The organism is Marinicella litoralis, from assembly GCF_002591915.1.
Taxonomy (GTDB): Bacteria; Pseudomonadota; Gammaproteobacteria; order Xanthomonadales; family Marinicellaceae; genus Marinicella; species Marinicella litoralis.
In genome coordinates this window covers 22,678-79,227 of sequence record NZ_NIHB01000004.1, presented here as the reverse complement: position 1 = coordinate 79,227, position 56,550 = coordinate 22,678, and the positions used below count along the sequence as shown (strand labels likewise).

Annotated in this window: 49 protein-coding genes and 1 pseudogene; 21 read left to right on the top strand and 29 right to left on the bottom strand. The window is 42.3% G+C overall.

Annotated elements, in window-relative coordinates:
- From CCS90_RS12000 to yihG, 3 genes are all read right to left on the bottom strand, one after another.
- Positions 1-2,835 (bottom strand): SdrD B-like domain-containing protein (locus CCS90_RS12000; RefSeq protein WP_180236532.1); only part of this gene is annotated, 2,835 nt, incomplete at its 3' end.
- A 344-nt stretch (positions 2,836-3,179) separates the two neighbouring features.
- Complete coding sequence (locus tag CCS90_RS11995; RefSeq protein ID WP_099019814.1) at positions 3,180-3,839, bottom strand: hypothetical protein; 660 nt, start codon at positions 3,837-3,839, stop codon at positions 3,180-3,182.
- On the bottom strand, positions 3,820-4,707 hold the full coding sequence (gene yihG, locus CCS90_RS11990; protein ID WP_099019813.1) for a 1-acylglycerol-3-phosphate O-acyltransferase, YihG family: 888 nt from the start codon (positions 4,705-4,707) through the stop codon (positions 3,820-3,822). The genes CCS90_RS11995 and yihG overlap by 20 nt, the downstream gene beginning before the upstream one ends.
- Before the next feature lie 151 nt (positions 4,708-4,858).
- Here yihG and metK point away from each other — a divergent pair, with 151 nt between their 5' ends.
- From metK to CCS90_RS11965, 5 genes are all read left to right on the top strand, one after another.
- Positions 4,859-6,016, top strand: a complete 1,158-nt coding sequence (metK, locus tag CCS90_RS11985; protein WP_099019812.1) for a methionine adenosyltransferase — start codon at positions 4,859-4,861, stop codon at positions 6,014-6,016.
- Between the two features lie 39 nt (positions 6,017-6,055).
- Positions 6,056-7,477, top strand: coding sequence for an adenosylhomocysteinase (gene ahcY / locus CCS90_RS11980; RefSeq protein WP_099019811.1), 1,422 nt, complete (start codon positions 6,056-6,058; stop codon positions 7,475-7,477).
- A gap of 78 nt (positions 7,478-7,555) precedes the next feature.
- On the top strand, positions 7,556-8,395 hold the full coding sequence (gene metF, locus CCS90_RS11975; protein WP_099019935.1) for a methylenetetrahydrofolate reductase [NAD(P)H]: 840 nt from the start codon (positions 7,556-7,558) through the stop codon (positions 8,393-8,395).
- A gap of 111 nt (positions 8,396-8,506) precedes the next feature.
- Positions 8,507-10,189 carry an aminotransferase class V-fold PLP-dependent enzyme gene (locus tag CCS90_RS11970; protein WP_162846871.1) on the top strand — a complete coding sequence of 561 codons (1,683 nt, stop codon included), beginning with the start codon at positions 8,507-8,509 and terminating at the stop codon, positions 10,187-10,189.
- Positions 10,190-10,292: 103 nt separating this feature from the next.
- Positions 10,293-12,572, top strand: coding sequence for a tetratricopeptide repeat protein (locus CCS90_RS11965; protein ID WP_099019809.1), 2,280 nt, complete (start codon positions 10,293-10,295; stop codon positions 12,570-12,572).
- Here the strand turns inward: CCS90_RS11965 and CCS90_RS11960 are convergent.
- Both CCS90_RS11960 and CCS90_RS11955 read right to left on the bottom strand, forming a co-directional pair.
- Positions 12,540-13,016, bottom strand: coding sequence for a DUF3592 domain-containing protein (locus CCS90_RS11960; RefSeq protein WP_099019808.1), 477 nt, complete (start codon positions 13,014-13,016; stop codon positions 12,540-12,542). The genes CCS90_RS11965 and CCS90_RS11960 overlap by 33 nt on opposite strands.
- Positions 13,013-15,781, bottom strand: a complete 2,769-nt coding sequence (locus CCS90_RS11955; RefSeq protein WP_099019807.1) for an InlB B-repeat-containing protein — start codon at positions 15,779-15,781, stop codon at positions 13,013-13,015. The genes CCS90_RS11960 and CCS90_RS11955 overlap by 4 nt, the downstream gene beginning before the upstream one ends.
- A gap of 200 nt (positions 15,782-15,981) precedes the next feature.
- Between CCS90_RS11955 and CCS90_RS11950 the strand changes: the two genes are divergently transcribed.
- On the top strand, positions 15,982-18,138 hold the full coding sequence (locus CCS90_RS11950) for a choice-of-anchor Q domain-containing protein (RefSeq protein WP_099019806.1): 2,157 nt from the start codon (positions 15,982-15,984) through the stop codon (positions 18,136-18,138).
- Between the two features lie 133 nt (positions 18,139-18,271).
- Here CCS90_RS11950 and htpX read toward each other — a convergent pair whose 3' ends face one another.
- Positions 18,272-19,174: a protease HtpX gene (gene htpX / locus CCS90_RS11945; protein ID WP_099019805.1), complete on the bottom strand. Its 903-nt coding sequence runs from the start codon at positions 19,172-19,174 to the stop codon at positions 18,272-18,274.
- Positions 19,175-19,381: 207 nt separating this feature from the next.
- Here htpX and typA point away from each other — a divergent pair, with 207 nt between their 5' ends.
- A complete protein-coding gene (typA, locus tag CCS90_RS11940) occupies positions 19,382-21,199 on the top strand; it encodes a translational GTPase TypA (RefSeq protein ID WP_099019804.1) in 1,818 nt (605 codons plus the stop codon).
- 57 nt (positions 21,200-21,256) lie between these two features.
- On the opposite strand, the gene CCS90_RS11935 is transcribed toward typA, so the two are convergent.
- The 5 genes from CCS90_RS11935 to CCS90_RS11915 all read right to left on the bottom strand — a co-directional run bounded on the left by CCS90_RS11935 (position 21,257) and on the right by CCS90_RS11915 (position 27,650).
- On the bottom strand, positions 21,257-22,585 hold the full coding sequence (locus CCS90_RS11935) for a LysM peptidoglycan-binding domain-containing protein (RefSeq protein ID WP_099019803.1): 1,329 nt from the start codon (positions 22,583-22,585) through the stop codon (positions 21,257-21,259).
- A gap of 4 nt (positions 22,586-22,589) precedes the next feature.
- Positions 22,590-23,639, bottom strand: coding sequence for a hypothetical protein (locus CCS90_RS11930; RefSeq protein ID WP_133566517.1), 1,050 nt, complete (start codon positions 23,637-23,639; stop codon positions 22,590-22,592).
- A complete protein-coding gene (locus CCS90_RS11925; RefSeq protein WP_133566518.1) occupies positions 23,605-25,521 on the bottom strand; it encodes a serine/threonine-protein kinase in 1,917 nt (638 codons plus the stop codon). The genes CCS90_RS11930 and CCS90_RS11925 overlap by 35 nt, the downstream gene beginning before the upstream one ends.
- Positions 25,522-25,651: 130 nt before the next feature.
- Positions 25,652-25,951, bottom strand: a complete 300-nt coding sequence (locus tag CCS90_RS11920) for a hypothetical protein (protein WP_133566519.1) — start codon at positions 25,949-25,951, stop codon at positions 25,652-25,654.
- A 7-nt stretch (positions 25,952-25,958) separates the two neighbouring features.
- Positions 25,959-27,650 carry a hypothetical protein gene (locus CCS90_RS11915; protein ID WP_099019799.1) on the bottom strand — a complete coding sequence of 564 codons (1,692 nt, stop codon included), beginning with the start codon at positions 27,648-27,650 and terminating at the stop codon, positions 25,959-25,961.
- A gap of 324 nt (positions 27,651-27,974) precedes the next feature.
- Here CCS90_RS11915 and CCS90_RS11910 point away from each other — a divergent pair, with 324 nt between their 5' ends.
- Complete coding sequence (locus CCS90_RS11910; protein ID WP_099019798.1) at positions 27,975-28,385, top strand: DUF1761 domain-containing protein; 411 nt, start codon at positions 27,975-27,977, stop codon at positions 28,383-28,385.
- 209 nt (positions 28,386-28,594) lie between these two features.
- Here CCS90_RS11910 and CCS90_RS11900 read toward each other — a convergent pair whose 3' ends face one another.
- From CCS90_RS11900 to CCS90_RS11875, 6 genes and pseudogenes are all read right to left on the bottom strand, one after another.
- Positions 28,595-29,515 carry an arginine deiminase-related protein gene (locus CCS90_RS11900; RefSeq protein WP_099019796.1) on the bottom strand — a complete coding sequence of 307 codons (921 nt, stop codon included), beginning with the start codon at positions 29,513-29,515 and terminating at the stop codon, positions 28,595-28,597.
- A complete protein-coding gene (dusA, locus tag CCS90_RS11895) occupies positions 29,505-30,494 on the bottom strand; it encodes a tRNA dihydrouridine(20/20a) synthase DusA (RefSeq protein WP_099019795.1) in 990 nt (329 codons plus the stop codon). Before dusA ends, CCS90_RS11900 begins: the two co-directional genes overlap by 11 nt.
- The gene (gene dapE / locus CCS90_RS11890) at positions 30,491-31,624 is read right to left on the bottom strand and encodes a succinyl-diaminopimelate desuccinylase (RefSeq protein WP_099019794.1); all 1,134 of its coding nucleotides are present in this window, start codon (positions 31,622-31,624) and stop codon (positions 30,491-30,493) included. The genes dusA and dapE overlap by 4 nt, the downstream gene beginning before the upstream one ends.
- 15 nt (positions 31,625-31,639) lie before the next feature.
- Complete coding sequence (locus CCS90_RS11885) at positions 31,640-31,939, bottom strand: ArsC/Spx/MgsR family protein (RefSeq protein ID WP_099019793.1); 300 nt, start codon at positions 31,937-31,939, stop codon at positions 31,640-31,642.
- Positions 31,936-32,745 (bottom strand): annotated as a pseudogene (gene dapD, locus CCS90_RS11880) (2,3,4,5-tetrahydropyridine-2,6-dicarboxylate N-succinyltransferase); the annotation flags it as partial. The pseudogene dapD and the gene CCS90_RS11885, both read right to left, overlap by 4 nt.
- Before the next feature lie 116 nt (positions 32,746-32,861).
- Positions 32,862-33,131, bottom strand: a complete 270-nt coding sequence (locus CCS90_RS11875; RefSeq protein ID WP_162846872.1) for a DciA family protein — start codon at positions 33,129-33,131, stop codon at positions 32,862-32,864.
- Positions 33,132-33,214: 83 nt separating this feature from the next.
- On the opposite strand from CCS90_RS11875, the gene CCS90_RS11870 reads away from it, so the two are divergent.
- The 6 genes from CCS90_RS11870 (at position 33,215) to CCS90_RS11845 (ending at position 39,686) form a co-directional block, all read left to right on the top strand.
- Entirely contained in the window at positions 33,215-34,144 is a 930-nt protein-coding gene (locus CCS90_RS11870) for a M23 family metallopeptidase (RefSeq protein ID WP_099019790.1), read from the top strand.
- 115 nt (positions 34,145-34,259) lie between these two features.
- Complete coding sequence (gene secA / locus CCS90_RS11865) at positions 34,260-36,995, top strand: preprotein translocase subunit SecA (protein ID WP_099019789.1); 2,736 nt, start codon at positions 34,260-34,262, stop codon at positions 36,993-36,995.
- Positions 36,974-37,381 (top strand): (deoxy)nucleoside triphosphate pyrophosphohydrolase, encoded by a 408-nt coding sequence (locus CCS90_RS11860; RefSeq protein ID WP_099019788.1) that lies wholly within the window; start codon positions 36,974-36,976, stop codon positions 37,379-37,381. Before secA ends, CCS90_RS11860 begins: the two co-directional genes overlap by 22 nt.
- 196 nt (positions 37,382-37,577) lie before the next feature.
- Positions 37,578-38,273, top strand: coding sequence for an EAL domain-containing protein (locus CCS90_RS11855; protein WP_162846874.1), 696 nt, complete (start codon positions 37,578-37,580; stop codon positions 38,271-38,273).
- On the top strand, positions 38,270-39,106 hold the full coding sequence (locus CCS90_RS11850) for a DUF6502 family protein (protein ID WP_099019786.1): 837 nt from the start codon (positions 38,270-38,272) through the stop codon (positions 39,104-39,106). The genes CCS90_RS11855 and CCS90_RS11850 overlap by 4 nt, the downstream gene beginning before the upstream one ends.
- Positions 39,107-39,140: 34 nt before the next feature.
- Complete coding sequence (locus tag CCS90_RS11845) at positions 39,141-39,686, top strand: hypothetical protein (protein WP_099019785.1); 546 nt, start codon at positions 39,141-39,143, stop codon at positions 39,684-39,686.
- A 258-nt stretch (positions 39,687-39,944) separates the two neighbouring features.
- On the opposite strand, the gene mazG is transcribed toward CCS90_RS11845, so the two are convergent.
- The 6 genes from mazG to djlA all read right to left on the bottom strand — a co-directional run bounded on the left by mazG (position 39,945) and on the right by djlA (position 44,723).
- Entirely contained in the window at positions 39,945-40,715 is a 771-nt protein-coding gene (mazG, locus tag CCS90_RS11840) for a nucleoside triphosphate pyrophosphohydrolase (RefSeq protein ID WP_099019784.1), read from the bottom strand.
- 5 nt (positions 40,716-40,720) lie between these two features.
- Positions 40,721-42,079 carry an ATP-binding protein gene (locus CCS90_RS11835; protein ID WP_099019783.1) on the bottom strand — a complete coding sequence of 453 codons (1,359 nt, stop codon included), beginning with the start codon at positions 42,077-42,079 and terminating at the stop codon, positions 40,721-40,723.
- A 3-nt stretch (positions 42,080-42,082) separates the two neighbouring features.
- Complete coding sequence (locus CCS90_RS11830; RefSeq protein WP_099019782.1) at positions 42,083-42,760, bottom strand: response regulator transcription factor; 678 nt, start codon at positions 42,758-42,760, stop codon at positions 42,083-42,085.
- Positions 42,761-42,763: 3 nt separating this feature from the next.
- The gene (locus tag CCS90_RS11825) at positions 42,764-43,165 is read right to left on the bottom strand and encodes a hypothetical protein (protein WP_099019781.1); all 402 of its coding nucleotides are present in this window, start codon (positions 43,163-43,165) and stop codon (positions 42,764-42,766) included.
- Between the two features lie 9 nt (positions 43,166-43,174).
- A complete protein-coding gene (rpe, locus tag CCS90_RS11820; protein WP_099019780.1) occupies positions 43,175-43,858 on the bottom strand; it encodes a ribulose-phosphate 3-epimerase in 684 nt (227 codons plus the stop codon).
- Between the two features lie 61 nt (positions 43,859-43,919).
- A complete protein-coding gene (gene djlA / locus CCS90_RS11815; protein WP_099019779.1) occupies positions 43,920-44,723 on the bottom strand; it encodes a co-chaperone DjlA in 804 nt (267 codons plus the stop codon).
- A 65-nt stretch (positions 44,724-44,788) separates the two neighbouring features.
- Here djlA and CCS90_RS11810 point away from each other — a divergent pair, with 65 nt between their 5' ends.
- The 3 genes from CCS90_RS11810 to CCS90_RS11800 all read left to right on the top strand — a co-directional run bounded on the left by CCS90_RS11810 (position 44,789) and on the right by CCS90_RS11800 (position 46,871).
- Positions 44,789-45,652: a phosphoribosylaminoimidazolesuccinocarboxamide synthase gene (locus tag CCS90_RS11810; RefSeq protein WP_099019778.1), complete on the top strand. Its 864-nt coding sequence runs from the start codon at positions 44,789-44,791 to the stop codon at positions 45,650-45,652.
- Positions 45,615-46,085, top strand: coding sequence for an Mpo1 family 2-hydroxy fatty acid dioxygenase (locus CCS90_RS11805; RefSeq protein WP_099019777.1), 471 nt, complete (start codon positions 45,615-45,617; stop codon positions 46,083-46,085). Before CCS90_RS11810 ends, CCS90_RS11805 begins: the two co-directional genes overlap by 38 nt.
- A 90-nt stretch (positions 46,086-46,175) precedes the next feature.
- Positions 46,176-46,871: a hypothetical protein gene (locus CCS90_RS11800; protein ID WP_099019776.1), complete on the top strand. Its 696-nt coding sequence runs from the start codon at positions 46,176-46,178 to the stop codon at positions 46,869-46,871.
- A gap of 116 nt (positions 46,872-46,987) precedes the next feature.
- On the opposite strand, the gene CCS90_RS11795 is transcribed toward CCS90_RS11800, so the two are convergent.
- The 5 genes from CCS90_RS11795 to CCS90_RS11775 are packed head-to-tail and all read right to left on the bottom strand — an operon-like array spanning position 46,988 to position 51,185.
- Positions 46,988-47,884 carry a lysophospholipid acyltransferase family protein gene (locus CCS90_RS11795; RefSeq protein ID WP_099019775.1) on the bottom strand — a complete coding sequence of 299 codons (897 nt, stop codon included), beginning with the start codon at positions 47,882-47,884 and terminating at the stop codon, positions 46,988-46,990.
- Positions 47,859-48,611, bottom strand: coding sequence for a glycosyltransferase family 2 protein (locus tag CCS90_RS11790; protein WP_099019774.1), 753 nt, complete (start codon positions 48,609-48,611; stop codon positions 47,859-47,861). The genes CCS90_RS11795 and CCS90_RS11790 overlap by 26 nt, the downstream gene beginning before the upstream one ends.
- The gene (locus CCS90_RS11785) at positions 48,598-49,821 is read right to left on the bottom strand and encodes an O-antigen ligase family protein (RefSeq protein ID WP_099019773.1); all 1,224 of its coding nucleotides are present in this window, start codon (positions 49,819-49,821) and stop codon (positions 48,598-48,600) included. The genes CCS90_RS11790 and CCS90_RS11785 overlap by 14 nt, the downstream gene beginning before the upstream one ends.
- Positions 49,821-50,945, bottom strand: coding sequence for a glycosyltransferase (locus CCS90_RS11780; RefSeq protein WP_099019772.1), 1,125 nt, complete (start codon positions 50,943-50,945; stop codon positions 49,821-49,823). The genes CCS90_RS11785 and CCS90_RS11780 overlap by 1 nt, the downstream gene beginning before the upstream one ends.
- Before the next feature lie 54 nt (positions 50,946-50,999).
- Positions 51,000-51,185, bottom strand: a complete 186-nt coding sequence (locus tag CCS90_RS11775; protein ID WP_099019771.1) for a zinc-finger domain-containing protein — start codon at positions 51,183-51,185, stop codon at positions 51,000-51,002.
- 146 nt (positions 51,186-51,331) lie between these two features.
- Between CCS90_RS11775 and CCS90_RS11770 the strand changes: the two genes are divergently transcribed.
- Positions 51,332-52,276 (top strand): ELM1/GtrOC1 family putative glycosyltransferase, encoded by a 945-nt coding sequence (locus CCS90_RS11770; RefSeq protein WP_099019770.1) that lies wholly within the window; start codon positions 51,332-51,334, stop codon positions 52,274-52,276.
- Positions 52,277-52,364: 88 nt separating this feature from the next.
- Here CCS90_RS11770 and CCS90_RS11765 read toward each other — a convergent pair whose 3' ends face one another.
- The gene (locus tag CCS90_RS11765; protein WP_133566520.1) at positions 52,365-54,203 is read right to left on the bottom strand and encodes a hypothetical protein; all 1,839 of its coding nucleotides are present in this window, start codon (positions 54,201-54,203) and stop codon (positions 52,365-52,367) included.
- A gap of 215 nt (positions 54,204-54,418) precedes the next feature.
- Here CCS90_RS11765 and CCS90_RS11760 point away from each other — a divergent pair, with 215 nt between their 5' ends.
- From CCS90_RS11760 to CCS90_RS11750, 3 genes are read left to right on the top strand one after another with little or no spacing between them, the layout of a single operon-like run.
- The gene (locus tag CCS90_RS11760) at positions 54,419-54,874 is read left to right on the top strand and encodes a hypothetical protein (RefSeq protein ID WP_099019768.1); all 456 of its coding nucleotides are present in this window, start codon (positions 54,419-54,421) and stop codon (positions 54,872-54,874) included.
- Positions 54,875-54,884: 10 nt separating this feature from the next.
- The gene (locus CCS90_RS11755) at positions 54,885-56,225 is read left to right on the top strand and encodes a PQQ-dependent sugar dehydrogenase (protein WP_099019767.1); all 1,341 of its coding nucleotides are present in this window, start codon (positions 54,885-54,887) and stop codon (positions 56,223-56,225) included.
- Positions 56,226-56,254: 29 nt separating this feature from the next.
- Entirely contained in the window at positions 56,255-56,545 is a 291-nt protein-coding gene (locus CCS90_RS11750) for a hypothetical protein (RefSeq protein ID WP_099019766.1), read from the top strand.
- Positions 56,546-56,550 lie beyond the last annotated feature (5 nt).

Below are 56,550 nucleotides of genomic sequence, written 5' to 3'. Positions count from 1 at the left end.
ATTCAAATCAGTGTCATTGACATCAACTTCTGTGATGTAACACAAGGCATTACCGACTGGACCCACAGGTAAATTACTGAACAAGTAAGCACCAGAGGCATTGGTGTCCATGGAAACAGCGGTCGTTGCATCTGACCCATCAACCGTATCAGAACAATTGGCATCTTCATACAAAGTCACTTGAATGTTAGGCAGTAAAGTGTCGCTGTCACCTGGATCATAACTGGTGTTGGCATTGGTCGTACTTTCACACCAGGTTACACCTGAAATTGAACCATTAAGGAATATCCCGGCATCAATGCTGAAATCATCAGCCATTAAGTTAATATTAGCTACTTGTCCATTAAGTGGATTGGCATCTGAATCAACTGCATCATCAGGCGGGGTATCATTCACGGTGAATTGATGACCTGCTGGCAAATCACTGAACTCAACACAATAACTACCTGGGAACAATGGTCCAAAATTGTAATAACCATCAGCAGCAGGTAGTCCACCATTGAGCGTGGTGGTAGTCATAAAAATGGGCGCGGTACAGGTGGCGTTGTCATATAAGTTGACCGTCACACCATTAACACCTGGTTCACCGCCATCTTGGATACCATCTTGATTGGTGTCAAACCAAACGAAGTCACCTAATTGCAAAGTTGGACCAAATCCAAAATCAATGGTGTGATCATTTTCACCTGGGCCACCTGTGGTATTAACTCCTGTGGTATTAACCATTGCCACAATCATTGAAGGCATTGTTGTACTGCCATTACTGTCCCTAATTTCATCATTTAACAAAGCAGAAGTTGCATTAAGTTGGGTTGGCGTAATTAACCCACATGCACTCATTACTGCAGTATCATTGGCAGGAACCGTCATGTCGATACTAACTGTACAGCTGCTGTCTCTGGGAATAACCGAACTTAAAGAATTGCCAGAAGCAGACCAAACTGGATCTGTAAATAAATAATGACCTGAACCATCTGTTAAAACATCTGCGCTTTCTGTCCCGCAAGTCAGAGTTAAATTCACGCCACTGACCCCTGCTTCGCCTGGGTCTTGTATACCATTACCATCATTGGCGGACACACCAGAACCATTGTCACACCATACCCTATTACCAATTTCCATGGGTGGAGGACCACACATTAATTCGACATCACCTAGCCCAACTGCTTTTCCAAAAGTCCCTACGGCATCAATCTCATAGACCTCAAATCCATCAATTAAGCCACCATTGAAGTTATTAAAAATTCTGACACCGCCTGATCTAAAAGCAAATGGGTCCATTACAGTAGAAACCACTTCATTGGTGCCTGGTATATGAGATAAGCCACCAATCGAAGTTTCTTTATGATTACTAAAAAATTCATTGTCGTAGTATTCTCCACCACCAGGTCCATCGCCTGCATTGGTTCCTGAACCATTGCCCAAACAAACTCCAGAATTTTCAAGCACATAACCACCCATTCCATTGGAACACACCCGTAAAATATCCCCTGCAGCAATTGTTTGCACAGTTTGTGTTCCATCAGGCGTTAAATTCATAGCGCCCGTTTGTACTCCCTGTCTATCTAAGAAGCCCAAAATCATAGAACCATCTATAGAATCAAATTCAATATCAGACAAAACTGGTTGTGGATAGACAGAATTAACATCTGAGCCATCAAAGCCAGATGTTGCCGTGGTTTGAAATGTTGCAGACCAAGGATTCCATGGAATCAAACCAGCAGCGTTATTAAAAGCATTGGTTCTTGGGTAATCCATATTTATGGGTCCAAAATGATTAACAAAAACACCAGCATTAAGACGCAACACATAGGCATCTAAATCATTGGTGTCATTGGTAGATTCAGCTGAACAAACTACACCGATATAGACTTCCCCATCATGGAACTCAACACCAAAAGGACGCACATCACTGGCGGCAGCACAACCTGGATTTGTAACAGGGAAAGTATTGGTAATTACAGCTGTATCAATGTCTATACTGATCAGTGATTGTGTGTTTAGATTCATAACATATAAGGTACTGTTGTCATCCGAAATATCCATATCTCCCAATGATCGTTTACCCACACTGTCAAATGCCGTGGTATCTTCGCTTTGTGCTGTTGGATCTGTTGGTAAAGGAACCATATCCTCAACCCGTGGATCTAGACCTACATTAGGAACAGCCAAGAAACTAGATATAACTGGAGATGCCATATTTGACAAATCAATTTGATAAATTCCCCCCATGCCGTCTGGGCCCATACCGGCATGCCTTCTTAAAAAAGCCGAAGCAAACAAAATTTCTCTTTCATTGTCCCATGTTAAACCCCAAACAGAACCTAACTCTCTTCCGAATGCAATGTGATCAGGTGGTGTGCTGTTGCCCACTCTAGACCTGGGCCATGTAACCAATACATCCAATGCTCCTGCAGGGCTCATGGCAGGCAATGGATCTCCATTTACAAAACATGATGAAGTTAACTGAGGGTCTGACTCGCAAAAATCAGAAGGGTTGTTGAAGCCATAATCGATAATTTGTCCATCAGTAGCAAAAACAACAGATGTGCTGTTATTCGTTCCAATAGCACCATTTTTTATAAAATCCAAAGAACCATCAATAGGTAATGTAAACTCAACCCTTACATCAGATGAAATTCCTGTCAGTGTATAGCTTCCATCAAAGGCAGAAGTTTGAGGGGAGTTTCCAACCACTGCACCCGTTGCATCGTAAGCATTAATTAATACGCCTGCTAATCCGGGTTCTAACAATGCCTGTTGGCCGTCAGCGTCAAAATCTCTATAAATAGTTCCCGTTATGTCTGAATAAGCCACTGAGCTTATTACCAACATAATTGCCACACAAAATGCATTGCATTTTTTCATCCACACACCTTTTAGTTAATTAAAATCAAAGGTATTGTATAGATAAACAGCTTCAGTTAAATATGAAATTGTTAAAAAAGAGTTATAAAGGCATAAATCAGTACCATATAAAATGGATTAAAACGTACATAGAACATTACAATATATTGTTGACAAACAGCGTCACATTTTACAAGTTGCAACATTTTTAATTGCAGCGAATCACCTGCTACAAAACAACTTAAAGGAATCATTAAATACCTTCCAACTCACTGATTTAATGTGACATTCAGCCATTAAAATGCGACATGAAACAATGTTGGATTAGCTGTTTATTTCACATCAAGGGTGATGTTCGAGATGTCTATTTCAGGCTCAGGAATTTCTTTTTTCTCAACAATTTGCTTGCCAGCTTCATCCAAAGTCAAGTCATCAGTTGGGATGTCTGGCGTTTCAATTTTCTTTTGACGTACGATGATGGAACCCACCTCATCTAAATCGAGTTCACTGAAATCAAAATTGGGTACTTCAACCTCTTTGGTGACAATGATCGGTTCTTCGGATTCATCTATCACTATATGATCAATATCAACTTCAGGTGGATCGCGTTGTGGTTTGTCCTCTAAATGATCAAAATCAATATCGACCTTAATGTGAGAAGTTTCAATGTGTCTTTCCGGTGGTTTTATGGGTCTTAAAATCACTGTGCCTGGATCATTAAGCTCCCAATCTTCCATGGTTTTTTCAACTTCTTCCACTTCATTTTTGATTAAACTGACTTTGATGCCCGCTTTTTTCAACACCGCTCTGAAGTGATTGGCCTTATCCATAGGCATCTCTTTTTTCAAAGTCCTTTCTTTGCCATCAAACATCGCTTCAACTTTGGATTCTGGCAATTTAAACAACTTAGCAAAATTGGCTTTGGCACGCGCCAACCCAATAGTTCGGTCTATCTTACCTTTGAATACAACTTTAAATGTTTGCTCGCTCATAAAAGTCCTTTAACTTCTTATCTTGTTTATACCATAATTGATGACTCCATTTAAACAATTCCGTTTTGAATTTTTCATCAGTTTGGTAATTTTTGTTCAATAGCGTATCAGGTATAACGATTTTTTCACATTTTACCTCTGCTCCATGAAAATTCCCACACAGGTAATCCCACATTCCAGGTACATTATTTTCATAACAGACTGTAATCAACAACAGTTGCTTCATCTCTGTACCCATACTGCCCATCACGTTAGCCACGCCACCAGCCTTGGGCTTTAATAAGTACTGAAAAGGTGATTTTTGTTTGGCATGTTTTTGCTGAGTAAACCGGGTGCCTTCAATAAAGCTGATGACACTGGTCGGAAATGATTTAAATTTTTCACAAGATTTCTTTGTTTGTTCAAAATCTTTGCCTTTCATTTGTGGGTGTTTTTTTAAATACGATTGACTGTACCTTCGCATAAATGGAAAATCCAATGCCCACCAAGCCAAACCTAAAAACGGCACCCAAATTAATTCCTTTTTTAAAAAGAATTTAAGGAAAGGGATTTTTTTGTTGAAAACGGCTTGGATGATTGGAATGTCTGCAGTGCTTTGGTGGTTGGCTACAACCAAGTACCATTGGTCCCTGGCAAGATCTGGTAATTCATCAGTGATGATCTTATCACCGTGAAACAAACGATAAGCCATGCTGTTAACCTGAATCCACATCTCGGCGATCCAAACCAACACCTTTGATAATAACAAACGCACAGCCTCAATGGGCAAGATCAGTTTCAACACAGCAAAAACCATCAACAACGTTACCATAACCACGGTATTTACGATTGAAATGACAGCCAACAAGATTCCTTTCAAATTTTTCATTGATTAAAAAATGTCATAAATACCCATGCATCATAAGTAAAGGTCAATAAAATACAAGCGAATATGAGCAATAATCGATAAATATGGTAGACAAAAGCAGAAAAAAACATACAATATATCTCTTTATCCGTATTAAGAGATATATACAGCCATGAGCAATTTTTTATTCACCTCAGAATCTGTTTCTGAAGGCCACCCAGATAAAGTAGCCGACCAAATATCTGATGCCGTATTGGACGCCATCATAAAAGACGACCCCAAGGCGCGCGTCGCTTGTGAAACCATGGTGAAAACCGGAACAGCCATCGTTTCCGGCGAAATCACCACCAATACTTGGATTGACCTTGACGAAGTCGTTAGAAAAGTCATTGTCGATATAGGCTATGACAATTCAGATGTTGGTTTTGATGGACACAGTTGTGCGGTAATGTCTTTGATTGGTAAACAATCACATGACATCAACATGGGTGTTGATCGTCAAAGCCCCGAAGAACAGGGCGCTGGAGATCAAGGTTTGATGTTTGGTTATGCTTCAAATGAAACCGACGTCCTAATGCCTGCGCCCATTACTTATTCACATTTGTTGGTGCAAAAACAAGCCGAAGTCAGAAGAGCAGGAATTCTTCCTTGGTTGCGACCAGATGCCAAATCACAATTGACCTTCCGTTATGAAAATGACAAACCAGTGGCCATAGATGCCGTGGTTTTATCCACTCAACATGATCCAGACGTGTCATTGGCGGATTTACGTGAAGGCGTGATGGAATCAATCATCAAACCAGTTTTACCCACCGATTGGGTCGATTCAAAAACCAAATTTCACATCAACCCCACTGGCAATTTTGTGATTGGTGGACCTGTAGGCGATTGTGGCTTAACTGGTCGTAAAATCATTGTAGATACCTACGGTGGTATGGCCAGACATGGCGGTGGCGCTTTTTCTGGTAAAGACCCATCAAAAGTTGACCGTTCTGCAGCCTATGCTTGTAGGTATGTAGCAAAGAACATCGTGGCAGCCGGTTTGGCAGAGCGATGTGAAATTCAAGTTTCTTACGCCATTGGCGTGGCTGAACCGACTTCAATCAGTGTAACCACATTTGGTACCAACAAAGTATCAGAAAGCACCATTGAAAAATTGGTTCGAGAACATTTTGACCTCAGGCCTTTTGGCATCATTACCAGCTTGGATTTATTGCGTCCTATTTACCAGAAAACGGCAGCTTATGGCCACATGGGTCGTGAAGATGCTGACTTTACATGGGAACGCACTGACAAAGCAGCCTTGCTCAGATCAGAAGCTGGCTTATAAAAAAACTTAACCACAAAAACACTAAATTAGAGAATATATATGACAACTGAAACAGTTAAAAACATACAACCTGACTATGTCATTGCCGATATTGGCTTGGCAGCGTTTGGACACAAAGAAATCAGAATCGCCGAAACAGAAATGCCTGGATTGGTTCAAATCAGAGCAGAATACAAAGACAGCCAACCATTGAAAGGTGCTCGTATTGCTGGTTCTTTACACATGACCATCCAAACGGCAGTATTGATTGAATCCCTGCGCTCTTTGGGCGCTGATGTTCGCTGGGCTTCTTGTAACATTTACTCAACCCAAGATCACGCAGCCGCTGCCATGGCAGATCAAGGCATTCCCGTATTCGCAGTCAAAGGTGAATCATTGGAAGAGTACTGGGAATACACCCACAGAATCATGGAATGGTCTGATGGCGGTGCTCCTAATATGATCTTAGACGACGGTGGTGATGCCACCATGTTATTGATCTTAGGTAGCAAAGCTGAAAAAGATGCCAGCGTATTGGATAACCCAGGTTCTGAAGAAGAAACATTTTTGTTCGCTTCAATCAAGAAACGATTAGCCAGCAAACCAGGTTGGTACAGCAAAACGTTGGCTTCAATCCAAGGTGTGACTGAAGAAACCACCACAGGTGTTAAACGTTTATATGACATGGCTAAATCGGGCGACTTACCGTTCCCAGCCATCAATGTGAATGATTCCGTAACCAAATCTAAATTCGATAACTTATACGGTTGTCGTGAATCATTGGTTGATGCCATCAAACGAGCCACTGATGTCATGATCGCTGGTAAAAAAGCAGTGGTTTGTGGTTTTGGTGACGTGGGCAAAGGATCAGCAGCCTCATTGCGCGCTTTGGGTGCCATCGTTGCGGTCACCGAGATTGACCCTATTTGCGCCTTACAAGCATCAATGGAAGGTTACCAAGTCGTGACTTTAGAAGATGCCGTAAAGGATGCTGACATATTTGTAACAACCACAGGTAATTACCAAATCATCACTTTTGAACACATGAAAGCGATGAAGGACCAAGCCATTGTTTGTAACATTGGACATTTCGACAATGAAATTGATGTGGCTTCACTGGAAAAGCATTGTGAATGGGATCCGATCAAGGATCAAGTTGATCATGTCATCTTTGAAGATGGAAAACGCATCATCCTATTGGCCAGAGGCCGTTTGGTTAACTTAGGTTGTGGTACTGGACACCCCAGCTTTGTGATGTCAAATTCATTCACCAACCAAGTGTTGGCACAAATTGAACTTTATCAAGATGGTGACAAATATGACAACAATGTATTTGTATTACCTAAGCATTTGGATGAAAAAGTGGCCAGATTGCATTTAGGTCGTGTTGGTGCAAAATTGACCACATTGACTGACAAGCAAGCCAAATACATTGGTGTTGAAGTGGCTGGCCCTTATAAGCCTGAACACTACAGATATTAATGTTATCAGCAACACACAATTTTTTTGTATGAATTCAAAGCCAGGCAACGTCTGGCTTTTTTTATGAGTGATAATAAAATGAATAAGCAAAAACAGTTCGGTCTGAGCTTCGAATTTTTCCCTCCAAAAACACCGGAGCAGAAAGTAATTTTGTTAGATACCCAAGAAAAACTCAGAAAACTCAACCCAGATTTTTTCTCAGTCACTTTTGGTGCCGGTGGATCGACCATCACTGCCACTGCAGAAACGGTTCTTGAGCTCAAAACCCACGAAACACCCAAGGTCATCCCCCACCTTTCATGTATGGGTGGAACACCACAAGAAATTGAAGACTTGTTGAATCAATACATCCAACATGGCATCACTGATATATTGGCCTTGCGAGGTGATGTGCCCTCTGGTATGGGCTCAGTTGGCTATTTTCGGTATGCCAATGAATTGATTGAGTTCATTCATGAGAAATACCCCAACACATTCAATATCACGGTAGGTTGCTACCCTGAAATTCACCCTGAAACTGAATCCTTTGAATCTGAAATCAAATACTTCAAACAAAAAGTAGATGCTGGAGTCAATCGAGCCATTACTCAGTTTTTTTTCAACCCTGACGCTTACTTCAATTATGTTGACCACTGTGAAAAAGCAGGTATAGACACCCCGATTACGCCAGGCATCATGCCCATTACCAACTTTTCCAACATCAAGCGCTTTTGTGGTTTTTGTGGCACCGATATGCCTCGTTGGTTACAATATAAATTACAAAGCTATGGCGATGACCGCAAATCCATCCAGCAGTTCGGCACTGAATTCACCATAAAATTATGCCAACAACTGTTAGACCAAGGCGTTCCCGGAATTCACTTTTATACCTTAAATCGAGCCAAAGCCACGTTAGATGTGGTTGAAGCCCTGCAGTAAATAATTGGCTGATATCAACTACTTAAGTTTTTTCTAATATTTTGATATTCAAGGCTGTATTAAACGGCTGCAGTCAACTAAAATGCTCAGCTGATAAAAGAGAACATGATTATGAGCATAACTGATAATAATTTAAAACCTGACTGCTTACGCCAAGCCATTATTGGTGTGGATGCTCCGTTTTGTACGCCTTTTGGTCAACGACTGATGACTTATTGTGATTACACTGCCTCAGGTCGTACCCTGACTTTTATCGAAAAATACTTAATGAAGCTACAGCGTCATTATGCCAACACCCATACGGAAGATGACATGACGGGACGTTCAATGACTCGCCTGTTACATGATGCTGAGCAGCGAATCAAAGACTCCTTGGGCGCCAATGAAAACGATCGCATCATTTGTACTGGAACTGGAGCCACCGGTGCCATCAATAAGATTCAGCAGATTTTGGGCACTTACCTTCCACCAGCTACCAGGGCACAAATTGAACGATCAGCTGATTGTGACTTGGATAAAATTAAAGCCCAGTCACCCGTGATTTTCGTCGGCCCCTATGAGCATCACAGCAATGAAATTTCTTGGCGTGATGGCTTGTGTGAAGTGATCGAGTTGGACTTGGATGAAAGGGGCCACGCCGATTTAGCCCAATTAGAAGTGCATTTAACCAACGACGCCTATAAAAACCGATTGAAAATTGGTTCATTTTCAGCCGCTTCCAATGTATCTGGTTTAATCTCACACAATCGTGAAATTGCTCGTTTGTTACATCAACATGATGCCTTGGCATTTTTTGATTTTGCGGCCAGCGCACCCTATGTTGACATCAACATGCACCCCAAAGACGACCCATTGGGCTATTACGATGCTGTATTCCTGTCACCACATAAATTTTTGGGTGGACCCGGTTCAACCGGCGTCTTGGTGTTTAATAAAAAAATCTACCAAACCGCACTTCGACCCACAGTTTCTGGTGGCGGTACGGTCAGTTATGTGGCCAGACATGATCATGATTTTATTGAAGACATTGAAGAACGTGAAAAAGCCGGAACCCCCGGTGTGTTACAAATCATGCGAGCTGCTTTGTGTTTTGAAGTCAAAGACAGGTTTGGTGTTGATCAAATACATGACATTGAACAAAAATGGTTGAACCTTTCATTCAATGAATGGAAACAACACCCCAGGATTGAAATTTTAGGGGATCAAGACCCAAAAAACAGAGTGGGAATTGTCTCCTTTAATATCAAAACAGCATCAGGTAAATACCTGCATCCTAAATTCGTCACTGTTTTGTTGAATGATTTATTCGGCATCCAGTCAAGAGCTGGCTGTTCTTGTGCTGGCCCTTATGGCCATCAACTGCTGGGCATTGATGAAGAAACCTCTGAACAATATCGGGCTTTGATTCAACAAGGCTATCATGGCATCAAACCCGGTTGGTGTCGGGTTGGTTTTCACTACATCATGGATGAACCAGAAGTTCAGTACATCATTGATTCTGTAAAATTTATTGCCGAGAATGGTGCTGAATTTTTACCCTGGTATAAGTTTTGTTTGAAACAAGCTTGTTGGCAACACATCAACGACGATGGCAAATGTCCTGAACTGTCATTAGACGAAGCCTTTAAACAAGACATAGACAACCCACAACCGCTGTCACCCATGTTAAGAACTTCGTTATACAAACAGTTTCTTCAAGAAGCCGAAACACTCAGAACAGCAGCCAAGTCCTTACCTGTCAGAAAACCACAGTCACTTCCTGAGATAGAGCATTTGAACCAATTTATCGTTTAAAAAAAATGGCTGAACTTCAGTTCAGCCATTTTATACCACTTTTTGAAGCTGCCATTGTTTTTGTAAAATGCTAAGATAATGGTTTTGATCATTAACCACATGTATGAAGTATCGTTTCTCTGACTTTGTCCTCAACACAGAACTGAGAGAGCTAAACCATCGAAATCAACCTGTCACTCTCACCAAAAGAAGTTATGATTTATTGCATTATTTGTTGATTAATCAAGAAAAAATTCACAGCAAAGATGATTTGGTTGAACATGTATGGGCTGGTCGCATAGTCAGCGACAACACCATTGATCAAAGTATTTCTAAACTAAGGAAAACGCTCAACCAATACCAAGAAGGCGACTACATTGAAGTGGTTTATGGGCAAGGTGTTAAATTTGTACCCACAGTGGAATCATTGATCGACCAACCATCCAAAGAACCCAAACGATGGCAATGGTTAATGGCCGTTGCCGTAATATTGGTTTTAATTATCGTTGGCTGGCCATTTAAGCCACAACCAAATCAACCCACAATTAAACCACAAGTGTTGCTCATACCTGCTGCAGAATCCAAACAACAATGGGCACAAATAGGCACCGAACAACTGCTGTCCCAATGGATACATTATTCTGGTTTAGCGACTGTTGTGGACTTTGTCGATAAACCACAATTTGTTGACGATCAACAATTCATTGTTAATCAGCAGACGTTTATGCCCCGATTGCAAACCATTGAATCTCAAATGGAACAAATTGATGGAAACTTTCAATTGACAGTCACTGTTTCACAACACAACAAAAACATTTCTCAAATATTCAACGGGGAACATTTGGGCCATGTTTTACAAAGTGCTACAGACTGGCTGCAGTCCGCACTTTCATTAAATACGCACAGTCCTACTGAAACCTATTTGTTGCCACCCAGTGATCATGTGGCAGAGTTATACCTCCGTGCCATGGAAAGTTTAAACAGTCATGACTATGACAAAGCACGCAAACAACTTGACCTCATCACTGAAGAGGCACCAACTTTTTACTTGGCTCAGTACCAATTGGCGCATGTATTGTCTTTACAAAACCAACACGATGAATCACTGGCAACATTAAACACTTTGCTACAATTACCAATCAGCACTGAATTAAATATAGCCAGTTTTTCCCTTAAAGCCTATGTATTGGACACCCTGGGGAAATACGATGAAGCCATTGCTTTGTATACAGAGTTATTTACCAAATACAAAGACCAAGTATCCCTACCTCTATTAAAGGCACGCTATGAATACAGTTATGTTTTGGTTAACACCAACCAAGCCACAGTTGCCGACCAACAATTAGATGTGGTCCTTGAATATTTAAATGAATCAGAAAATGTGGCGTTGCTTGCCAGCACATTGGCATTAAAAGGGTCCATCCAACAAAAACTTGGGCACATAGAATCAGCCCAGCATCATTTACAACAAGCTTTGGATTTGTTTGAACGCAACCATGATTCTCTGGGTGCGGCCAAAACATTATCAGCTTTGGCACGAATAGCCAGCCAACAAGCCAATTACACGCTGGCCGAAGCCTATCTGAATGAATCTCTGGCCATTACCCAATCAATTGGATTTAAACTGGGCGAAGGCGCTACTTTGAATGAGTTAACCTATGTATTGATGGTTCAAGGTGAACACAACAAAGCCAGAAAAATGGCACAACAACTAGAAAAAATTGCCATTGAAATTGAATATCCGGCCATGCAAATGGCTGCAAAACAATTGTTTTTTGACATGGCCAGAGAACAAAAACAATGGCCAGAAGCACAGCGTCAACTCAAGCAACATTTTGATTTGGCATCTTCGACCAACAATGGTAGGGCGTTGATTAAAAATAACATGTTGGCTTTGAGTTTGTATGTTGACACTGGGGAGTTAGAAAAAACCAAGCCATTGATAGATGAATTGCAACAGCACATAGATCAACAACATGAAATTCGCATGCAACCTCGATTGGATTGGTTCATGGCACGAATTAAATGGCAAGAGAACAAGTCCGACATCGCTCTTGAGTTGTTGCAAAAGGCCAAACAACAAGCCTTACAGAATGAAGATGGTGAATCATTGATCAACATCAATAACACCTTGGCTGAAATATATTTATCGCAAAATCAAGCCGATTTGGCCATGAAGGCATTACAAGAATCTACCAAATACAAACCATTTGCGCTGCCTTACCTTAAACTGATGGCGCAAACCCATGAACAATTGGGTCAGCAAATAAAAGCACTTAAAACCATGAACCTTTGCCAACAAAAATCAGCCGACTTGTGGACATCTTCAGACAATGAATACCTCAAGCATTTAACTGACATGGTCCAACAATCATCGGCTGTTGATGAACCACAACATCAATAAAGCCCAAAACAAAAGCAACCACCAGACAGCTTGATTGCTAACGTGCCAAGCAACCATGGCTTGGGATGGGTGCTCAGGATTGACCCATAGTTCTATATCTGTGCCTGGCTTCAACCATTCTGATAACAGCAACTGCTTGGTTTCTAATGTGGTCAGTACTCCATGGGCAGGGATGACTTGTGAGGGCCTAACCAACCCACGGTTCACATATTCTCGATTGTCCCACATGTAACGATAAACCAATTGAATCAGAACATCACTATTTTCGGGTGTTTCGGCTTTTTGATACTTCCTGATCACCTCAGCATCAATGATTTGCGCCGAAACTGAAGTCCAATCTAGTTGGGGAGCTTGGACATTGATCCCCAACAGATACATCAACATAAATAACAACAACAGCCAATGGCTTACTATCAACCAACCATTGGCCCATTTGTTTTTCATTCAAAACCGTGTTTAAAAATAACATCATTACTGGTAAAGATCGCTTGCATGTTTTTGGCTTGGTCCATCACCACTTCACAACTTGGATTGGCATCCTGGCAAACATCACCACTCCAACCTTGAAATGTAGCGCCATCATCAGCAATAGCCAACAAATTAAGTGTGGTTCCTAAGTCATAAGTATTTGAACAGTTGGCCTGACAAAAATACCCCAAATTACCAGATACATAGCCTGAGCCACTGACTTGCATGCTTAAATCCACACCTGGGCCACCTTGTTGAAACAACATGACTTGCTGGTATTGGGTGTTAGGTAGTGGGTTCAACAAATCACCTTGATTGCTGAATACTACAGACATTAAGTGTGGAGAAACCGTTTCGTCAACTTGTATGTATCCATAATGACTGCCTGAAGGCAATTCCGTGCCATCCAAGAATTGAGATATGCGTTGATTGGTTTGCAACAATTGATCATATACATAGACACTGCTGAGGTTGTTTTCGTCAGGGTCGTTACCAAAATAACCATAGGTGTTGTAACTGATATACCGTCCAGAAGCAGATAAACCAATGTGGCTCACAAAATTATTCTCATTGTGTGGATCTCCCGACTGGTCTAATGTCACCAGGGTGAACTGGTTATTAATCCTGTCATAGGCATATACTTGCAATGAAAAATAAGGATGGACATCACTGGTTAAATTTTGTGCATATGAGGCCAAGGCTATGGTCTGGGTGTTTGAAGAAATCGCCACCTGGTAACTGTCGGCATTTTGCCCTTCCCCCAAAGCATTTTCAGTGACCCTCTGGATTGGGCTTTGTTGCCAGTTAATCATAAACACATCACTGATATTTTCATCATCATCAGCAATTAGATTGTCAGCAAATGAAATAAATACAATCCAAGTTGAAACGCCTTCACCAGCAATATCTGGTGAATAACTTAAGGCATTGGCCGCGTCACCAGCCAGGGCTTGGGTCACCAAACTTAAATTCTGGCTTACTGGCTCATACAGGTATATGTCTGTGGTATTGTTGTCATCAATGGGGCTCAAACTGTCATCAGTTGATTCAAATACTACCCAGCCATGGTCATTCACTTTCGGCGAATCTCCGGGTGCAATCTGACTAAAATGATCGGTTTGCCTGTCGTATAGAAAAACAGATTCAACCCCTATCTCTATTGATGAGTTCGGTTGAAAACGATCGCTGACAAAAGTAAGGTAACGTCCGTTATCAGACAAGTCTTGAGAGCCAGGCTTGATATGTTTAACCAGCAAAACTTGTTCTCCTGTGTTCCGATTGATGCTGTATAAATGAGTACTGTCATCCACCTCACTCAAACCAGATGCATTGGGGGCTTTGGATGAAAACAGGATGGTAGACATGTCCGCAGACATGACCGGCTTACTGGTATCAGCGAGCAAATGTTGGACCGCAACCTGTGCCAAGTTGACGCCTGACAGCCCCCCTACATTCTGGTTGTATAAGTATAGATTTTGATAAATATAGTTGGGACTGGGGTGCGGCAAAGAGTTGGCAGCTGTCAGCAAACTGATACGTTGACCATCACCAGACATGCTGATGCCAACCACATCTTGATCAGCAGACATGCCTGCACCCGATTTTGACAGCATCGTGGTTTGGTTGTTGTTGCGATTGAACCAATAGGCCTGAACCCGCCCTTGATTGTCTTCCGCAGTCAATGCATCAGAAGCATGAAGAAAGCCGATATATTGACCATCATCACTGATTTCTATATTGCGTTTAATATAATAGATTTCACATTCTGCATCATTGATTTGACCTTGATTGACATCTTGGCTGATTCTGCTGATGATTCCAGCTTCGTAAATGAAAACATCACTTCGACCATTGCTGTCATTGGCAATCAAATCATCTGAAAAAGAGCAAAATGCCACAGTCCCCTGATTCGATACTGCACTGATTAAGTAACTTCCGGTAACTGCTACTTGATTGGTGTCACGGTGATATAAAACGGTGGTACCAAAATTCATATCCCGCAAATAATTGGTAACATATCCTGGATTGGGACTGCTGGGCACCACTTGTCCATCACTTTGAAAAGTGATGAATCGACCATTGGATGACATGTCTTCTAAACTAGCGCCACCTGCTGCTGACCCTTGGTGACTGATGCTGACCAATAAATAGCTGCCACTGTCACGGTCTTTGCGAAAAACATTCTTGGTCTCCGCGGCATTATTGACCACATTGGCATCACTGGTGAATGCCAAATACCTACCATCACTTGACTGCTCTAATGCACCCACATAAGCTTCAACATTGAATACATTTTGACCTGACGCGTCTACGCTGTCAGCCACCAAAACCCCAGTTTGCAAATCTTTTAAATACACGATGGGCCCACCATTGGCCATGGGTAAATTATCAGCATCTGAAGTAAATGACACATAACGTCCATCATCACTGGCTCGGCTGAAATGATAAATTTTGCTGGTATCTATTTCACTGCCATTACTGGTTTCTGACACCCGTAAGATTTGACCACTGACCAGATCTTTTAGGAACAAATCATCGCTATAATTACCATCACCAACAACCAAGTTACCTGCGTCGCTGACAAATGTCAGATACCTGCCATTGGCTGAAACCTTTTGATCAAAAACATCAGAATTTGCCACCATACCCATTTCATGTTGCGGTTTAGACAGCCAAGTTAAGGCTTGAGAAAACACATGTGACCAAGATAAAACCAACACCAATACCGTTGCTATTTTCATAATTACACTTCCAGTTTAGAGAATGACTAAAAGCTTAAGTTGTTGTGAAAACAATAAACTGACCAAACCCTGATTTAATTCTGAGTTTGTCAATCAGGATCCATTTTTTAAAGAATTCAGGATTAAATCAGGGTTGGCAAAGGATTGATTAATAGCCACAAGTTATGCTTTGAACATCAAATTAAAAGCTGGAGAGGACTATGATCAATGAACTAAAAACAACCCGCATATCACTGTTGCTATGCACCATGTCACTGAGCGTGCAAGCCGCCGAAATTTGGGTCAACACTGATCAAACAACCAATCCTTTTCAGGATGATGGCAGATGTACTTTTCTTGAAGCCATCGAGGCCAGTGAAAACAATATATCCTCAGGCAACACGGCTGGTGAGTGTTCAGCTGGTGATCCCAGCCCAGTGGTTGACCAAATCTTATTTACCCCTGAAATGTTACCCGCTACCTTGGCCATTGAATCGGCTGTGTTTATTTCTGAGTCACTGCATATATCAGGTCCGCACAAAGATTTATTAACTTTGACTGGAATTGCCTCTGATCGTTTGATTGAGATTGTACCCAAGCTCAATCAAACGCACACCATTTCGGACATAACCATCGCCGGTGGGTACGCAGGTATAGGCAACATTCCCGACAATACAGGTGGTGCCATGATGGTGTCTTTGGCGGAATCAAGCTTATTGATTGAGCGATCCAGATTTGTCAACAACAATGCCGAATACGCTGGTGGGGCTATGACCATTGGCTATGGTGGTTCGAGTAATAACCTGACCACCATTACCCACAGTGAATTCATTGATAATTGGACGATTGGGTCTGAAGTACAAATTAACGGCAACACTGGAGGTGGTGGTGCCATCTTTATTGCTGCTTATCAAGACGTCATCATCAGTCATTCCACCTTCACTGGCAACCAAGCCAGGAACCTCACGGCCCCTCAGCCAACTGGAGATGGCATTGGCGGTGCTATATGGATGCTTTCATCCACATCTTTAGCCACGTCTACATTGACCATTGACAGTTCTACATTTGATTCCAACCAAGCCTATGGTGTGGGTGGAGCCATTTCCATAGGCGGACCTGGGTTTCCTGCCGATTATTCACTGGTTGACATCAAGCACAACACCATCACCAACAACACAGCCGATGCCAACTTTTCAGACACCAGTGACGCTGGTGGTGGTATTTTTTCATCCACCAGCGATTTGGTTAATGTATTCAACAATGTGATTGCACGCAATCGCGATAACTCAGTCAGTAGCCGCCCAAATTTATCGGGCAACTTCAATACCATTGGACACAATTACATCAATGGCAATCAAGGTATATCAGGCACATTTCCGTTCGGTTCGCCCAATGTCAATGATGATTTTGTGGTACCTGCAGCAGGTGGGCCAAACCTTGATTTATTGGCAGATAACGGAGGGCCAACCTTGACCAGAGCCATTCGACCAGGTTCGCCATTGATTGACCAAGGGAAATGCGGCAATGCAACGACTGATCAAAGAGGCCATAAAAACGAACTTCAAGCCTCACGCATCATTGACAACAAAACCGTGACTGATTTTGTTGACGGCTGTGACATTGGCGCTTATGAAGATGGGGCCATCAGTGACAATCCAGCACCCAATGCAATTCCAGACACTTATGTTGTGTTGGAAGACTTTTCCTTGATTGCTGATGATGTGGATGGCAATTTCACACCCGCGGATGACAACGACAATGGCTTGCTGGTCAATGACTTAGATAACGATTCTTTGTGGGTACTGACGGCTGGTAGTTTTGTGCCAGATTCCATCGATATGACCGATGCTGGCAACTTAAATTTAATGGTAGATGGTGGCTTTACTTACACACCAGGCAGCAATGAATTCGGGACAGCAACAACAAGTTATCAAATTTCGGACCGTTACAACCACGATACTGCAGCATTCACTGTCATCGTTTTACCGGTCAATGACGCCCCTTCTTTTCTACTGGAGGGATTTTCCCATTTCAGTTTTGCTGATAGCACTCCATACGTCACTTATGAAGACTGGGCCATCAACATGTATTCAGGTGCTGACAATGAAGCCGACCAACAACTGTCATTCATCATTTCTTACATTGAAGGTGATGCCAGCTTTTTTACGGTTGAACCCTTTGTTGATGCCAGTACCGGCACCTTGAGTTTTGATTTATCAGATCAGGCTGAAGGACAGGTCACTCTAATGATTCAACTGGTTGACGATGGTGGCACTGACAATGGGGGTATTGATACTTCTGCAGGTGAGTTGATTACCATCAGCCGAACCATATCAGATGTGATATTTAAAAATTCATTTGAACAGGCAGGCACTTAATGACTGGCCTTGATAATTTTAATGTGTGTTTCAATCAGTGCTTTTCAATGAGTTGTCTGGCTTGGCACCCTACTATCCAAACACAGGATATATAGCCAGCACGTTCAGCTGGCTATATAAAATCCAGTGGTTTTTAGCTGATTACATTGTTGTTTGAAAATTGTGCTTTTTCCAAAGCAGCAATGCGATCTTCTAACGGTGGATGGGTAGAAAACAATTTGGCCAATGTGGCCTTACCACCTGAGATTCCGAAGGCTGCAAACTCACCCTCTAACTTTTCAGTTCGTGAGCTGCGTTGTAAGGCTTTCAATGCGTTGATCATATTTTGGCTCCCTGCCAATTTCGCACCACCTTGATCGGCATGAAATTCACGCCACCTTGAAAAGGAATTAACGATGATGGCGGCCAAAAATCCCAACACAACTTGAGCAATCATGGTTCCAATAAAAGAACCCATGGTATAACCACCTCCTCGACTGTCTCTGGATGCGGCCGCGATGGCATACCCAATAATGCGGGAAAAGAAAATTACAAAAGCATTCAACACACCTTGTATCAATGCCATGGTTACCATATCACCATTGGCCACATGTGCCACTTCATGGCCTAATACAGCTTCAACTTCACCTTTATCCATGGTTTGTAACAAGCCAGTACTGACTGCTACCAAAGCATCATTTTTCTTCATGCCGGTGGCAAAAGCATTGGGACTGGGCGATTGGAATATACCCACTTCAGGCATACCTATACCTGCATCTTGCGCCTGTCGCCTGACGGTATCAAGCAACCACTGTTCATCGGCATTGCTGGCATGTTCAATCACTTGAACACCCATGGATTTTTTTGCCATCCATTTTGAAATGGCCAATGAAATGAATGAACCCACGGAGCCCCAAAGCAATGAAAAAACTGCCAAAGCTTGATAATCCAATCCATTTTCAGTTAAATAGTGATCAAAGCCAAATACCCGCATTACCACTGAAATAACCGCCAGAATGGCTATGTTAGTTGCCATAAACAGAAATACTCTTTTCATTTTTTCATCCAAATATCAATATATTAAAAATCTAAACCTTTAGATTGGTAAGCAAGAAATAGGTTCAAAAATTCAAACCACAAGCCTGCTGAAGGTCATATACCAGCAAATATCACTATATTTAACCTTTTATCCGCCAGTTTTAAACGATTTATTGGTGCTATTACGCTATAATGCGCGGCTTTTAAAGCACCGGCAGTACTTTTCATGTCCACAGATAAAATCAGAAACATCGCAATCATTGCACACGTTGATCATGGTAAAACCACCTTGGTTGATGAATTACTCAAACAGTCAGGTACATTTGACGAACGCGCTGAAGATCCAAGCAGGTTAATGGACTCCAACGATTTAGAGAAAGAACGTGGCATCACGATTTTATCTAAAAACACATCTATCGAATGGGAAGGCTATAAAATCAACATCGTTGATACCCCTGGCCATGCCGACTTTGGTGGTGAAGTAGAACGCGTTTTAAGTATGGTTGATTCTGTGCTTTTATTGGTAGATGCGGTTGATGGCCCAATGCCACAAACTCGTTTTGTGACTTCCAAAGCCTTTGAAATGGGTTTCACCCCTGTAGTTGTGGTCAATAAAGTTGACCGTGACGGTGCTCGCATCCAATGGGTAATTGATCAAACTTTTGATTTGTTTGACTCACTGGGCGCCACTGATGAGCAATTGGACTTTCCGATTATTTATGCATCAGCCATCAATGGCTATGCTTCAGAAGATGATGAAAACCGTGAAGGCGACATGCGTCCTCTGTTTGAAACCATCACGCAAAAAGTTAGCCCGCCAGATGTCGACGTGGAAGCACCTTTCCAAATGCAAATTTCAACCTTGGATTACAACAGCTTTTTGGGATTGATTGGCATCGGTCGAATTAAAAAAGGGACAGTCAAAACCAATACCCCAGTGGCAGTGATTGACTCAGAAGGCAAAACCAGAAATGGTCGGATTTTAAAGATATTTGGATTCAAAGGCCTGGAAAGGGTTGAGGTCAAGGAAGCATCTGCTGGCGACATTGTTGCCATGTCAGGCATCGATAACATTGGCATTTCTGACACATTGTGTCATCGCGATCATGTTGAAGCTTTACCACCATTAACGGTTGATGAGCCAACCATTTCGATGTTGTTTTGTGTCAATGATTCACCTTTTGCGGGTAAGAGCGGTAAGTTCCTGACTTCACGTCAAATCAGAGACCGTTTGGAACGTGAAACCACATACAACGTGGCATTGCGTGTTGAAGAAACTGAAAACTCTGATCAATTCAAGGTATCAGGTCGCGGCGAATTGCATTTGTCTGTGTTGATTGAAACCATGCGTCGTGAAGGGTTTGAGTTAGCCATTTCTCGACCACAAGTTATTTTCCGTGAAATTGATGGCGAGCTTTGTGAGCCTTATGAAGATTTGGTGGTAGACATCGAACAAGAACACCAAGGTTCAGTGATGGAACAATTATTGGGTCGCAGGGCAGAAGTCAAAGACATTGTGCCAGACGCCACAGGTCGTGTTCGTTTGACGTTTGTTATCCCAGCCCGAGGCTTGATTGGATACCAGTCTGAGTTCAAAACAACCACTTCAGGTTCAGGCATCCTGACACATGTATTTGATCATTACGGACGTAAATTAAACACCATTGAACGCACCCGAAAAAATGGGGTGTTGATTGCCAATGGAACGGGTAAAGCCCTTGGTTTTGCTTTGTGGAACTTACAAGAACGTGGTCGCATGTTAATCAATGCCAATGTCGATGTTTATGAAGGTCAAATTGTTGGCATCCACTCACGTGACAATGACTTAACGGTTAATGCACTGAAAGGTAAACAATTAACCAATGTACGGGCTTCTGGAAAAGACGATGCGATTAACTTGGTTACGCCCATCACCATGACCTTGGAACAATCAATGGAGTTTATTGAGGATGACGAGTTGGTTGAAGTGACACCAGATGAAATCAGAATCAGAAAAAGACATCTGCTCGAGCATGAAAGAAAACGCGCCAGCCGCGAAGCCTAAAAACTGAGTAATGTACGATATAAAGCCACTTCAATTGATTTGAAGTGGCTTTTTTATTTATTGTGTCAAAAATTCATAAGTTGCCATCGCAGACATGCCCAAATGATCTGTCGCTTGCACCTGTAAACTGGCATCCGCTGCTGGTAAGTTAATGGCTTGACCCTGATAAGTTTGCCATTCACCACTGTCCCAGCGATATGCCAAGGTGCTCAAACCGGCCAACTCATCATATGCATACAGTGTGATTTGTGCTTTGGGTCCAACCACCAACTGTCCTTCTTGCTGATTCCGTTTACCACTGATATCAATCGCCAACAGTGGTGGTGCCACATCATCTGAAGCACCAGTGAATTCCAGACTTTGGGCTGCGGTGCGATAGCCCACAATTTCGTCTTCACTTACGGCACCCACTCTGAAATGGAACTGCCCGGCTTGATTAAAATCATTGATTTGCCATTGATTGTTGTCTACAGCTTGTTGTTTCAAAACCTGCTGACAAGTTTCATCGGCACAAATTTCCACCAGATATTGAGCGGCACCATCTACCTTTGACCAATTGAGTACTGGGTTGGTGTATGTGTATATATTTTTGACGCCCACAGAGATTTTTGGTGCTTTCAACAAGGGTTGCGGCGCAGGCGGTGCTTGACCTGGTTTAACTGCTACTCCCATGCCTTGTTTGACATTCACCTCACCACCGGCAGCGCTTACCGCACTGTTTCCTTGATAAACTGAAATCACTGAATTTCCAGCCGTGGTCAAACCAGTTCGCAATTCCGCCACTTGGCCGGTTTTTACTTCGGGCTTAGATACCGTTCCTCCCATGACGATGAAAATCTCGGTTTGGTTATTAACTATAGGCTCCCAACTCAACTCAGCGTCACCTTTCACCACTTCGATGGTGGCACTGTCCGTGCCGGTTAAACCGGTTGACCTGCTTTTTAAGAAAATTTGAGAGAACTCCAATATTTTTAGTTTAGATTCATCATTGAATTCTAACAAAGCAGAAGATTTTTCATACGTCCTGACACCTTCTTGTTGTACCAACTCATCACCACTTACCGCTGATAACCAGTCGCCCTCTGATGGTTTCTTTTCAACCCGATTAACCACATTCAACACTTTGGCTTTTTCCGCTGGAATGATCCGTTCTTTAATAATGGTTAATTCCTGACCGACTTTCAATTGGTGTGGATTTTTAATTTGTGGATTGAGTTCCCAGTTGTCTTGCCACAATATATCGGTGCCCAGATAACTGCGGGTGATTGTATGCAGGTTCTCACCAGGCTGAACCACGTGCTGAACCAAGGTGTCTGTTTGTTCAACTGCTGTGCTTTGAGCACCAGTCAAAAGTATTAAAACCATTGTTTTGAATATCAATGCCATGTGTTTATCTCTTTACTTTGAATTTAAGGGTTGTTTCAAGTGTGTTGCCAACCTGGTCTTCACTGATCACTTTTATGCGATAATTTCCTTTACTGGTGAAACGAAACTTTTTCGGTAAAGGCAGCCATTTTCTCGACTTACCTTTGTATTTTTGTAGTTTTACACCAACCCCCAAATCCATTGTAGTGAGGTCAATTAACTCATTGACCCTGACGCTGAAACGTTTGGTGGCTGCTTGTTTTTCATTTTCTACAGTGACCACAACTGTTGGAGCCATTGAATCCACTTGCCAGGCCAGCTTTTCGGTCGTGACGTTTCCTAATGCGTCGGTTACTTGCAACTCATCACCTTCATTCACTGACAAAGGATGATCAATCCAGTCAACAGCCTGCTGGTTTAAATGTACTGTGCCCATGGCCACATTATCGGTCGCACTGAGAACCAAGTCTGCTTGTTTTCCAGCAAACCATTGGCCACCTTTTTTGATGGCAGGCGCTGTTAAATCCCAAGTGATGCTGGGACTTTCAAAGTCAGGCTTCAACACCAACTTACTTTGACTGACGTTACCAAATTCATCTTCGGCCAATACCTGCAATGATTTTGCCGCTAGATTAAATTTAATCCTTTGGGTCATTCCGGGGACATTCAGTATCTGGTCATCGATTGTTATTTGTTTGAGCTGCGCTTCATTTACAGCGATGTTGACTTCACTTTTGGGACCAATGATGACCTCATCCGCTTGCTCCATGGCATTCAGCCACTGAAAAGTAATGACTGGTGGCGTTCGATCAACCAAAATTGTTAGTTTTTCCAACGCACTGTTGGAGGAACCAACCGCACCTTCACCGATCACCCTGACTTTCCCACTGGAATCCTTTAATAACACTTGATTGTTTCCATTGGTACCGGCCAATACATCAGATGTTGTATCAAACACACCGCCATGAATTGACTGTTGCTCTTCTTTATTGGCTGCAATTGTTTCACTTGCTGAAACCCAAGCAGACCCGCTCAAACCACTAAGAATGAGCAACAATGGTATCTTCTTCTTCATTTCTTTCTTCATTTTTTTGAATCCTTACACCGGCCACCTCTGAGTCCCATTTAATTGCACATGGCGTGGAGTGCACAATCAACTCAGCCATTTCTGTGGCTGATTGGGGTCGTTTATTGGGTTCTTTATCCAACAACCTATCAAAAACTTTAAACAACTCTTCAGCTGCTGGTTGTCTGAGATCAGCCGGAAAAATCACGGCTTTGTTTATCGTGTTATTTTTTGTTAAATGTATTTTTTTGCTTTTGAATGGATTGACTCCGAGCAAACATTCAGCAATCAGTACACCCACTGCAAATAAATCACTTTTTATGGTCACTTCACCACGTTGGTATGTTTCTGGAGCCATATAACCTATGGTTCCGGTGATGTCATCGGCACCAATGCCTTTGACCAAAGTTGCTGTGCCAAAATCTGTTAATTTAATGTCGCCATTGACATCCAATAGAATATTAGCTGGTTTAACGTCTCGATGCACAAAACCCATATCATGGGCAGTCTGAAGCCCTCGCAGCACTGCAATGGCAATCGATAATGTCAAAGGCAGACTTAAAGATCCTTTGCGTTGCAACAATGAGCTTAAAGACTCGCCTTTGATGTACTCCATGGCAATGAAGGCAGTGGTTTTAGTAGAAACCACGTCATAAATTGAAACCACATTCCTGTGTGAAATCCTTGCAGCTGTGATGGCCTCTTGAACCAAGGTTTGACTCATGTTTTCACGGGTGCCAAATTGATTGCCAATGGGTAGAGTCTTCAATGCCACATGCCTGTCGAGCTTTGGATCCCAGCCCAGGAAAACAGTACCCATACCACCTTTTCCAATGGGGCTAATCACCTGATACCTGTCGACAAATATTTTACCCAAGGCATTTCGATCATTGATGTGTTTGGTCAGGGCATCAAAGCTGTGCTCCAAGGCCTGGACCTCACCACCTTTCCAATCGGATTCGGCACTGTTGTCTCCTAACAAGGCATTTTGCGCCTTGACGATTCTCCTGATGGGTTTGACCCATGAAAAATAAGCCATGGTTAACAGCACCAACATCGCCAGCAACACCAAACCAAAAATCTGCCATGCAGTTTTGCTCATGGCAGCCGTTGACTGCTCAGCAAATTCAACCGATTGCCTTGAAATAATGTACCAAGGTTGCTGCTCAATTTTGGCAAAGGCTGATATGAATTTATCCAAAGTCTTGTTTCCCGATCGATTGGCTACACCAGTAACAGACCCATTTTTCATCATCACCAACCATTCAGCCGAAACCGGCACAAACGCATCACCCGAATGTTCAATCAATTGGCCTTCATTATCGACCAAACTGAGACTGGCTGCTTGTCCCAATATGCGTGGATTGAGCCATTGATTGGTATCTAAACTCACCAACATCACAACGTCCACGTTGGGCCTGGCTGAAGATACTTTGATTCCTAGGTATTTTTGTCCTTTTTGTGAGGTCAACTGTACCTCTTGCACCAGTTGGTTTTTTAAGGCGTCAAAATCAATGTCACTGGATTCATTTTTTCTGGCCAATTGAATGACTTGGGATGGCTGTCCTTGTTCATTAAGCATCAAGCCGATTAACTGAATGTTGCTGTGCAGTAGCAGGCCTCTTTTCAATGATTCAGTCGCAGTTGCTGCATCCGGAGCAATATAGACACTGGGATCAATCGCAATGTTTCTCGCTACATCTTGGTATTTGGTGAGGTAGGTAGCGATCCTCTCGGCTGTGGCACGGGAAATAATCAGGTGGTTTTTTTGTGCTTGATCAACCACGGCTTCTTTTGACTGATTGATTTGGTACCATGACAACAAAAAAGGCAATGAACCAATGACCAACAAAGTCAGCACCACCCAAAACATGATCGATTTATTCTTCAAAACCCTTCCTGTAAATTATACCAATCAGACATTATAGGCAATCTCAATACCTATACAGGTGAATAAATGTTAAACATCCCGTTCTCATCTTATTGGTGCTTGAATTCAATTTGCTTCATTGTTCTAAACGTCATTGATGTTGTTGGGCTTTTTCAATGATTTCACGCGGCGTCAATCCCGATAATTTCATATAAAATCCATCCAAGGAATTGTTGATTACATCATAGGCTTTCAATATGGCGATGGCATCAGTTAATAAAATGTAGTTTTGTTGACCAATCTCATCTTCGATTTTTGTTAATTTTTGCATCATGCCTGTAGGGTTTTCAAAAACCAACGGCTTTTTCATTGGGTCATTGAATTCATTGTCGCTTGAACAGGCACTTAAAAATACCAACACAGATATAAGGATGTATTTATTTAAATTCATCATGTTTTTAATTGATTGCCTCAAATCCATTTTCAAATATCAAATCGATTGGACCCAAAACGGGTGCCACATACACGTCCATATCAGGAGAGCCACCACCTTCAGCACGGTTATCAGAAAAAATAGCCACGCCATCATCGCTGTCACCAAAATCCATACCGTTGTAATCACCAAATTGGAAACCACTGCCTTCTGGTGAAGAAACAGAAGTCAACCTGGTGGGCGCACTCCAATTTTCACCACCCGTCACTGAATAGCTGTGATAAACATCAACCCCAGATCGGTCAGCAAAATTTCTGGTGTCATAAAAAATAACATGCACGATGCCGTTTCTATCAACTTTCAACCATTGATGCCACCTATCAACCTCCAAGGCATCATCAGTTTCATGTGGCGTTGTTACATTCCAAGTGTCTCCACCATCGTCAGAATAGCCCACTTGAATTCTGGCATGATTATTGACCGCCGTAGATTGTGGTCCCAAGGTATCCGTCCAAGAGGCATACAACCTTCCATCATAGGGGCCACCGGTTAAATCTATATCTGCAGCGACATAAATAAACACAAAACGACTGTCCATCGATGGAATCGGAAAATCAAACCCATCATTTGTTGGCGCTACCACCACAGCTGGGCTGAATGCTGTACCACCATTGGTGGACTTATTCATTTGTATGTCGGGATTATTAAAGGCCGGCCAAAAGTGATAAATGGTGCCATCCCTTCCTGTGACTATGTCACTGCCAATGCCACGATCCTCAGCTGTGAATGAAGTGGTGGTAAAGGTGTTGCCGTCATCATCACTGACCGCAAATTGCATGATGTTGCTTTGGTGCCAAGTGATGTATATATTGTCTTGAAAGGGAGAAGTAGGCGATTGATCAACGTGGATGTATTCCTTGTCATTCAACGAACCTGTGGGACCTGACAATTCTCGCCTGTTATCGCCAGGGGTGATGTCTGCAAGACTGTCCCAAGTTTGTCCATTGTCATCAGATCGATAAAACCATACTTGGTTACCGCCAAGAGTCACATTGTAAACATAAGAACCATCGGACTTCCAATCCATGGCTGGATCACAACACTCACTTCCGGTTAAATCAGGGGCACTGGTCCATGTGTCCCCCCCGTCAGAAGAATACAACATTTCTTGGCCGTTGCGGTTTAAACCGGCCACCACCAATTCTGGATCAGCTGGACTGACAGAAACAGCTGATTCGGCACCAGAAAACACCAAAACCTCACCACTCAAAGTTCTGGTGTTTTGTTTGATTTGTTCTCTGAAAATTTCCCCTGGGGTCAAACCATTTTCCATCGTAACTTCGAAACTGTGATAATCATTCAGCCATTTTCCAGCTCGATAAATCAGGCCATCGATCAAGTATCCATCGTATTTAAGGACATAGTAGTTCAATAAACTTCTGGGATATTGAACCTTGCCAATTCGAGGTGTATCTGGAAATTCTTTTCTGAATTGCACCCGGTAAAATGCCGGCACCATCTCTTTCAATTCATGTTCGTTGTCACTCAACCATGCCAAATCTTCTAGCGTTAAATCATAATTTCTATCATCCCAAGGTCCTAATTCTGTCAGTTTTTGATAATTAACACGGGGATCAACACCCAATGAATTATCGATGAATTGGGCACTCACATTGTGGGTAGCAACTAAAAATAAGAGGATGGCTTTAATTTTCATAGTGGTCTCTGTTAATTGGTTTGACAGAAACGAACTTTTGTCAAATCAGTTTTTGGTTTCGTGCATCATTCTCAACATCAACAATTGAGTAAAATGATGTATTCAAGTTTTTATACAACCTACAGCTCAGCATGGACTGATTAAACTGATTGGCGCAGTTAATTATTGTAGATATATGATTTAGAAACAACTGCAATCTCAAATTAGTTGAATATATGGCTTAGACACGAAGTCATGATCAATAATCAGCGCCCTTATTATGTTTTTTGAATCAATTTCAAGCCTGGGCTACAATGATAGTCTCAATCATATGGAAGGGTCTCTGTGCACATACATTTCGACTTACAACAATTGAATTGGTTGGCAGTGCTTATCGCCACTGCAGCTGCTTTTATCTTAGGTGGCATCTGGTATGGCCCCTTGTTCAGTAAACCGTGGATGAAGGCATTTGGCTTATCCTCCGATGAAGTCAACCAAAGACATCCGGGCAAAGTTTTTGGCATGGCCATTATGTGGACATCAGTTGCTGCCATCATGCTGGCCTTATTTATTGAACCCGATGCAGATTTTCATTTGGGAGCCATGACAGGATTTTTCATCGGTATAGGCTGCATCACCCCATTCATGGGAATTCATTATGCCTTTGAAGGGCGCGATTGGAAAATTTTGGCTATCAATGCGGGGTACTCTACATTGGCATTGACCTTGATGGGCGCGATATTAGGCTGGTTTTAACTTATCAGTTTACCAAATGGGATCGCATGGTCTTTGGGAGATTCTTCGACTCGTGCCTCGCTCAGAATGACGGCATAATTTTGCTCACTGACAACGAATTTGGCTTTGAAGATTAAGGCGGTAATGACTTTTGAATGCCTGAGCGTACGAATGTACCTGATGGTATCAAAAGCCAGTACCAACGCAGAGGTTCGCGTTCACATTTTTCGTCAGAAGATTTCACCGATCATGCATCGCAGACTGCCTCCAGCTTTTTCCAATTCGGACACATCAACCCCATGAATTTCCAGCCCCCAGTTGGTTAACACCTTCCTTGAAGACACCGACAAGGTATCATAAGCTGTCTGGCTGAACAGCACATCCCGATCAGTGATGGAAATACAGTTTCCACAAAATGCCAATTTCTCCTCATCTGAAAGGTACAGCACACGACCTTCGTAAAAATCATCAATCGCTTGTACCACATCAGGGTCAGCAAACGAGTCTTTATGCATCACACAACCCACACTGGCCAAACAAGCCATCACTACATTGGTGTGGTATTCACCTTCAGCCAGGTCAAACTGAAAAGTCAAATCCAACTGAAAACCTTCATCTAACTCTACTGCACCGGCCTCATCAACCCGTTCAGTCATGCCAATAAAGCCTACATTGCGGCCACGATCAGGTACCAAAACACCTGTTAATTCTGCAATGGCGCGGTGATTCTCAATTTCATATTCCTCATAACCCAAAACACCACCAAAAAATTTACGGATATCGTGCCGCTGTGTTTCTAATTGTCGATTGGGGTATTTCATTGAACCCACAATATAACGTCGGTTGTGGTTGGTGGCGAAAGCATTGTTCGGAAACACCGCATCAGGCGTGTCTTCCGAACCAGGAAAGGTAATGACAGGAATGCCAAAATCAGTCAATGTACGGGCCAATTGCATTTGTTGATACACGGCAAGCTTTTCATCGACCTTGGCATCCATCTGCATATATTCATTGTCTTGCGCCGTTTGTTCATTCAATGAAAACCCAACAGGACTTACCATAAACGCGGCTTTCATAGCCACTTCTTGTTTGATGTTAAATTGCTTTAATTCTTGGACTTTTTTGAAGTCTGCAATGTTTTTAACCAGCATATGTCACCCAATCTCTTGCTTCTTTGATCACCGTCACGTCGTCTTTTCTGCGCGGCGCTTCTGTCACTAAATGGGACTTCCACTTTTTATTGCCTGGAAATCCATGATACAAACCTAAAATAGGTCTGATTAACCAATGTAAACTTAACCCTTGTTTTACCATGTGTTGACAGTAATCAACATAGGCCAATAACACCTCATCTCGGGTTAACTTTTGTTCACCCATTGCCATGGCATTGTGCATGTCCCTGATCAACCAAGGTGCATTCCAAAAAGCGCGGCCGACCATCACACCATCAACATGGTTGAGCTGCTCAACCGCTTGTTCTACTGTTTCAATGCCACCATTCAATACAACATTCAAATTCGGATTTTTTGATTTAATGTCATAAGCATACTCATATTTTAGTGGCGGTACCGATCTATTTTGCTTTGGACTCAATCCTTTTAACAAGGCTTTTCGCGCATGAACCACAAACGTTTGGCACCCTGCAGAACTGACTGTATCAACAAAACGCTCAAAGGAATCAAACGAGTCATCATCATCCACACCAATTCGGGATTTGATGGTCACGGGAATTTTGACGGCTTTTTGCATGGCCGCAAAACAATCCGCCACCAAATCTGGTTCTTTCATCAAACAAGCACCGAAACGACCTTTTTGCACCCGGTCACTTGGACAGCCTACATTTAAATTGACTTCACTGTAGCCCATGTCTTCAGCCATCTTTGCACAAGTGGCCAAATCATCCAAGTTACTGCCGCCAAGTTGGATGGCCACCGGCTCTTCTGAGGGTGAAAAACCCAATAATTTTTCTTGATCACCATTCAACAAAGCACCGGTGGTAATCATCTCTGTGTACAACAACACTTGATCGGAAATCAAACGATGAAAAAACCGACAGTGCCTGTCAGTCCAATCCAACATAGGAGCTACAGACAACCGCCTGTCTATCACATCATTGATGACCGCATTCATTTTAGGAGCAACCGTTTGATCAGATCCAAATAAATATTTTCTAATTGAACCAAGTGACTGATTTTTTCACATTCATTGACTTGATGAATGGTTTTATTGATTGGGCCCAGCTCCATAGTCGCAATGCCATGCGGTGCAACAAATCGACCATCCGATGTACCACCACCTGTATTGAATTCAGGTCGCACACCTGTTATTTGAAACACCGATTCTGCCACAGCTTCTTTAAAATTTTCATCCTTACAATGAAAAGGTGCTCCTGATAGTTGCCACACCAACTCATGCTTCAGCTGATGCCGATCTAAAATCATTTGTAATTGTTGTTCCAGGCTATGCTGACTTGAAACCGGCGCATACCTGAAGTTGGCAGTGATCACCAGCTCTCCTGGAATGATGTTGGTCACACCGGAGCCTGCATTGATGTTTGAAATTTGGAAACTGGTTGGTGGAAAATCCTCATTGCCTTCATCCCACATAAAACCACCCATTTCATCAATGGCTTTGGCGGCTAAAAAGACGGGGTTTGCCGCATTTTGTGGGTAAGCCACATGACCTTGTTTGCCTTTGATTCTGATTTCGACATGTAAAGACCCACGCCGTCCAACCCTGACCGTATCTCCAATCACTTTTGAACTGCTTGGTTCTCCCACCAAACAATAATCAAAAGGGTGTTTGTCAGCCATCAACGGCATGAATTTTTTCACCCCATCATGCGCTATGCCTTCTTCATCACTGGTGAGCATCAATGCCACTTTACCTCGATGGTTGGGGTATTGGCCGACGAATTTCTCCATCGCCAATACCATCGCTGCCACCGATCCTTTCATGTCTGCCACACCGCGACCATATAAAACCCCAGCTTCAACATGGGCTGACAAAGGGTCATGTGTCCATGCAGCCAAGTCGCCAGGCGGTACCACATCGGTGTGACCTAAAAACATCAATGCTGGACCAGGTTCATCACCGTGCCAGATCAACACATTATCCACTTCGCCAAATCGATGATGCTCACCCAGAAAACCATGTCCACCCAATCGATTCATCAACAAAGGCTGACAGCCTGCATCATCAGGTGTGTAGGATGGTTTTTGTATCAGCTGTTTAGCCAGGTTGATGACTTCAGGTTCCATAATGACTTCTCTGTTTTAAAGACCTATGCGGTATTTACTGCCGTCAAACACAACGGGGCGCTTAATCAGTGTGGGGTTGGCCACCAATAAACCCACATTGGGTTCAATTTTTTGAAAGTCACTCAATTGTTTCCAAGTGGTGCTTCTTTTGTTCAACAGTTCAGACATAGCAATGTCGTTAAGCATTCCTTCCACCAACACTTGGTCAATGCCATCCACTCTGAAATCATGTAACTGTGGCTTCAAACCACTGGCCAGGGCTTGTTTCATCGCTGCCCTGACTTTGTCACAATTTTTGATACCATAGATAATCATGAGCGCAGTAATTCATTGATTGAGGTTTTTGAACGGGTTTTTTCATCGACTTTTTTCACAATGACTGCACAATCCAATGCATACTTGCCATTTGCAGCCGGCAAAGTACCAGACACAACAACTGAACCAGGAGGTACAAATCCATAACTGACTTCATCGGTTTCACGATCATAAATCTTGGTGCTTTGTCCAATGAAAACACCCATAGATATGACACTGCCTTTTCCTATCCTGACGCCTTCAACCACTTCACTTCTGGCACCAATAAAGCAACCGTCTTCAATGATGGTGGGCGCAGCTTGCAATGGTTCCAATACACCACCAATTCCCACTCCACCCGATAAGTGAACATTTTTTCCAATTTGCGCGCAGCTGCCTACCGTAGCCCACGTATCAACCATGGTACCATCGTCAACGAATGCACCGATGTTGACATAAGATGGCATACATACCACACCTTTACCTAAAAATGCACCACGTCGAATGGTTGCTGGAGGCACCACCCTGGCTCCCGTCTTCTTAAATTCTTCTGCTGTGGCCTCTTTAAAACGACAAGGCACTTTATCCCAATAATTATGAGTTGTACCCGCCATCACTTGATTGTCTGCTATGGTGAAATACAACAACACGGCCTTCTTCAGCCATTCATTCACTTGCCACCCATCACCATTGGGTTCAGAGACTCTTAGTTGGCCAGCTTCCAGGCCTGTTAGAACCGATTCGATCACTTGTCCGTATTCACTTTTTAATTGTGCTGGATTGAGTTCAGCTTTGGCTTGCCATGCGGCATTGATTTGGGCTTCTAAGTTCATGATTGGGTCAAATTGAATAACAGCATCGCATTATAAACTGACCTTATACACAAGTCAGCTTTATCATATGGAAATATAAAAAAGAGATTGGGTCGTTAAAAAATCAGAAATTAACGTTTTAATTCGACTTTAAGTTGTAGTTTCTTTACAGATATTTTGAATTCTGTCTGCATTATCTGTAAAATGCTCCGGCTGTACATACGAATTTTACTGGCCTCCATTTGTGTATAACAAACAAAAACAGCCGTTTCGCCCTTAATATTAGCTAAGTGGCACAAACCCTTAACTTGGGAAGGCAAACACATTTGAAGTTGGTCATCTAACTTTTTGAGTTGATTGGCACGTTGTATCAATCCAGATAAAGTTTTATCTTGAGTCATACTGTCAGTAATTGTGTGAAATCCTTTGGATCTTCGCATGGGGATATTTGAATCTTAATAATAATGATAAGCAAGTTTTTTTTATGAATAATCTAACAATAATAAAACACAAAAAAACGGGAATTGTGCAATACCCTTTAAGTGATCATAAAATCAAAATTAAATTGATTTCTGTGGCTGCATTGTTTTCATTGGTGGTCTTTGCAACCGGCGCACTGATGGGATCAGTTTTTTTTAGTCACTCAGAATCCAATGAAGCCCAAGTCGCAGAACTGCAAGCATTGGTTGATTTGCGTCAACAAGAACTGATTCAACACAAGAAATCAGTACAAAATGACATAGATTCCATGACCCTTCAAATTGGTAAATTAATGGCTCAATCCACACGATTAAATGCCTTAGGTAACAGGCTGACTGTGGTGGCAGAAATTAATCCCAATGAATTCAACTTGTCAGATGAACCAGGTATAGGTGGTGCTGACTTGGAATTGACGGGTGAATCGAACACGGCACAATCCCTTTATGAAAACCTGTTCAATCTAGAGGACAATTTCAGCAAACAACAAGAAAATCTCGATATATTGTCACAACTGTTAAGTGAACAAACAGTCGATCAAAATGCCACACCACATTTGTTACCCTTGAATAAAGGCTGGGTATCTTCATACTATGGTAAACGCATTGACCCATTCACAGGCCAACAAGCCAGTCATGCAGGTATGGACTATTCTGGCGGTTATAAATCTGACATCATTGCAGCAGCTGATGGCGTTGTGGTTTGGGCTGGCCAAAGAGGCTCGTATGGCAGAATGATTGAAATTGACCACGGCAATGGATTCATGACACGCTATGCCCATGCAGAATCAATCAACGTGGAACTGGGTCAAAAAGTAACAGCCGGAGACCCCATTGCAACCATGGGCAAGTCTGGTCGTGCCACTTCAGAGCATTTGCATTTTGAAATACTTAAGAATGGGCACAAGGTCAACCCCCTTCCATTCATCAATTCATAACCAATATATAGAAACATCGAGGGCAGATAAATTCATTTTTATTTGCCCTTTTTACTTGAATAATCACTTAATGAATCCACATTGAATCATTAACGCAGGCAACTGAAAACAAATTATGGCAATCACTTCACTATTCACCAAAGTATTCGGCAGCAGAAATCAAAGGTACATCCGACAATTAGACAAAATTGCGGACAGCATAGACGCACTTGAACCCAAATACCAAGCACTCAGCGATGCTGACTTTCCATTACAAACCCAAGCTTTGAAGGACCGAATTGCTGCTGGTGAACCTCTTGATGACTTATTGCCAGAAGCATTTGCCTTGGTCCGTGAAGCATCAGTCAGAACCATGGGAATGCGTCATTACCATGTTCAGTTGATAGGCGGTATTGTTATTCACCGTGGAAAAATATCTGAAATGAGAACCGGTGAAGGTAAAACTTTGATGTGTACTTTACCTGCTTATCTCAATGCCTTGGCAGGCAATGGCGTTCATGTTGTTACGGTGAATGATTACTTGGCCAGTCGTGATGCCAAATGGATGGAACCGTTGTACAACTTTTTAGGTATGAGTGTTGGTGTGGTTATACCCAGCTTATCGCATGAAGCCAAACGAGCGGCCTATGCATGTGACATCACCTACGCAACCAACAATGAATTAGGTTTTGATTTTTTACGTGACAACATGGCCTTTAGCTTAGATGCCAAAGTACAACGTGAGCCTTTCTTTGCGATCATCGATGAGGTTGATTCGATCTTAATTGATGAAGCACGTACACCACTGATTATCTCTGGCCAAGTTGATGAATCACCTGAAATCTACAACCGTGTCAATAAATTGGTTCCATTGCTGGTCAAAGCCACTGAGGAAGTTGATCAAAAGGAAATCAGCAAAGCCATCATGAATAAACAGGCCTTGCCAGAGCCTGATGGAGACTTTTCTGTAGAAGAAAAATCCAAACAAATCTTTTTAACAGAACAAGGCATGCAAAATGCTGAAGATTTGTTAAAGAAAAATGGCTTAATGGGTCCTGATGACTCACTGTATGATTCACAGCACATTTCATTGATGCACCATGTCAGTGCTGCATTGAAAGCTCACCACCTGTTTGAAAAAGACGTTGATTATATTGTCAATGAAGGCGAAATTGTTATTGTCGATGAATTCACCGGACGAACCATGGAAGGCAGGCGTTGGTCTGATGGTCTTCACCAAGCCGTTGAAGCCAAAGAAAATGTTCCGATTCAAAAAGAAAACCAAACATTGGCATCGATTACTTTCCAAAACTATTTTCGACTCTACCCTAAGCTGTCAGGCATGACCGGTACCGCAGATACCGAAGCTTATGAATTTCAAACCATCTACAACTTAGAGGTTATCGTTATTCCCACCCACAAACCAATGATCCGTGATGATGCGGGTGATTTGGTTTACTTCAGTCAAAAAGCCAAATTTGAAGCCATCATTGAAGACATTGTCAGTTGCACAGAAAGACAGCAACCTGTGCTGGTTGGTACGGCCTCGATTGAGGTTTCTGAGCTGTTATCAGAGCAACTGAAGCAACAGAAAATCAAACACAATGTCTTGAATGCCAAGCAACACGAACGCGAAGCGATGATTGTGGCTGAAGCCGGTTTACCTGGTGCGGTAACCATTGCAACCAATATGGCCGGTCGTGGTACCGACATTGTCTTGGGCGGTAACTTGGCAGTGGAGTTAGAAAGTAAAGGACAAATCAGTGAGTCCGAGAAAGCACAATTAGAAGCTGACTGGAAAGCACGTCATCAACAAGTCTTAGACAGTGGCGGATTGCGAATTATTGGCACAGAACGACACGAATCACGCCGAATTGACAACCAACTTCGTGGGCGTGCTGGACGGCAAGGCGATCCAGGTTCATCTCGATTTTATATTTCATTGGAAGACAATTTGATGCGTGTATTTGGTCAAAGTCGCATGATGGATAATATGAAACGCTTCGGCATGAAAGAAGATGAATACATTGAGCACAAATGGATCACTCGCATCATCGAGAACGCCCAACGCAAAGTAGAGTCACATAACTTTGATATTCGTAAACACTTGCTGGAATACGACGATGTGGCCAATGACCAGAGAATGGTGATTTATCAACAACGCTCTGATCTACTGGAAGCCGAAGAAATTGGTGAATACATCAGCGATGTCAGAGAAGAAGTGTTTGATAACGTCATACGCCAACACATTCCTTTAGAGAGTGTGGAAGAACAATGGCAAGTACCACAGTTAGAACGTGTTTTATCACATGAATTTGGTATCGAAATCAACATCAACAGGATCCTTGAACGCGATGAGCACTTGGACGATGATGGCTTAACAGATAAAATTCATGATCACATAGATAGGTTCTTCAAAGAAAAAGAAACCATGACAGGCACCGATGTGATGCGTCACTTTGAAAAAGCAGCCTACCTCAACACCTTAGACCAACTGTGGAAAGAGCATTTGGCTCAAATGGATCATTTAAGACAAGGCGTTGGCTTGCGTTCACATGCGCAAAAACAACCCATTCAAGAATACAAGCGTGAATCATTTGAAATGTTCAAAGACTTGTTGGATAAGATTAAATACGAAACCATCAGGATCATATCTCGAGTAAAAGTACAACAAGAAGAAGATGTGGCAGCCATGGAACACAAAGAAGAACAAAATGTGACTTTCCAACACCAATCTTCCTCTTCGCAGCCCACTCAGCCAGATGAAAAAGTAGAAACATTTATTCGTGACGGACAGAAAGTAGGTCGCAATGACCCTTGTCCTTGTGGGTCAGGCAAGAAATTTAAACAATGTCACGGCAGATTGAGTTAAACCAACCGCAACAAATCGTCGTCTTGGTTTTAGAAAATAGCCAAGGCGACATCCTTTTGACCCAAAGACAAGCCGGCAAACACCTCGAGGGATACTGGGAATTTCCAGGCGGCAAAGTTGAAGCCCCAGAATCATTACTCGAAGCTTTGGAACGGGAATCTTTGGAAGAAATCAATTACCAACCCATTAATCCCACCCTACTCATCAAGCTGACTCACTCCTATCCCAACAAGACTGTACAATTACATGTGTACCACTGTTTAGCGCACAATCCACAAGTCCACGCCAATGAAAAACAGGCCATGATATGGCACCACAAATCAAAATTGTCATCAGTCAAACTCCCTGCTGCCAACCTTAAAATCATCAACCTACTCAATAAGTAGTCTAAATTTCGACCTTTTCTACATATATTTTTCGACTCACATTACTGCTGTATGTGACTGTTATTAATGTCTTTTTCATTTAAATATCACTATTTACGAATAATTTAAGCCGAAATTTTTAAAAAGATTTGGCGATTATTGTTTACATTCAATAATTCTTGCGACATAATAAACCTGTTCAATCTTGACCATGTTTATGAATTTAGCAGCATTTAAATCCGCCACCGATCAGAAACTGACCTTTCAGTTTCAAGATATCGTGGATGCCAATGCCAATCACCAGGATTGGCTTGAAATGCTGTATAGGCCGCAAACTTTAATGGGACACAGGAACGTAGAACAATTTTTCAAAGCTTTAAGCGTGCAACAAAAAATAGATTTAGACATCAAAATATTTTCGCAAATTGAGTCTGTTTTGGAGACGCACAACCCCAAACGTTTAAGTATTAATTTGATGCCAATCAGCTTATTGAGCCCGCAGTTTCGCGACTTATTGTGGCAACTCATTGATTACAACATCATCAATCCCCGTCAATTGTGCATTGAAATTGTTGAAACAGATTCCATGCCCCCTTTGTGCTCTAGTGCCATTAAGGTCTTACAACACTTTAAAGAAAAAGGCGGCTGGTTGGCTTTAGACGATTTTGGATCAGGATTTGCGCATTGGGAATTATTACAAATGGGTTTGATCAATGTCATCAAGGTGGCATCACAAAACATCAAACACAGCAGTCACAATAATTTCACCAATGGATTGGCCAAGTTTGCAGCATCGATGAACATCATTTCAGTTCTAGAAGGTGTCGAAAACGAGCAAGACCTCATGACCGGAATGAAGCAAGGCTTTGATAACTTTCAAGGCTGGTATTTTGATGGAGTAAATCACCAATGAACCAACAAGTTACAAACAATCGAAACCTGTCATTTGATGTTTATTGGCTGAGTTTCATTCGAACCTGCATGAGACCATTGATAAAAATATTGGTGAAACAGAAAGTTGAATTCAATTCATTTCAAAACTTAGTCAGAGAACTTTTTGTTGAGGAAGCTGAAAGGTACATTGATGAAACTTCAGAAAACAGTCGCGGCAAAATTTCATCCATTGCCTATCAAACTGGATTGGACCGCAGAGAAGTTTCTAAAATCATTAAAAATTCAGAAGAAAAAAGTGATTACATTGAACAGAACAGATCACGCGAAGCCAATATTCTAGAACATTGGAAACACATGCCACCATTTTGTGATGAAGCTGGCAATCCAATTCCTCTGAAAAGAAGTGGTAAAGGCCTGTCATTTGAGACCTTGTGCCAACGTTTTGGTAAAAACATCAGCCATGGCCCTATTCTTGACTCTCTACTGAAAGCAAAATGTGTTGAGATTATTGATAACAAAGTTCATTTTCTCAATAAATCATATACACCGCCTTCAGGTATTAACATTGAAATGTCAAACATTGCCGCGGCATCCATCAAAAGAATAATCAACACCATTCATCACAACATCTTCAGTGATGATGAGCCTAACTTTCAGCGCAACCTCTATTCCATTCGAATAAAACAGGAACATGCAGCTGAGTTCAAAAGAAGGGCCAATGAAATGATTCGAAAGATTTATCACGAAATAATCACACCTGAGTTTGATCAGATTGAAAGTCAGTTAGAAACCTTAGAGTCAAGGGCAAAAAACAAACCAGTCGGTCTGGGCATTTTTTATTTTGAAGATTAACCCACGTTAACAATTATTTATTATGAGATCAACCATGAAAACATCAAACACCATGAAAAAGCATTTTTCGGAATCTGAAGGCACTGGAATTTCCAATACCATTCAATCGAACCGCCATTCCTTCAGATCAGAATCTGAAGGAACTGGCATCAAAACCACTTTGATATTGATGTGTTTGCTGATCAGTAGCACATCATTTGGTAGCTCATTGTATTTATTCAGTGATGACAAAGACGACAACACCTATCAGGGCGTGTTACATGATACAGCCACGAACACCGTGCAACAAATTGAAGGATTCGTTGAAAACGGGGTTTACAGTGGCATCAACAACACTCAACACATCAGTAAATCTTCTGATGATGGTACGGGTAGAAAATCATCTGATGATGGAACAGGCGGTTTGCCAATACCGCTTCCAGAAACCATTTTAACGGTAATCCTCGATTGCGACTCGACCGCTTACGCTACAGGAACGGTGGAAAGTGAAGAAGCCACCATCACCATAGAATTTGAGACCATTTATCTGGATGGTGAATTAATGAGCTGCGACTCATCAGCGCTCATTACCATGGATTAATGTTTTAAACCAAACGTCTATGTTGGCTGATATTTTTATACACACACACTACACACACACTTTATAAAAATATCAGTCACATGACTATAAACTTTATTGAAGACGAAGCTGTAAATAACTCAGTTTTGCTTCAAGAGGAGGGAGTAATAATAATAAAACAGAGCTTCGGTATTTTATATTTAGCTCATTAGAACATCATCGATGTGTTGGACGGCATTCCTTTCACACACACGCACACACACTTAAAGGGTGTGCCGTTCAATCATCATGATTTTGTAGTTCTGCTTTGACCTGGTCCCACAGTTCGTCCAGAATATCCAGGTCAAAGCTTTCTTTTTTAGGCTGCAATTCCTTAGCCAGCTTTTCAACTTTACGAAACCTTTTTTCAAATTTAATATTTGCTTTGCGCAATGCGGAGGATGGATCAACCTGTAAATGCCTTGCGAGGTTAGCAATGACAAATAAGACATCCCCCAACTCTTCTTCTATGTGTGACTGGTCCTCGGCAACCATCGCTTCTTTTAATTCATCAACTTCCTCGGTTAATTTATCAAAGACATGACTCACATCAGGCCAGTCAAATCCGATGACTGCGGCATACCTGGTCAACTTTACCGCCTTGAGTAATTCTGGTAAATTTTTAGCAATGCCATCCACAACACTTGCCTTGTCTTGACTCTTGGCTTGTTCCCAAGCCAACGTTTGTTGTTCTGCAGTGAGTTGAGCGCCTGCTGTCTGAAACACATGGGGATGGCGCTCAATCATTTTATCCGAAACTGAATCAACCACATCAGTGAAATTAAACAAACCGGCTTCTTGAGCCATTTGCGAGTGAAAAACAACCTGAAACAACAAATCGCCCAACTCTAACTTCAGCCCTTGCATGTCATTTTGTTCAATGGCATCAGCCACTTCATAGGCTTCTTCAATGGTGTACGGTGCGATGGTCTGAAAACTTTGTTTAACATCCCATGGGCAGCCCGTCTGTGGGTCACGCAATTGTTGCATGATTTTTAGTAATTTTTTCATAAAATTTAAGGTGGTAAGATTACTTTGAAACAAGCACCTTTGAGTGTTTCATGGGTCTTGATTTCTAACTCTCCTTGATATGATTCGACAATATCTGTCACTATGGAAAGGCCAATCCCATGCCCTTTAACTTGTTCATCACCCCTGACTCCACGTTGCAGCAATTCATTGCGTTTACCTACAGGAATGCCGGGGCCGTCATCTCCAATTTCAATAACAATGCCTGTTCGTCTGCGACCTTCCATATACAGGGTTTTGACCAACACATCGACATGTTGATCACACCATTTAAATGCATTTTCCAACAGGTTACCTAACACTTCCATCAAGTCGCCCTTCTCACCAAAAAATTCAGCACCAGGTGCAATTTGGGTTTTTACCTGAATATTGCGGCTGGGGTGTACTTTCTTTAATGTTTTAATGATTTTATCCAAAACATCAATAACTGGCACACCCGTCACAAAGGTGCGGTGACCAGCCACAGCGGCCCTTTTGAGTTGATAAGCTACGATTTCATCCATATTCATGATTTGTTGTTGCAGCAAATCCTTGTCAATTTCTTCGTTTTCCAGTTCCGAATGTATAACCGCCAAGGGCGTTTTCAATGAATGGGCCAAATCACCCAAAGTCCTTCTCTGTCTGGATAAATTGTTCCTTTCATTGACAATCAACCGGTTTAAGCTGGTGGTTAATCCCCTTAACTCACTGGGATAGTCCTCAGAAAATATCAGCTCATCACCTTTCTCTAAACGCAGTAAATCTGACATCAATCGCTTCAGGGGTTTGGTGGCCCAGTACATGATGATCCATTGCACACAAACCAGAATGGAACTGATGCCAATCAGCCAGGTTAGTAAGGTTTCTTCAAATTCTGCCAATTCACGATAAAAATTACCTGCATGCTCAGTGACAGATAAAGTCAATTCAATTGAACCATTCTCGGCTTCAAGAGAAAAGCCTTGTCGCATGCGAAACAAGCGTTCTTGTTGAAATTCTATGGGCGCGTCGAAAATTCGTTCATTTACACCCACTGCGGTAACTTCAGGTAACTCTTGACCCAAAACGGATGGAGATTGCCAGGTTTGGTTACCTACAACCATCTGCGCATACATGCCTGAACCGGGTTGGTCCATTCTAGGTGTTGGAAAATATTCAGGAAAAATCAGCTCATCACCCTGTACTTCGGTATTGGATATGATGGCAAGCACATAGCTTTCTAAGCGTTCTTTGACTAAATGAAGGGTTTTGTCTTTGAAAGCTTGCTCCATCACCAGGCCTATGCCAGTTAATGCAGCCAATAAGGCAATGCTGGAGGTCAGTAAAACCCGCTTTGTCAGTGACACACTTTGAGTCACAGAAGCCATCAATTAACTGATGGAGCGCATTCTGTAACCTCGACCACGCAAGGTTTCAATGTATTTAGTCTCGGGTTCTATGGCCGTTAACTTTTTCCGCAATCGACCAACAAAAACTTCGATCACATTGCTGTCTCTGTCATAATCTTGGTGGTAGATGTGCTCGGTTAGTGTGGTTTTAGAAACCACTTCATTTTGATGGTGCAACATGTATTCCAAGACTTTGTATTCATAGGAAGTCAGGTCGATAACCTGCCCAGCGAGTTTAACTTCTTGAGTACTCATGTTCATGGTCAGATTGCCACATGCAATTTCAGGGGTGGTATTACCACTGGAACGACGAACCAAGGCATTGACCCGCGCCAACAGCTCAGGAAAATGGAACGGCTTAACCAAGTAATCATCAGCGCCAGCATCCAATCCCATTACTTTGTCTTGCCAAGACCCCCTGGCTGTCAAAACGATAATCGGAAATTCCACACCATCTTGACGCAGGGTTTGAATCACTTCCATGCCAGATATTCTTGGCAAACCTAAGTCTATCACGGCCACATCAGCAGGGTATTCTTGTCCCTTATACAGGCCATCTTCACCATTGTCAGCGGCATCAACGACATACCCTGTTTCTTCAAAACGTTTGATCAGGGTGTTCCTTAGGTTGTCATCATCTTCGATTATTAATACGCGCATACTTTATTGATTTTTATTTTTCTTATTGGTTTTATTTTTTCTGGATGCCGATTTGGCACTGTTAGGCCGACGATCGATTTTCATCACTTTTTGTTGTGAATTAAAGTGATTGGGTATCAATGAATTTTGTTTGTCGTTGCGTCTGGACTTTCCACCATTTTTGAAATAATCTGATCTCAATGAGTTGGGTTTGTTATCGGCATTGCTCGCAGGTTTATTGATGGTCTTGACTGTACCTGAGTTGGTTAAAATCTTAACCTCATGCCTACCATCTACCGTTCTGGCAGACAACACGCGTCCTTCAGTCTTGGCTTGATTTACGGCGTCACTCAGGCTCTCTGCTTTCTTGGCTTCAAGCTGCAGACTGATTAAACACAACAATATAATGGCTATAACTGTTCTCATTTCACTATTTTAGCGCACTTCACTGAATTTCTGCTGAATCATTTGCCTCATATTTGTGATGGTGTTGGCATAATCATCGGTGTTAAAAATAGCTGAACCAGCTACAAAGGTATCGGCACCTGCTGCCGCAATTTCAGCAATATTGTCTACTTTAACCCCACCATCCACTTCTAAACGAATGTCAAAACCAGATTGGTCAATCATGGTTCTGACTGTTTCAAGCTTCTTTAAGGTCCCATCAATAAAGGATTGCCCCCCAAAGCCTGGGTTTACACTCATCAGTAAAATCACATCCAGTTTATCCATAACATGCTCCAAAACATGCACTGGAGTGGCTGGATTCAATACCAACCCAGCTTTGCAGCCACTTTCCTTGATCAAGGCCAAAGACCGGTCCACATGCTCTGATGCCTCTGGATGAAAGGTAATGATGCTGGCACCGGCTTGCGCAAAGTCACCTATAATTCGATCTACGGGCTTAACCATCAAATGAACATCGATGGGTGCTGTGATGCCGTAATTCCTTAACGCCTTTAACACCAAAGGACCAATGGTTAAATTGGGCACATAATGGTTATCCATCACATCAAAATGAACCCAATCGGCACCGGCATCCAAAACCGCTTGGGTGTCTTCCCCTAAACGAGCAAAATCTGCCGATAAAATGGATGGAGCAATGATAAATTCAGTCATAATAATCAGTTACATTAATGGGGTTGTTGAAGTTTGTCATTGAGCCTGATTATTGTCAACATTACCAGCCTTTTAAATCTTTGACTTTTTCCCAGGACAGTTGAATTTGCTTGGCCTTTTCTTCTGCCACTTTCATCATTTCTGGTGGCAATCCTTTTGAAACCAATTTATCTGGGTGGTGCTGACTCATCAACCTTTTGTAAGCTTTGCGTACGGTGGTTTTATTGTCACTTTCTCCCACACCCAATACTTGATAAGGGTTGAACGGTGCATTTCTGTTGGTCGGGCGTCTGCTTTGCTGTCGATTAGCGCCTTGCTGTTGATTCTGTTGGTAGCCACCGGCGCTTCTGAAGCCACGCATTTTCATCATGGCACTCAACAACTGAACTGGATAGCCAATCAAACGACAAGTCTGTTCTATCATACGATGTTCGGCTTGAGAAATCATGCCATCGGCTTCAGCGACATCAATCAGCATTTCTAAAAAGATTTGCTTCAACGACAATGAACGTCTGGCCAAACGACCAAACTGAGACAATGCACTGTCAATGTTATGACTGGGGTCCTTGCCTTGATTGAATAAATTGATTGCTCGTTGGCGCATCTCTTGATTCAACTTCATGTGTTGCATAATGCCTTCTGTTCTTTCTATCTCAGAAGGCGAGACTTTACCATCCACCTTAGCCAATTTACCCATTGACAAAAACAAGGCATTGAAAAAGCTTTCTTGGGTTTGTTTCTTGCTGTCACCAGCTCGCCCACCGGTTATGGATTGTTCTATGGTGTGTCCAACCCACGCGCCCATCAGCATGCCGAACCAACCGCCAAACTTATACCCCAACAAACTGCCTATTATTATGCCCATATTAATTAATTGCTTCGCGTCTATACCCTAGTTAAAATACACCTTTGCTTCAATCAAGCCAAAACATGGAAATTCAATTAAATAAAATTCATCAAGGTAAAGTCAGAGATGTCTACGAGGTCGATGACAAACACCTGTTGATGGTAGCCAGCGATCGTCTCAGTGCATTTGATGTTGTGTTACCTGACGTCATTCCTAACAAAGGTGCTTTATTGACTCAAATTTCAAATTATTGGTTTGATATGATGGCGCCTATTATAAAGAATCACCTCACTGAATTACCAGTGGCACAAGTCATTCCAGGAGCAGATGATGATTTAATTAGTCGTGCTGTGGTGGTTAAAAAACTCAAAGCCTTGCCCTGTGAGGCCATCATCAGAGGTTACATCATTGGCTCAGGCTGGAAAGACTATAAACATTCAGGCTCAGTCTGTGGTATTGCATTACCAGAAAATTTAAAACAAGCAGAAAAATTACCCGCTGCCATATTCACCCCATCTTCCAAAGCGCAGGTGGGCGATCATGATGAAAACATTACTTTTAAACAATTAACTGATTTGATTGGCGTAGAACGTGCTGAACAATTAAGGACTGTTTCATTGGCTATTTACCAGAAAGCCAGCAGTCATGCCGAAGAAAATGGTATCATCATTGCAGACACTAAATTTGAATTCGGTTTGGATGAAAATGAAGAATTGGTTTTGATGGATGAGGTGTTGACGCCCGATTCATCTAGGTTCTGGAATGCCGACACTTATCAAGTGGGTACCAGCCCTGAAAGCTATGACAAACAATTCATCCGAGATTACCTGGAAACCTTGGATTGGAATAAACAAGCACCTGGTCCAAGCATTCCAAGTGAATTGATCGATAAAACAGCAGAGAAATACCATGAAGCCTTCAGAAAAATCACAGGCAAAGCATTCTGACTCAATCAACCATTTGATGACTGAATACCACAAGTCGCACATCAATCGAACCAATCAATTGATTCATTATGTATGTGTACCGTTGATATTTTGGTCCATCTCAGCTTTGTTATGGCTGGTTAAAATACCCGTGGTGATTAACTTGGCCCTGGTAGTCATGACATTATTGATGCTGTACTACTTACTTAAAAGCGTCAAAGTATTTGCCTGTATGCTGGTATTTTCTGCACTCTGCTTAGGTATCAACTTCTGGCTTGAAGCCCAGGCGCTGCCCTTGCTTTGGATTGCTGTTGTGGTGTTTGTATTGGCATGGATTGGTCAGTTCATAGGTCATCACATAGAAGGTAAAAAACCTTCTTTTTTACAAGATTTACAATTCTTACTGATTGGCCCTGCTTGGGTGGTGTTTAAATTTTTCAAGATCAAACTTTAACGACATCTTTAGCGACTGATGGCTCAGAATTTACATCACCTTAACACCCAACATCTATAATACAGTTTCTGAAATCACTGCATCACTCATTTGGAAGTCTTTGTAGCTCAATCAAACTGGCAACACCCAAGCAAACTCAGCCATTGGCTGAAACACAGCCTCTTGCCGCTGCTTTTAATCCTGATCTTACTGGTGCTGCCCAATCCTTGGATTAAACAGACATTCAATGTATTTTCGTCGGTGCTTGAAATTGAACTGAAACCGAAAGAGACCGAACCAATGCCGCAAACTGTGCCGGTAACCGAATCAGAACCTTTACCTGAACTTGAAACAGAAAGCCAAGCCTCAAAGGCAAAAAAGGCACCACTTCCGCAGCCAAATAATCAACCTAAAAATAATGTCACTGACCAGCCTCCGACCAACCAACCAGTCAAAATACAAGCTGACACAGCCACCAAGAAAAAAATAAGCAGTGGTGATATATTATTGGCCGCAAAAAACCGGACATCAGTATTCATATCACCAGAGTTTCAAGCACGTTCAGCGAACCAACAAAACTTTCAAATCCCTACAGTTGAAATAGAAAATTGGTTGGCTGACATCCCATTTTTAGATGAATCGGTGGATCGACCCACCATCCAAATGAAATTTTATGCAGAAGGCATTGAGGGCTCTCTGGAAAAATTCTTTGACAAAATCACCATCAGCAAAACATTCACCACTCAATATGGCACCAAAATTCATTGCGCACTGATCGGTGTGATAGCTGCATGTGGTTGGAAATAATACAGCTTTAGCGATGATTGATTGTTACTATTATTTGACTTTTAGTGAATTAGCAGGCCTGCAACAGTGACCATGCGCCACTGTGACGATTGGCTGAATATCAAGGCAACACAGACCTATTGATAAGGATTTTCAAATCCTTCAGGTTGATTCTTAAACCGTCGATGAACCCACAAATACTGTTCGGGATGTCGTTTAATTTGCTGCTCGAATAAGCGGTTGATTTGTGCCGATGCCGCGGCCTCCTCTTGCATCCCCAACTGACTTAATTCAGGGTGGATTTCAATGCGCCATTCACAAGGACCTGTTCTGAAACAAAACCAGGGTATGACTTTAACGCCTTTTTGCGCCAGTTTATGCGTACCTACAGTGGTGGCAGCAGGTCGACCAAAAAAATCTGTGAAGGTAACCTGATAAGAAAAGTTTTGATCTGGCGCATAATAGACTGGGTGGCCTGATTTGATGGATGACAACAAACCTCTGATGTTCTTTTTGTCGATCAATTTCTCAACAAAACTCAATCTGGCAGTCTCTAAATGGGCTTCCAGTAATTTGTTGTTGTGCTGCCGAGCCAACATATGACCCACAGGTATCTGTAATTCTTTCAATTGTTGGTTTAAACCCCTGATGCCCCATTCTATCGATGTGGTGTGACAACTCAGCAACAAACAGCCTTGACCGTCTTGCATGGCCTCATGCAGGTGTTCTAATCCGTCGATCTCAAACTTGCCTTCGACCTGATCTTGTCCTGCCCAGAGCGCCGCCATCATTTCAACAATGCCTTGCCCGGTTGAAACCAGGTTTTGTTTGAGTAATCGTTTGGCTTGCTTGGGATTCAATTCAGGAAAACAGATTTTAATGTTGGTTCGTGCAATTGACTTTCTGGAATTGGGTATCCAGTTAAACAAACGACCAATCATCCGCCCTATCCGCATTTGGTTGCTCAGCTTGCGTCTGGCCAACCATTGAGCCAGCCTCACTTGAAAGTCAGTCTTTTTTTTGCTGTAACTCATACAATTTAGCGTATTTCAAATAGGCGTAATAACTATTAAGGGTGGCATTGATCACTCCGGCCACACCGTTAAAAATTTGTCGTTTAATCAGGTATTGACGAAAAAAGTAAAAAATGGGGTATAAAAACAAACGCACAGGGCTGCAACGCTTACCCCGATCATATTTCTGCTGAGCAGCCAGTGCAGAATATCGGTTGATTTTATCCAGCTTCACCTTGATGGAGGTTTCACCATAATGCTTGAATGGTGCATACATTTTTTTAACTCGGCCATCAACGATGATGGATTCATGAACCAAATCTTGGCTCATGTGCGATTTGCGCTTGTCAAACAAACGAATAAATTCATTGCGCTTCACCCATGGATGGGCCCAATGCCAAAACACCCACTCGATTCGCGGTAAATTATATGCGTCGGCTTTGGCGGCAGTTTTTTTCCACCGTTTGATTCTTTTGATTGATTTGGGCAGCAAACATTCATCGGCATCCAATAACATCACCCAATCATGAGATGACAAGTCAATGGCATCTTGTTTTTGTTGCGAAAACCCTTTGAATGATTGTTGTTTCAGCACGACTTTTTCTTGCTGCTTAACGATTTCGATGGTGTTGTCTTCACTGAAAGAATCCAAAACCACAATTTCATCGGCCCATGACAAGCTCTGAATGCATTTCTCAATGGTTTTTTCAGAATTGAAACAGGTGACCACTGCACTAACTTTGTTCATTCTTTACTCCCATAAACAACAGAATCACCAACCACCACAGGCAAATGGACCAAAATGATGAAAACAACGAATACAATGACACCACTGGTAATAAGGCCGCCATCAATGCCACGCCAAATGGCCAAACCTGATTGCTTTGAAAACAAGGCCTGGTCAGTCTAACCACCCAAGCCAACATGGCCACAAAAATCAACAGCCCAATGGTACCGGTTTCTGCCAGAATCTCCAGTACCCAATGATGGGCATGCAAACCACTGCCTTGTTGTGCCACCCACACGTCATTGGTTTCCGCATAAGCCACGTAGGCTTTGCGAAAAGCCCGCGCACCTACACCATTGATTGGATGGTCTTGATACATATTGAGCGCTGTTTGCCAGATGGGTAAACGGTCAGCCAAAGCATAATCAATGGCTTTCATGTCACCTTGAAACACAACAACAGAGCGCTCCATCCTTTTTTGAAAATCATCAGATATAAACCACAATGAAACCAAACCAACCAGGCTCAACCCCGTTACTTTAAGCAATAACAACAATCGTCGACCTTTGACATGATGCCACCAAAACATCGCCAACACAAAGGCTGCCATCAACCAAGCCGACCGGGTACCACTTAATAAGATTACCACAACCACCAATGGCACCAGCAACCAACGCATCCATTGAGGGAATTGGTAGGACTGAATAAGTACCAATGATAAAAACAAAGCCAGTACAGGACCTAATTTGACATTTTGTCCAAACACCCCTGTCAACCTTCCTGGGTATGATTCCTGGCCCAAAAGGTTAAAACCCAATCCCGCTTGAATCAATGCATCGACTGACCAAATAAACATTAACAACGCCACCCATCGAATCAAGACAACCAACATTTGAGTGGACTTTAGGTGGTTCAATAGCAACACACCCATCAAATAAAATCGAATGGAAGACAAACTCACCAACCAGCTTTTTTCAGGCCAATAGGAGTCCAGAGAAGAAATCACTGACAAGGCCAGAAAAGCAAAATAGAACCAAGAAAATGATTTAAACCATGGTTGCGACTTTATGCTTGAAAAATGCCCTACCAAATGAACCGAGCCCCAAAAACCAAGGATCAATATCGGTATTTCAGACAGCCGACCAAAAGGCAACAAAGCGATCACTGCAATAAACAAAAAGGCCTGTACTTTGTCCATTGCATTCAATCTGATTTGCGGTTTAATTTCCATCAAGTTTGACCCAAAGCTTCTTGATACAATGCCAAAGTGTGTTCAAACATGGATGTGTTTTGAAATTCATCGTGAGGTTTCACTGTGGGGGCATGCTGTAAAAATTGATTGATTTTCTCTGCCAATGCCATGTCATCACCATTATCCACCAAGCCTTCTGGGTATAAGCGATTCATGATTTCCGACACCCCGCCATGATCAAACGCCACCACTGGTTTACCCACAGTCAATGCTTCCAAAACCGTACGACCAAAACTTTCAGGTTTGTTGTTGGTTGAGACCACCACATCTACAGCTGCATAAAGATCAGGCATTGCTCGCACAACGCCCAGCCAAACCACCTTTTCGTCCAAACCCAATGCTTGCAGTTTTTTATGAAAATTTTGACTGTAATTGGATTCATCAGGACATGCAGTCAATAACAAGCGAGTAGCCGCTGGCGCACCCGTTAACCAAGACAATAAATGTTCAGCACCTTTAACAGCAGATAAGCGACCGGGCAACAATACTTTTTTCCAAGCATTGAAACCATTGAATTGTTCGCACATATTTTGTAACCATTGGTGACGGTTGGTATAGCCATATTGAAACTGTGCATCAACGCCACGATAAATAAGCACCGGGTCATGTTTCAGCTGGGCTGTAAAATGTTCGTTCAAATAGGCCTTGGCAGTGGCAGAAACCGCAATAACCCGATCACCCCTGGCCATCACCGAAGAGTATTTATTCACCGAATGCAAACCATGCAAGGTGGTAATAAAGCAAGGTCGCTGTTGCATGTTCTTGAGTGCCCAATAACACAACCATGCAGGTATTCGTGATCGCGCATGAACCACTTCAACACCTTGTTCAATGATGATTTTCCTTATCTTTTTAATCGACAACAAGGAGAGCAGTGATTTTTTTGCCACATTGAGCTGAATGTGCTTGATGCCATTCCGCTGCAGTTCATCCACCAACGGTCCACCATGAGAAACCACAATGGGTCGATGGCCTTGTTGTTTCAGATAGATTGAAAACTCAAGTGTCCCACGTTCCACACCACCCACATGCATTCGTGGCAGCACTTGCATAATGGTTAATTTTTTTTTGAGTGGCTTATTTGTGCCTTCAGCTGCAATCATTTTTCCTCGCTGAAGTACTCAACACATGGGTAGAAGTAAACGATGAGCAAATAATCAATCAAGGTCTAATATGTATTTTGCACCACAGTATTCACAAACCGCTTCACCTGTTTTTTCCAATGGCAAATAAACTTTGGGATGAGAGTTCCATATTTTCATATCAGCTCCGGGGCAAGACACCGGCAAATCTTGTTTTTTAACATGGTACACTTTTTGGGTATTGGCAGCTTTATCGTTCATGAATTATCCTGATTTCAAATAATTGTAAAAATCATAACAGCATTTGTCTGTTTATGATGAATCATCGCCTGTTTTCTGACATATCAACTATGCAAGAATTGAACCGAACACTATAATGGGTTGGGTATTATAAACCGTGTGATGAGTTGAATAAAGTAAATCTGTGTTGGGTATTATCCGATGGACAAAAAGGACATGAAATTCAAAGCATGACATTGGCTCATGCGCTGTCATCCAATCTTCAAAAATTTCAATTCAGCCTGAAACAGCCTTGGGTAACCTTTGCACCAAGAAGAATGCCACAATTCAAGCTGGCGTTGAATTGGCATGGAACCCAACCCAGTTTACCAGATAAACCCAAACTCTTGATCACCACGGGTAGGAAAGCCGCAGCCGTTGGCAAGCACATCCTAGACCAACTAAAGCAGCACAACCACAACTGTCTCCACTTACAAATACTGAACCCCAAAGACAACTTCAAAAAATATGATTTGCTGTTGGCGCCACAACATGACAACATCAAGGGGCCGAATGTGATTACTTTCCATGGCAGCATCCACCCATATAACCACCAATGGTTTCAAGCTGACTGCCCAGAATTAGGCTCATATATGGCCATCATCATTGGAAATCCCAAGCCCGCTTATTTTGCATCTCAATTTTTCGAAGAAATAAGTTTGATACGATCCAAATTTCCCAACAACCCATTGTATTTTTGTGGATCGCCCAGGTTAGATGAACGCAGCAAAACTTTGATTTTTAGTGCTGCCAAAACCACTGATCGGCTTTGGCTTGACCCAGCCCACGGCAACAACCCTTATCAATCGCTGCTAAAAAATGCCAAGAAATTATTCATAACTGCTGACAGCATCAATATGATCAATGAATCTTGCCAAAGTGCAGCACCTGTCAGCATTCTGGCCAACCAATTCACCGCATCACCCAAACACCAACGATTCATCCAATCCATACAAACCAGGCTATGTGCCTTGGATTCGCTTGATACAGGTAAACCAAGCGCTTATGCATTGGATCAAATCACAGTTCATCCCCTATTGATATCAACCTTAATAGCCGCAATCAACAAATAAACAGACGGGCGTAGACAGCTTAAATTTTATGCAAAAAAAAGCAGCGATACCCGCTGCTTTTTCCATTTTATTGATTTATTAAGTAAACTTATAAACCACAATCTATTACTAAATCAGTCACATTGCTGCCTGAAATTGTACCTGAAGCACCATTGGTGATTGAGCAATTAGCCAAGGTTTGACCAATGATTTGAACCGTGTAACTGGCACCGTCAGCCAACTGATAACCAAAAATGAAATCGTTGGCGTTGTTGGCATCCACTTCTAAATCAACCACATCGCCACCCACTGATAATCTGACAGTTATTTCAGAAGCCGGATCTATGGTAGGGAAGTCATTGGCGACCCCAGAGATGGTGTAGGTCACAGGCAGCAACTCAATGGTGATATCAGTCGGTAATTCAAATTGATTTTCACCATTATTAAGGGTATCGCCATTGTCGGTTGCCTGTAAATTAATCACAGCCGTACCTGATGCACCGTCCTGCATAAGCAACCACAAGTCACTCATGTTCGAGCCAATCACCAAATCGTCAATAATCGCATCACCGGTTACATTGGTAAGCTCAAAACTGATTGATTGATTTTCATAGGGACCCGGTGAAACATTGATAAGGAAGTCATCCCAAGTATAAACCCCACTTCTTTGTGTATTGGCATTGCCGACTTGTGAAGCACAAATCACATCTGAACCATTGTTCAACGGTGATGGATCCAGGATTAAATGGGTACAGCTGACATCAAAACTGGGCGCATCGTTCACCGGTGTGATGGCTACTTCTAAAATCAATGTGTTCGAATAAACATTAAAAATATCACTGACTTGAATAGAAATGAACTCTGAGTTTTGTGAGTCGGTAAACTTATCGGCTTGTGGCATGACAGTGAAACTGACATCATAAACACCCGAGACAACCTCTTGCACTGTGATGTTTGAAAATTCAACTTTGTTGTTATAACTTAAGATGGCCTGCTCTAAAGTCGCTGCAGAAAAATTAGCACCTGAACCATCTTCAATTCTGAAACTCAAGACTTGACCAATTGTGTCATCTTCCAAAAAGGTATTTAAAGTGCTATTAATCCAACTTAACTGAGGGGCTTCATTTTCAACCACCTCCAATTGCTTATCGATGGATTTAACATCAATGAAATCACCAGCTTGATTTTTTACAAAAACTGCAGTCATCATATCAATGGTTTGATTCAACACAGATTGTGTTGATACGGTTCTTGAAACCAAAATGTCAGCAAACTCACCCGGTTGTAGAATGACACTTCTCGCCCCATAGCGATCAGCAATGCTACTACCGCAATCTACATCAGGTAAAAATTCATTGACGCAATCCCAACTGACATTCAATCCACTGAAATAAGCGGTGTTTTGAATTGAAACTTCAGAAACGTACTCAAGTACATCGAATACCAATTCTTGATTTGAAAGGTTTTGTATTATGATGTTGTAGTCGAGGGTTTGATCCAAAACCACCAAGTCTGGTAGGTTGACATATTCAACTGTAAATGCGGTGACACTGTCAAAATCGGAGCTGAATATGACATCTGCAAATAATTTGCCATTTGGTGTGACACAAGCGGCGTCCTTACTGTTCACATTGGCCAATATGGTTTGACTAGGCACATCGTATTGGATACTTTCACTGATGGGTAAAATGGTGCCTGGACCACTGTTGGCATCGGTTACCACAGCTGCCAATCCACTGACAGGCAAACCCAACTTAGTATGACAAATCACTGGATCACCAACAAAGAAGTCCACTTCATTGACAGATAAATGGTATTGGACTTCATCGTACAAATTCAAAGGTTGTGAATCACTGAAAGAGACAGTCAAAGCCATTGACTGGTTAGCTGTTGCTAAAGTTAATAATGTAATCAGGAATTGTCCCAATACAATATATGATTTATTCATTACTATGGTACCTATTATTTGAGTTGCGTTTTTTTAATTTTGTGGTTTTCTAATGCGAATTTTACTTGTTTTTTAAAAACTGGTGTTAAAAGTTTGTTATAACAGCCATTAATTAACATAAAAAACCACTTTTTTGTGACTCAACAACCATTTTACAACCCAAATTTTAGCCATATTGTTGTATATTTGTCAGCTTCCCATTATTGAGTAAACAAATGATAAAAAAGCTGACCTTGTTATTGATGATTTTAATGTTTTCTTTGGCGCAGGCTAAATCTCCAGATTTAAGCGTCATGACAGATGAAGAAAAACAACTGACCGGGCTGAATAAATTATCGGCTGAAGAGTTGAATGCCTTGTCTGATTGGATTAAAAACAAACAAGCGGAAATTGACCGTGAAATCAGACAAAGAAACGCCGGTTTTGAGCAGCGCAGACAAGTCTCTGAGAAACGTGAAATCAAAGCCAGATTAGAAAAAACTTACAATGACAAATTAGGCGATACTTATTATGAATTAGACAATGGACAAATTTGGAAGCGCATATCCTCTGGTTCCATTTTTATAAAAAAAGACGGCCGCCATTTGGTGACCATTGAACCTGCAATGATGGGTTCATGGCTGTTAAGAGGCGACGGCAACAAAAGTGTCAAAGTTAAACGCATAAAGTGAGCTAATAAACATGACAATAACTACAAACAATATCCATCATCCATTCGCAGCCAAAAACTGTGCCTATAAACTGAGGCCAATTGTTGCCTTATTGATGCTGTTGTCCAGTCCTTTAATGGCTGGAACCGCAGCACCATTCGCCCCTGAATTCACCACGATTCAAGCAGGTTTTAGCAGTGCTGTTGCAGTCAGAAATGCAGGTGATGGCAGCGATCGATTGTTTGTGGTTGAACAAGGCGGTTTGATAAAAATCATTGAGAATGGCATCACCCTGCCAACGCCATTTTTAGACATAGATGCCTTGACCAACGGCAGTGGAGAAAGGGGACTTTTGGGCCTGGCTTTCCACCCCAATTATGCAGTCAATGGCTATTTTTTCATCAATTACACTGATTTGAATGGCGACACCATCATCGCCAGGTATTCTGTCAGTCCTGGCGATCCAGACGTTGCAGATGACACTTCCAGACTCAAGATCATCAGTATCAATCAAGATTTCCCTAACCACAACGGGGGCGACATCCACTTCAGTCCTGCAGACGGATACCTCTACATTGGCATGGGCGATGGTGGCGATGGTGATGATCCGTGTCGACGCGGACAAACCATCGATCCAGATGACCTGCCTGCCAATGACAGCAACAGCACATCTTGCCCAGTTGATAATGACTTTTTAATTCAAGGAGGCAATGCCGACTCGCGCGCCTTACTTGGAGCCATGTTGCGAATTGATGTTGACAACCCTGGTGTTAATGTCAGTGATGCCTGCGGTGAAGGTGTTAATTACGGCATCCCAGCCGACAACCCATTCAGTGATGGCAACAATGACTGTGGTGAAATTTGGGCCTGGGGCCTAAGAAATCCTTACCGTTGGGGTTTTGATCGTACCCTGGGTGATCTGTACATCGGCGATGTGGGCCAGCTCGAAAGAGAAGAAGTTAATTACCAACCAGCCACCTCAAGTGGTGGTGAAAATTATGGCTGGGTGTGTCGCGAAGGCTTTATTGCCAACCCCAGTGTAACCTGTACCGTGGCCAATGCTGTTGACCCCATCATTGATTATGTCAGCTCTGGTCGCTGCTCGGTCATAGGCGGTTTTCCTTACCGTGGACCAGAATCCACCTGGCAGGGGGTTTATATCTATGGCGATTTTTGTACCGGTGAAATTTTTTGGAGTGTCAATGACAATGGCACATGGAATCAAGCCAGCCTATTGTCAGACCGCCCAGGCAACATCCGGAGTTTCGGTGAAGACGAACAAGGCAACTTGTATTACGTATTGTCAAATTCTGTCGTTCTGATCAGTGATGCCAATTTTGTCGATCTGATTTTTGCTGATGGTTTTGAATAAGCCTACGTTGTAAATCTGTTCACACAATATTGATCAAGCCGGTAAACCCATCATTTATCGGCTTTGTTTATGCCTGCAAAAGGCTGACACCCATTCACAAATATCGAAGATTCTGGCGAGCAGCCGTTAGGGAGCGCAGCGAATCAGCCGCTGCGACCATTAACTACATCGCAGCCATTACGGTTTTTGCGAAGCAAAAGAAGTGGTGGCGTAGATTCTGGCGAGCAGCCGTTGGTGAGCGCAGCGAATCAGCAGCTGCGACCATTAACTTTTATCGCAGCCATTACGGTTTTTGCGCAGCAAAAGAAGTGGTGGCGTAGATTCT

Bases quoted from the DNA above. Each gene is read 5' to 3' on its own strand.
- metK (WP_099019812.1), top strand. From the start codon at position 4,859: ATGAGCAATTTTTTATTCACCTCAGAATCTGTTTCTGAAGGCCACCCA.
- ahcY (WP_099019811.1), top strand. From the start codon at position 6,056: ATGACAACTGAAACAGTTAAAAACATACAACCTGACTATGTCATTGCC.
- mazG (WP_099019784.1), bottom strand. From the start codon at position 40,715: ATGAAAAAATTACTAAAAATCATGCAACAATTGCGTGACCCACAGACG.
- CCS90_RS11825 (WP_099019781.1), bottom strand. From the start codon at position 43,165: ATGAGAACAGTTATAGCCATTATATTGTTGTGTTTAATCAGTCTGCAG.
- CCS90_RS11850 (WP_099019786.1), top strand. From the start codon at position 38,270: ATGAACCAACAAGTTACAAACAATCGAAACCTGTCATTTGATGTTTAT.
- CCS90_RS11965 (WP_099019809.1), top strand. From the start codon at position 10,293: ATGAAGTATCGTTTCTCTGACTTTGTCCTCAACACAGAACTGAGAGAG.
- CCS90_RS11755 (WP_099019767.1), top strand. From the start codon at position 54,885: ATGACAATAACTACAAACAATATCCATCATCCATTCGCAGCCAAAAAC.
- CCS90_RS11780 (WP_099019772.1), bottom strand. From the start codon at position 50,945: ATGATTGCAGCTGAAGGCACAAATAAGCCACTCAAAAAAAAATTAACC.
- CCS90_RS11915 (WP_099019799.1), bottom strand. From the start codon at position 27,650: ATGAAAATTAAAGCCATCCTCTTATTTTTAGTTGCTACCCACAATGTG.
- CCS90_RS11970 (WP_162846871.1), top strand. From the start codon at position 8,507: ATGAGCATAACTGATAATAATTTAAAACCTGACTGCTTACGCCAAGCC.
- CCS90_RS11790 (WP_099019774.1), bottom strand. From the start codon at position 48,611: ATGAACAAAGTTAGTGCAGTGGTCACCTGTTTCAATTCTGAAAAAACC.
- CCS90_RS11950 (WP_099019806.1), top strand. From the start codon at position 15,982: ATGATCAATGAACTAAAAACAACCCGCATATCACTGTTGCTATGCACC.
- CCS90_RS11860 (WP_099019788.1), top strand. From the start codon at position 36,974: ATGTCACGGCAGATTGAGTTAAACCAACCGCAACAAATCGTCGTCTTG.
- dusA (WP_099019795.1), bottom strand. From the start codon at position 30,494: ATGAATGCGGTCATCAATGATGTGATAGACAGGCGGTTGTCTGTAGCT.
- rpe (WP_099019780.1), bottom strand. From the start codon at position 43,858: ATGACTGAATTTATCATTGCTCCATCCATTTTATCGGCAGATTTTGCT.
- CCS90_RS11830 (WP_099019782.1), bottom strand. From the start codon at position 42,760: ATGCGCGTATTAATAATCGAAGATGATGACAACCTAAGGAACACCCTG.
- CCS90_RS11855 (WP_162846874.1), top strand. From the start codon at position 37,578: ATGAATTTAGCAGCATTTAAATCCGCCACCGATCAGAAACTGACCTTT.
- typA (WP_099019804.1), top strand. From the start codon at position 19,382: ATGTCCACAGATAAAATCAGAAACATCGCAATCATTGCACACGTTGAT.
- djlA (WP_099019779.1), bottom strand. From the start codon at position 44,723: ATGGGCATAATAATAGGCAGTTTGTTGGGGTATAAGTTTGGCGGTTGG.
- CCS90_RS11900 (WP_099019796.1), bottom strand. From the start codon at position 29,515: ATGCTGGTTAAAAACATTGCAGACTTCAAAAAAGTCCAAGAATTAAAG.
- CCS90_RS11875 (WP_162846872.1), bottom strand. From the start codon at position 33,131: ATGACTCAAGATAAAACTTTATCTGGATTGATACAACGTGCCAATCAA.
- CCS90_RS11760 (WP_099019768.1), top strand. From the start codon at position 54,419: ATGATAAAAAAGCTGACCTTGTTATTGATGATTTTAATGTTTTCTTTG.
- CCS90_RS11920 (WP_133566519.1), bottom strand. From the start codon at position 25,951: ATGAATTTAAATAAATACATCCTTATATCTGTGTTGGTATTTTTAAGT.
- CCS90_RS11810 (WP_099019778.1), top strand. From the start codon at position 44,789: ATGGAAATTCAATTAAATAAAATTCATCAAGGTAAAGTCAGAGATGTC.
- CCS90_RS11995 (WP_099019814.1), bottom strand. From the start codon at position 3,839: ATGAGCGAGCAAACATTTAAAGTTGTATTCAAAGGTAAGATAGACCGA.
- CCS90_RS11955 (WP_099019807.1), bottom strand. From the start codon at position 15,781: ATGAAAATAGCAACGGTATTGGTGTTGGTTTTATCTTGGTCACATGTG.
- dapE (WP_099019794.1), bottom strand. From the start codon at position 31,624: ATGGAACCTGAAGTCATCAACCTGGCTAAACAGCTGATACAAAAACCA.
- CCS90_RS11930 (WP_133566517.1), bottom strand. From the start codon at position 23,639: ATGAAGAAGAAGATACCATTGTTGCTCATTCTTAGTGGTTTGAGCGGG.
- CCS90_RS11935 (WP_099019803.1), bottom strand. From the start codon at position 22,585: ATGGCATTGATATTCAAAACAATGGTTTTAATACTTTTGACTGGTGCT.
- CCS90_RS11785 (WP_099019773.1), bottom strand. From the start codon at position 49,821: ATGGAAATTAAACCGCAAATCAGATTGAATGCAATGGACAAAGTACAG.
- CCS90_RS11870 (WP_099019790.1), top strand. From the start codon at position 33,215: ATGAATAATCTAACAATAATAAAACACAAAAAAACGGGAATTGTGCAA.
- CCS90_RS11885 (WP_099019793.1), bottom strand. From the start codon at position 31,939: ATGATTATCTATGGTATCAAAAATTGTGACAAAGTCAGGGCAGCGATG.
- secA (WP_099019789.1), top strand. From the start codon at position 34,260: ATGGCAATCACTTCACTATTCACCAAAGTATTCGGCAGCAGAAATCAA.
- CCS90_RS11835 (WP_099019783.1), bottom strand. From the start codon at position 42,079: ATGGCTTCTGTGACTCAAAGTGTGTCACTGACAAAGCGGGTTTTACTG.
- yihG (WP_099019813.1), bottom strand. From the start codon at position 4,707: ATGAAAAATTTGAAAGGAATCTTGTTGGCTGTCATTTCAATCGTAAAT.
- CCS90_RS11805 (WP_099019777.1), top strand. From the start codon at position 45,615: ATGAAGCCTTCAGAAAAATCACAGGCAAAGCATTCTGACTCAATCAAC.
- htpX (WP_099019805.1), bottom strand. From the start codon at position 19,174: ATGAAAAGAGTATTTCTGTTTATGGCAACTAACATAGCCATTCTGGCG.
- CCS90_RS11795 (WP_099019775.1), bottom strand. From the start codon at position 47,884: ATGAGTTACAGCAAAAAAAAGACTGACTTTCAAGTGAGGCTGGCTCAA.
- CCS90_RS11960 (WP_099019808.1), bottom strand. From the start codon at position 13,016: ATGAAAAACAAATGGGCCAATGGTTGGTTGATAGTAAGCCATTGGCTG.
- CCS90_RS11775 (WP_099019771.1), bottom strand. From the start codon at position 51,185: ATGAACGATAAAGCTGCCAATACCCAAAAAGTGTACCATGTTAAAAAA.
- CCS90_RS11765 (WP_133566520.1), bottom strand. From the start codon at position 54,203: ATGAATAAATCATATATTGTATTGGGACAATTCCTGATTACATTATTA.
- CCS90_RS11845 (WP_099019785.1), top strand. From the start codon at position 39,141: ATGAAAACATCAAACACCATGAAAAAGCATTTTTCGGAATCTGAAGGC.
- metF (WP_099019935.1), top strand. From the start codon at position 7,556: ATGAATAAGCAAAAACAGTTCGGTCTGAGCTTCGAATTTTTCCCTCCA.